General features: G+C 60.4%; 50 protein-coding genes (2 of these 50 cut by a window edge). 21 read left to right on the top strand and 29 right to left on the bottom strand.

All coding sequences use genetic code 11. The features are described 5' to 3' along the window. On the top strand, positions 1–347 hold the 3' portion of the coding sequence (gene trxA, locus ASG03_RS01540) for a thioredoxin (protein WP_274533631.1). It extends 19 nt beyond the left edge of the window; only the last 347 of its 366 coding nucleotides appear in the window; its start codon lies off the left edge, out of view; the stop codon is at positions 345–347. 80 nt (positions 348–427) lie between these two features. Here trxA and ASG03_RS01535 read toward each other — a convergent pair whose 3' ends face one another. From ASG03_RS01535 to ASG03_RS01495, 9 genes are all read right to left on the bottom strand, one after another. Next, the gene (locus ASG03_RS01535) at positions 428–1,768 is read right to left on the bottom strand and encodes a bifunctional folylpolyglutamate synthase/dihydrofolate synthase (protein ID WP_062691680.1); all 1,341 of its coding nucleotides are present in this window, start codon (positions 1,766–1,768) and stop codon (positions 428–430) included. A gap of 6 nt (positions 1,769–1,774) precedes the next feature. Then, positions 1,775–2,704: an acetyl-CoA carboxylase, carboxyltransferase subunit beta gene (accD, locus tag ASG03_RS01530; RefSeq protein WP_062691678.1), complete on the bottom strand. Its 930-nt coding sequence runs from the start codon at positions 2,702–2,704 to the stop codon at positions 1,775–1,777. A 49-nt stretch (positions 2,705–2,753) separates the two neighbouring features. Continuing rightward, a complete protein-coding gene (trpA, locus tag ASG03_RS01525; protein WP_062477295.1) occupies positions 2,754–3,593 on the bottom strand; it encodes a tryptophan synthase subunit alpha in 840 nt (279 codons plus the stop codon). A 4-nt stretch (positions 3,594–3,597) separates the two neighbouring features. Next, the gene (trpB, locus tag ASG03_RS01520; protein ID WP_062477299.1) at positions 3,598–4,818 is read right to left on the bottom strand and encodes a tryptophan synthase subunit beta; all 1,221 of its coding nucleotides are present in this window, start codon (positions 4,816–4,818) and stop codon (positions 3,598–3,600) included. After that, complete coding sequence (locus tag ASG03_RS01515) at positions 4,815–5,489, bottom strand: phosphoribosylanthranilate isomerase (RefSeq protein ID WP_062691675.1); 675 nt, start codon at positions 5,487–5,489, stop codon at positions 4,815–4,817. Before ASG03_RS01515 ends, trpB begins: the two co-directional genes overlap by 4 nt. A gap of 75 nt (positions 5,490–5,564) precedes the next feature. Next, positions 5,565–6,344 (bottom strand): M48 family metallopeptidase, encoded by a 780-nt coding sequence (locus tag ASG03_RS01510; protein WP_062691673.1) that lies wholly within the window; start codon positions 6,342–6,344, stop codon positions 5,565–5,567. Positions 6,345–6,472: 128 nt separating this feature from the next. Further along, on the bottom strand, positions 6,473–6,925 hold the full coding sequence (locus tag ASG03_RS01505; protein WP_062477307.1) for a DUF2852 domain-containing protein: 453 nt from the start codon (positions 6,923–6,925) through the stop codon (positions 6,473–6,475). A gap of 156 nt (positions 6,926–7,081) precedes the next feature. Next, on the bottom strand, positions 7,082–8,353 hold the full coding sequence (gene phaZ, locus ASG03_RS01500; protein ID WP_062691671.1) for a polyhydroxyalkanoate depolymerase: 1,272 nt from the start codon (positions 8,351–8,353) through the stop codon (positions 7,082–7,084). A gap of 234 nt (positions 8,354–8,587) precedes the next feature. After that, entirely contained in the window at positions 8,588–9,391 is an 804-nt protein-coding gene (locus ASG03_RS01495) for an aldolase/citrate lyase family protein (RefSeq protein ID WP_062691669.1), read from the bottom strand. A 200-nt stretch (positions 9,392–9,591) separates the two neighbouring features. Here ASG03_RS01495 and ASG03_RS01490 point away from each other — a divergent pair, with 200 nt between their 5' ends. After that, positions 9,592–10,194, top strand: coding sequence for a nitroreductase family protein (locus ASG03_RS01490; RefSeq protein ID WP_062691667.1), 603 nt, complete (start codon positions 9,592–9,594; stop codon positions 10,192–10,194). Positions 10,195–10,277: 83 nt separating this feature from the next. On the opposite strand, the gene gyrB is transcribed toward ASG03_RS01490, so the two are convergent. The 5 genes from gyrB to ASG03_RS01465 form a co-directional block, all read right to left on the bottom strand. Further along, the gene (gyrB, locus tag ASG03_RS01485; protein WP_062477319.1) at positions 10,278–12,713 is read right to left on the bottom strand and encodes a DNA topoisomerase (ATP-hydrolyzing) subunit B; all 2,436 of its coding nucleotides are present in this window, start codon (positions 12,711–12,713) and stop codon (positions 10,278–10,280) included. A gap of 270 nt (positions 12,714–12,983) precedes the next feature. Further along, positions 12,984–13,361 carry a helix-turn-helix domain-containing protein gene (locus ASG03_RS01480; protein ID WP_062691666.1) on the bottom strand — a complete coding sequence of 126 codons (378 nt, stop codon included), beginning with the start codon at positions 13,359–13,361 and terminating at the stop codon, positions 12,984–12,986. Between the two features lie 15 nt (positions 13,362–13,376). After that, positions 13,377–13,949, bottom strand: a complete 573-nt coding sequence (locus ASG03_RS01475) for a Smr/MutS family protein (RefSeq protein WP_062691664.1) — start codon at positions 13,947–13,949, stop codon at positions 13,377–13,379. Then, on the bottom strand, positions 13,946–15,052 hold the full coding sequence (gene mltA, locus ASG03_RS01470; RefSeq protein ID WP_062691662.1) for a murein transglycosylase A: 1,107 nt from the start codon (positions 15,050–15,052) through the stop codon (positions 13,946–13,948). The genes ASG03_RS01475 and mltA overlap by 4 nt, the downstream gene beginning before the upstream one ends. A 51-nt stretch (positions 15,053–15,103) precedes the next feature. Then, entirely contained in the window at positions 15,104–15,802 is a 699-nt protein-coding gene (locus ASG03_RS01465) for a Tim44/TimA family putative adaptor protein (RefSeq protein ID WP_062477331.1), read from the bottom strand. A 229-nt stretch (positions 15,803–16,031) separates the two neighbouring features. Here ASG03_RS01465 and ASG03_RS01460 point away from each other — a divergent pair, with 229 nt between their 5' ends. Then, on the top strand, positions 16,032–16,523 hold the full coding sequence (locus tag ASG03_RS01460) for an FxsA family protein (RefSeq protein ID WP_062691659.1): 492 nt from the start codon (positions 16,032–16,034) through the stop codon (positions 16,521–16,523). A 147-nt stretch (positions 16,524–16,670) separates the two neighbouring features. Beyond that, positions 16,671–17,162 carry a protein-export chaperone SecB gene (gene secB / locus ASG03_RS01455; protein ID WP_062477338.1) on the top strand — a complete coding sequence of 164 codons (492 nt, stop codon included), beginning with the start codon at positions 16,671–16,673 and terminating at the stop codon, positions 17,160–17,162. Between the two features lie 58 nt (positions 17,163–17,220). Here secB and dnaQ read toward each other — a convergent pair whose 3' ends face one another. From dnaQ to ASG03_RS01430, 5 genes are read right to left on the bottom strand one after another with little or no spacing between them, the layout of a single operon-like run. Beyond that, a complete protein-coding gene (dnaQ, locus tag ASG03_RS01450; RefSeq protein WP_062477341.1) occupies positions 17,221–17,919 on the bottom strand; it encodes a DNA polymerase III subunit epsilon in 699 nt (232 codons plus the stop codon). Between the two features lie 40 nt (positions 17,920–17,959). After that, positions 17,960–18,562, bottom strand: coding sequence for a dephospho-CoA kinase (coaE, locus tag ASG03_RS01445; protein ID WP_062691657.1), 603 nt, complete (start codon positions 18,560–18,562; stop codon positions 17,960–17,962). Beyond that, positions 18,559–19,422: a shikimate dehydrogenase gene (locus ASG03_RS01440; RefSeq protein ID WP_062691655.1), complete on the bottom strand. Its 864-nt coding sequence runs from the start codon at positions 19,420–19,422 to the stop codon at positions 18,559–18,561. Before ASG03_RS01440 ends, coaE begins: the two co-directional genes overlap by 4 nt. Further along, complete coding sequence (locus tag ASG03_RS01435) at positions 19,415–20,056, bottom strand: Maf-like protein (RefSeq protein WP_062691653.1); 642 nt, start codon at positions 20,054–20,056, stop codon at positions 19,415–19,417. Before ASG03_RS01435 ends, ASG03_RS01440 begins: the two co-directional genes overlap by 8 nt. A gap of 26 nt (positions 20,057–20,082) precedes the next feature. After that, the gene (locus ASG03_RS01430) at positions 20,083–20,904 is read right to left on the bottom strand and encodes a pyruvate, water dikinase regulatory protein (protein WP_062477353.1); all 822 of its coding nucleotides are present in this window, start codon (positions 20,902–20,904) and stop codon (positions 20,083–20,085) included. Positions 20,905–21,310: 406 nt separating this feature from the next. Here ASG03_RS01430 and hemE point away from each other — a divergent pair, with 406 nt between their 5' ends. The 8 genes from hemE (at position 21,311) to ASG03_RS01390 (ending at position 30,103) form a co-directional block, all read left to right on the top strand. Beyond that, on the top strand, positions 21,311–22,342 hold the full coding sequence (hemE, locus tag ASG03_RS01425) for a uroporphyrinogen decarboxylase (RefSeq protein WP_062691650.1): 1,032 nt from the start codon (positions 21,311–21,313) through the stop codon (positions 22,340–22,342). Further along, positions 22,339–22,902: a protoporphyrinogen oxidase HemJ gene (hemJ, locus tag ASG03_RS01420; protein WP_062691648.1), complete on the top strand. Its 564-nt coding sequence runs from the start codon at positions 22,339–22,341 to the stop codon at positions 22,900–22,902. The genes hemE and hemJ overlap by 4 nt, the downstream gene beginning before the upstream one ends. A gap of 182 nt (positions 22,903–23,084) precedes the next feature. Next, complete coding sequence (gene rho / locus ASG03_RS01415; RefSeq protein ID WP_092990171.1) at positions 23,085–24,350, top strand: transcription termination factor Rho; 1,266 nt, start codon at positions 23,085–23,087, stop codon at positions 24,348–24,350. Between the two features lie 135 nt (positions 24,351–24,485). After that, positions 24,486–25,802, top strand: coding sequence for a tRNA uridine-5-carboxymethylaminomethyl(34) synthesis GTPase MnmE (mnmE, locus tag ASG03_RS01410; protein WP_062691646.1), 1,317 nt, complete (start codon positions 24,486–24,488; stop codon positions 25,800–25,802). Between the two features lie 59 nt (positions 25,803–25,861). Further along, on the top strand, positions 25,862–27,739 hold the full coding sequence (mnmG, locus tag ASG03_RS01405) for a tRNA uridine-5-carboxymethylaminomethyl(34) synthesis enzyme MnmG (RefSeq protein ID WP_062691645.1): 1,878 nt from the start codon (positions 25,862–25,864) through the stop codon (positions 27,737–27,739). 14 nt (positions 27,740–27,753) lie between these two features. Beyond that, the gene (gene rsmG / locus ASG03_RS01400; protein ID WP_062691797.1) at positions 27,754–28,398 is read left to right on the top strand and encodes a 16S rRNA (guanine(527)-N(7))-methyltransferase RsmG; all 645 of its coding nucleotides are present in this window, start codon (positions 27,754–27,756) and stop codon (positions 28,396–28,398) included. Beyond that, the gene (locus ASG03_RS01395) at positions 28,385–29,182 is read left to right on the top strand and encodes a ParA family protein (RefSeq protein ID WP_062691644.1); all 798 of its coding nucleotides are present in this window, start codon (positions 28,385–28,387) and stop codon (positions 29,180–29,182) included. The genes rsmG and ASG03_RS01395 overlap by 14 nt, the downstream gene beginning before the upstream one ends. Positions 29,183–29,215: 33 nt before the next feature. Then, a complete protein-coding gene (locus ASG03_RS01390) occupies positions 29,216–30,103 on the top strand; it encodes a ParB/RepB/Spo0J family partition protein (RefSeq protein ID WP_062477374.1) in 888 nt (295 codons plus the stop codon). A gap of 19 nt (positions 30,104–30,122) precedes the next feature. On the opposite strand, the gene holA is transcribed toward ASG03_RS01390, so the two are convergent. The 3 genes from holA to leuS are packed head-to-tail and all read right to left on the bottom strand — an operon-like array spanning position 30,123 to position 34,320. Continuing rightward, on the bottom strand, positions 30,123–31,163 hold the full coding sequence (gene holA, locus ASG03_RS01385) for a DNA polymerase III subunit delta (RefSeq protein ID WP_062691643.1): 1,041 nt from the start codon (positions 31,161–31,163) through the stop codon (positions 30,123–30,125). Between the two features lie 12 nt (positions 31,164–31,175). Next, on the bottom strand, positions 31,176–31,706 hold the full coding sequence (gene lptE, locus ASG03_RS01380) for an LPS assembly lipoprotein LptE (RefSeq protein ID WP_062477379.1): 531 nt from the start codon (positions 31,704–31,706) through the stop codon (positions 31,176–31,178). After that, the gene (leuS, locus tag ASG03_RS01375) at positions 31,693–34,320 is read right to left on the bottom strand and encodes a leucine--tRNA ligase (protein WP_062691642.1); all 2,628 of its coding nucleotides are present in this window, start codon (positions 34,318–34,320) and stop codon (positions 31,693–31,695) included. Before leuS ends, lptE begins: the two co-directional genes overlap by 14 nt. 215 nt (positions 34,321–34,535) lie before the next feature. Between leuS and ASG03_RS01370 the strand changes: the two genes are divergently transcribed. Then, on the top strand, positions 34,536–35,225 hold the full coding sequence (locus ASG03_RS01370) for a YggS family pyridoxal phosphate-dependent enzyme (protein ID WP_062691641.1): 690 nt from the start codon (positions 34,536–34,538) through the stop codon (positions 35,223–35,225). Between the two features lie 78 nt (positions 35,226–35,303). Here the strand turns inward: ASG03_RS01370 and ASG03_RS01365 are convergent, their stop codons facing one another. Then, a complete protein-coding gene (locus ASG03_RS01365; protein WP_062477400.1) occupies positions 35,304–36,002 on the bottom strand; it encodes a DUF1013 domain-containing protein in 699 nt (232 codons plus the stop codon). Between the two features lie 216 nt (positions 36,003–36,218). On the opposite strand from ASG03_RS01365, the gene acs reads away from it, so the two are divergent. Further along, complete coding sequence (gene acs, locus ASG03_RS01360; protein WP_062691639.1) at positions 36,219–38,168, top strand: acetate--CoA ligase; 1,950 nt, start codon at positions 36,219–36,221, stop codon at positions 38,166–38,168. A 154-nt stretch (positions 38,169–38,322) separates the two neighbouring features. Here the strand turns inward: acs and ASG03_RS01355 are convergent, their stop codons facing one another. Then, the gene (locus tag ASG03_RS01355; RefSeq protein WP_062477405.1) at positions 38,323–38,523 is read right to left on the bottom strand and encodes a DUF1674 domain-containing protein; all 201 of its coding nucleotides are present in this window, start codon (positions 38,521–38,523) and stop codon (positions 38,323–38,325) included. A 123-nt stretch (positions 38,524–38,646) separates the two neighbouring features. On the opposite strand from ASG03_RS01355, the gene htpX reads away from it, so the two are divergent. From htpX to purH, 4 genes are all read left to right on the top strand, one after another. Next, positions 38,647–39,606 (top strand): zinc metalloprotease HtpX, encoded by a 960-nt coding sequence (gene htpX / locus ASG03_RS01350; RefSeq protein WP_062477408.1) that lies wholly within the window; start codon positions 38,647–38,649, stop codon positions 39,604–39,606. Continuing rightward, on the top strand, positions 39,606–40,982 hold the full coding sequence (locus ASG03_RS01345; protein WP_062477411.1) for an RsmB/NOP family class I SAM-dependent RNA methyltransferase: 1,377 nt from the start codon (positions 39,606–39,608) through the stop codon (positions 40,980–40,982). Before htpX ends, ASG03_RS01345 begins: the two co-directional genes overlap by 1 nt. A gap of 135 nt (positions 40,983–41,117) precedes the next feature. Then, positions 41,118–42,800: a heparinase II/III family protein gene (locus ASG03_RS01340; protein WP_062691637.1), complete on the top strand. Its 1,683-nt coding sequence runs from the start codon at positions 41,118–41,120 to the stop codon at positions 42,798–42,800. 168 nt (positions 42,801–42,968) lie between these two features. Next, positions 42,969–44,582, top strand: a complete 1,614-nt coding sequence (gene purH, locus ASG03_RS01335; RefSeq protein WP_062691635.1) for a bifunctional phosphoribosylaminoimidazolecarboxamide formyltransferase/IMP cyclohydrolase — start codon at positions 42,969–42,971, stop codon at positions 44,580–44,582. Positions 44,583–44,622: 40 nt separating this feature from the next. Here the strand turns inward: purH and ASG03_RS01330 are convergent, their stop codons facing one another. Both ASG03_RS01330 and ASG03_RS01325 read right to left on the bottom strand, forming a co-directional pair. Next, positions 44,623–46,032 carry an MFS transporter gene (locus tag ASG03_RS01330; protein WP_062691795.1) on the bottom strand — a complete coding sequence of 470 codons (1,410 nt, stop codon included), beginning with the start codon at positions 46,030–46,032 and terminating at the stop codon, positions 44,623–44,625. After that, positions 46,032–50,858, bottom strand: a complete 4,827-nt coding sequence (locus ASG03_RS01325) for an NAD-glutamate dehydrogenase (RefSeq protein ID WP_062691633.1) — start codon at positions 50,856–50,858, stop codon at positions 46,032–46,034. The genes ASG03_RS01330 and ASG03_RS01325 overlap by 1 nt, the downstream gene beginning before the upstream one ends. Before the next feature lie 196 nt (positions 50,859–51,054). Between ASG03_RS01325 and pdxY the strand changes: the two genes are divergently transcribed. After that, complete coding sequence (gene pdxY, locus ASG03_RS01320) at positions 51,055–51,930, top strand: pyridoxal kinase PdxY (protein ID WP_062691631.1); 876 nt, start codon at positions 51,055–51,057, stop codon at positions 51,928–51,930. A 113-nt stretch (positions 51,931–52,043) separates the two neighbouring features. Next, positions 52,044–52,685 (top strand): carbonic anhydrase, encoded by a 642-nt coding sequence (locus ASG03_RS01315; protein WP_062477428.1) that lies wholly within the window; start codon positions 52,044–52,046, stop codon positions 52,683–52,685. A 115-nt stretch (positions 52,686–52,800) separates the two neighbouring features. On the opposite strand, the gene ASG03_RS01310 is transcribed toward ASG03_RS01315, so the two are convergent. Further along, positions 52,801–53,616 carry a lytic murein transglycosylase gene (locus ASG03_RS01310; protein WP_062477431.1) on the bottom strand — a complete coding sequence of 272 codons (816 nt, stop codon included), beginning with the start codon at positions 53,614–53,616 and terminating at the stop codon, positions 52,801–52,803. Between the two features lie 165 nt (positions 53,617–53,781). Beyond that, positions 53,782–54,816: an aspartate-semialdehyde dehydrogenase gene (locus tag ASG03_RS01305; protein ID WP_062691629.1), complete on the bottom strand. Its 1,035-nt coding sequence runs from the start codon at positions 54,814–54,816 to the stop codon at positions 53,782–53,784. A 452-nt stretch (positions 54,817–55,268) separates the two neighbouring features. On the opposite strand from ASG03_RS01305, the gene ASG03_RS01300 reads away from it, so the two are divergent. After that, positions 55,269–57,155 (top strand): MFS transporter, encoded by a 1,887-nt coding sequence (locus ASG03_RS01300; RefSeq protein WP_062691627.1) that lies wholly within the window; start codon positions 55,269–55,271, stop codon positions 57,153–57,155. 48 nt (positions 57,156–57,203) lie between these two features. Here the strand turns inward: ASG03_RS01300 and ASG03_RS01295 are convergent, their stop codons facing one another. Continuing rightward, positions 57,204–57,671: the 3' portion of a phosphatase PAP2 family protein gene (locus tag ASG03_RS01295; RefSeq protein ID WP_062691624.1), read on the bottom strand. The gene runs 231 nt beyond the window's last position; the window shows 468 of its 699 coding nt (coding positions 232–699); its start codon lies off the right edge, out of view — the gene reads right to left on this strand; it ends in the stop codon at positions 57,204–57,206.

Genomic DNA, 57,671 nt, shown 5'->3' with positions numbered 1-57,671 from the left:
CACTTAGAAATCAGGAGCGCATCATGGCGACCGTGAAAGTCGATACATCCAACTTTCAGGATGAAGTTCTCAACGCACAGGAGCCGGTCATCGTCGACTTCTGGGCAGAGTGGTGCGGCCCTTGCAAGATGATCGCACCGAGCCTCGAAGAAATTTCGAACGAGATGGCCGGGAAGGTAAAGGTCGCCAAGATCAATATCGACGAGAACCCCGAGATCGCAGCGCAGTATGGCGTTCGCTCCATCCCGACACTGGCCCTGTTCAAGGCCGGTGAGGTTGCCGACATCAAGGTTGGCGCCGCGCCGAAGACAGCGCTGACATCCTGGATTTCCAACGCGGCCGCTTGAGCGATCGCGTTCCCAGACATCAGAAACCCGGCCTCGCAGCCGGGTTTTTTTATGCCGTCTTCATCCCGATGCCGACATGATCAACGAGGCGGCGTCCCATTGTCGGCGAGCACGTTGCCGACGAGATAGAGCGAGCCACCGATGAGGACGCGCGGGGCCACCGGCTGATGGGCAAACGCATCGGAGAGGATCGAGAGCGCCTCCGCCACCGAGGCGACAGGTTCAACGTCGAAACCCTGCGCCGCGGCATCTTCTGCCAGAGCCACCGGGTCGATGCCGACATCGGATCCGCGGATCGGAACCGTGAAAACCTGCTCGGCAAGGCCTGAAAAGGCTTGGAAATAGCCCGCGGGATCCTTTGTGTTGATCATGCCGATGATCAGAAAAAGCGGTTTTGGATCGCGTTCTTCAAGGTTCGCCATGGTTTCGGCGATCACCTTGCCGGCGCCGGGATTGTGCCCGCCGTCGACCCAGATTTCGGCGCGCTTCGGAGCATACTCTGCCAGTCGTCCGGTTGTCAGCCGCTGGAGTCGGCCGGGCCATTCGACTGTCGTCAACCCTGTCTCGATCGCCGCATCGGCCGGCTGGAAGCCGGCGGCACGCACCGTGCGGATCGCAGCAGCCGCATTGGCATATTGATGACGGCCGGGAAGGCGTGGAAGGGGCAAGTCGATCAATCCGTCATCGTCCTGATAGATCAGCCGACCGAATTCCTCATGTGCGTGGAAGTCCTGCCCGTAGACGGACACCGGGCATCGGAGGCGCTCCGCCGTGCTCACGAGCACGTCGCGTGCAGCCTCTTCCTCCTGCTGGCCAATGACGACGGGGCAGCCGCGCTTCATGATGCCGGCCTTTTCGGCCGCAATGAGCTCGACGCGATCGCCGAGATAGGCCTGATGGTCGAGCGAGATCGGCATGATCGTCGAAACGGCCGGCGCTTTGATGACGTTGGTTGCGTCGAAGCGCCCCCCGAGGCCCACCTCGATGATGGCAACGTCGGCCGGATGCTCGGAGAAAAGAAGGAACGTGACGGCGGTCAGGATCTCGAACACCGTGATCGTCTCGCCGCGATTGGCGGCGGCAACACGGCGTACGGCATCGGCAAGGACGGGATCCGACACGTACGCGCCGCGCCCACCCTTTACGCCGAGACGATAGCGTTCGTGCCACCTCACCAAATGCGGAGAGGTATGGACATGGACCGACAGACCCGCAGCCTCGAGAATTGCCCGCGAGAATGCCGTGACCGATCCTTTGCCGTTCGTGCCCGCCACATGAATGACCGGCGGCAACCTGTCTTGCGGATTGCCAAGCCGGTCGAGAAGACGCGTGACGCGCTCCAGCGACAGATCGAAGCCTTTGGGATGGAGCGCAAGGAGCTTGTCGATCTCCTGCGTGGCTTCGCGCGCCTCGGTGGTCATCGCGCGCTAGACGCTGGCCGCGACCGGCACGGCGGCAGCCGCAGGCGCCACGATCTCCGGCTGAACGGGCCGCTTCACGGCATCGACGGGCTTCTTGAGCATAATCTTCAGCACCCGTGCGAGCGTCTGGGGAATATCATGGCGCTTGATCACCATGTCGATCATGCCATGATCCATCAGATATTCCGACGTCTGAAAGCCCTCGGGCAGCTTTTCGCGGATTGTCTGTTCAATGACGCGCTTGCCGGCAAAGCAGATTTCGGCACCCGGCTCGGCCAGATGCAGATCGCCCAGCATGGCATAGGACGCCGTAACGCCGCCCGTCGTCGGGTTGGTCAGGACGACGATATAGGGAAGACCTGCTTCCTTCAGCATCTGCACGGCGACCGTGGTGCGCGGCAGCTGCATGAGAGAGAGAATGCCCTCCTGCATGCGCGCACCGCCGGAGGCTGGAAAGATGACCAGCGGGCACTTCTCGGCGATGGCACGCTCGAAGGCCTTGATGATCGCCTCGCCTGCGGCAATGCCGAGCGAACCGCCCATGAAGGCGAATTCGTGCACGACGGCCACCAGTTTCAGCCCTTCGACGGTACCGAGACCGGCAAGGATCGTGTCCTCCATCTCCGTCTTCGCACGACTGTCGCGCAGGCGGTCGGTGTACTTCTTGGAGTCGCGAAACTTCAGGGGATCCTGCGCCACCTTCGGCTGCGGCAGCGTCTCGTAGACGCCCGCATCGAAAAGATCCTTCAGACGGGCCTTGGCCGGCATCTTCATGTGAAAGCCGGATGCGGGGATGACCCACTTGTTATCTTCAAGATCGCGGTGGAATACCATCTCGCCCGTCTCCGGGCACTTGATCCAGAGGTTTTCCGGAACCTCGCGGCGGCCGAGCATCGAATTGATCTTCGGGCGGACGTAGTTGGTAATCCAGTTCACGTGAAACTCCTGAAATCGTTCAGCCAGTCATTACCCCGTATGTGGGCAATTATTCGGCCGCTGCAAGACGCGCAGCCCGGACGCCGGCCGAGAGACCGCGCACCAGGGCCTCGACGCCCGGGACAGTCGCGCCCGTCGCCTGACCGTCTTCGGTAAGGCTGGACGCGACCTGATTGATGATGACGGTGCCAACGACCACGCCGTCGGCCGACGCACCGATGGCGCGCGCATGCTCGGCGGTCTTGACGCCGAAGCCGACACAGACAGGCAGTCTGGTGTGCTCCTTGATGCGCGCCACCGCACCGCCGACCAGAGCCGGTTCGGGAAGAGCCGAACCTGTGATGCCATTCATGGAGACATAATAAACAAAGCCGGAGGTGTTCTCGAGGACCTTCGGCAGGCGGCGGCTGCCCGTGGTCGGTGTGGCCAACCGAATAAAGCTGATGCCCTTCTTGAGCGCGGGCAGGCAGAGCTCGTCGTCCATTTCAGGCGGCAGATCGACGACAATCAATCCGTCGATACCGGCGGCGAGGGCATTTTCGAGAAAGCGATCCACGCCGTAGATGTAGATCGGATTGTAGTAGCCCATCATAACGATCGGCGTGTCGGTATCCGTCTTGCGGAACTGGCGCGCGAGCTCCAGGGTCTTTTCCAGCGTCTGGCCACCGGCAAGAGCACGCTGGCCGGCGAGCTGGATCGCCGGGCCATCCGCCATCGGGTCGGAGAACGGCATGCCGAGTTCGATGATATCGGAGCCGGCGGACGGCAGCGCCTTCATGATCGCCAGAGACGTGTCGAAATCCGGATCGCCGCCCATGATGTAGGTGACGAGCACCGGGCGATGCTCGGCGGAAGCCTTGGCGAATGTCCTGTCGAAACGTGCGCTCATCTTGTTACAGCCCCATTCCAAGCAGCTTGCCGACGGTAAAGATATCCTTGTCGCCGCGTCCGCAGAGATTCATCACGATGATCTGATCCTTATCCATCGTCGGCGCCCGCTTGATGACCTCGGCGAGTGCATGGCTCGGCTCAAGTGCGGGGATAATGCCTTCGACGCGGGTCAGAAGCTGGAAGGCTTCGAGCGCCTCGTGGTCCATGATCGGCACATATTCGACCCGACCGGCATCTTTCAGCCAGGAGTGCTCGGGCCCGATGCCGGGATAATCGAGGCCAGCGGAAATGGAATGGCCTTCCTTGATCTGTCCGTCCCTATCCTGCAACAGGTAGGTGCGGTTGCCATGAAGGACGCCCGGGGTGCCCGCCGTAAGCGAGGCACAATGCTCCTCGCCGTCGAGACCCTTGCCGCCCGCCTCGACACCGACGATCTTGACGCTGGCGTCGTCGAGGAACGGATGAAAAAGGCCGATGGCATTGGAGCCGCCGCCGACTGCCGCGATGAGCATGTCTGGCAGGCGGCCCTCCATCGCCAGCATCTGTTCGCGCGTTTCCCGGCCGATGACAGCCTGGAAGTCACGCACCATTTCCGGATAGGGATGCGGGCCGGCAGCCGTGCCGATCAGATAGTAGGTATCGTCGACATTGGTGACCCAGTCGCGCAGGGCCTCGTTCATGGCGTCTTTCAACGTGCCGTGGCCCGCCGTGACCGGGCGGACTTCCGCACCGAGCAGCTTCATGCGGAAGACGTTGGGCGACTGGCGTTCGACATCGGTTGCGCCCATGTAGACGACGCAGGGCAGGCCGAAGCGGGCCGCGACGGTTGCCGTCGCCACGCCGTGCTGACCGGCACCGGTTTCCGCAATGATGCGGGTCTTACCCATGCGCTTGGCAAGCAGGATCTGGCCGAGACAGTTGTTGATCTTGTGAGAGCCGGTATGGTTCAGCTCGTCGCGCTTGAAGTAGACCTTGGCGCCGCCCAGCTCTTCCGTCAGGCGCTCGGCAAAATAAAGCGGGCTCGGACGGCCGGTATAATGCGTGTTGAGATGTTCGAGTTCAGCCTTGAAGGCGGGATCGGTTTTGGCCTTTTCCCACTCGGCTTCAAGATCAAGGATCAGCGGCATCAGCGTTTCCGCGACGAAACGACCGCCGAAAATGCCGAAGCGACCGTCCTCATCGGGACCGGAACGGAAGGAATTGGGTAGGGGGGTCTGATTCACGTCGTGCTCCTTGACCGGAAAGGCTCCGCGCGGGCCTCAGCAACGGCATCGAAAAACTCTTCCATCCGGCGTAGGTCCTTGACGCCGGGCGCGCGCTCAACTCCAGAGGAGATGTCGATCGCGCGCGTGCCTGTCATCTCCAGTGCCTCGCGGATATTTCCGGCGTTCAGACCGCCGGAAAGCATGTAATCCACCTCGGCGTCAAGCGCGTCAAGGAGCGTCCAATCAAACGAGATGCCGTTGCCGCCGGGAATTTCCGAGCCTTTGGGAGCCTTGGCATCGAACAGGAAGCGATCGGCAATGCCGATATAGGCGTCGACCGCCCGGAGATCCTCGGCCTCGCGCACCGAAAACGCCTTCATGATCGGGCGACCGTAGATCGCGCGGATGTCCAGTGCACGCGCGGCCGTCTCGTGGCCATGGAGCTGCAGAATGTCCGGATCGAGCGACGAGACGATCTCGTCCAGCGTATCGTTGTCCGCATCCACCGTGACAGCAACGATCTTCGCCCGCCCGCGTATGCGCTCCGCAAGCCGCGCGGCGTCGTCCGGCTCGATATGGCGCGGGCTCTTTTCGAAGAAGATAAAACCGACATGGTTCGCGCCCAAGGCAACGGCCTTGTCGACGGCTTCGGCGGTCTTCAATCCGCAGATCTTGACATCGATGGTCATACGGCACCGCATTTGCATGAATCGGCCCGCGAGTCGAGCCAAAACAGGGCCTCGCGCAGATCGCCGCAGCTGTGATCAGGTAAAGTCGATGGCATGGAGGAGCGTCCCATTGCGCTTCAGCCAATGGCGGGCCTCCGGCGTCCGGACGCAGAGCTGCTCACACAAGGCCCAGAAGTTCGGTCCGTGGTTCATCTCCTTGAGGTGCGCCACCTCGTGCGCTGCCAGGTAATCGATGACATAGGGTGGTGCCATGACGATGCGCCATGAGAAATTCAGCGCGCCGTCCACGGCGCAGGAGCCCCAGCGACTTCGCGTGTCGCGAAGCGTCAAGGACTTGATTGGTCGTCCGACCTGCAATGCATGGGATGGCGCGAGATGCTCCAGATCCTTTCGGGCCTCCTTCTTGAGAAAGTCGGCGATCCGACGACCGAGATGCTCGGGCGCGCCGCTGACCCTGAGCACCGGCTCATCATCGATCACGACGCTTTCCGTGACACCGCGTAGACGACCGGTTCGTTCGATCCGATGAGCGACGCCGCGCACGAAGATCATCCCGCCATCTTCGAGAACGCTCTCGCCGGAAAAACGTGCAAGCCGGCTTGAAAGCCAGGCTTGGTGTCGGTCGAGAAACTGCGTCACCTCGCGATCAGGCAACCCTGGAGGGATGGTCATCTTCAAGGCCCGTCCGCCCGGCTCGATGCGCAACGTCATGCGTGTCGCACGGGGATTTTGCCGGATCGTCAAGGGGACAGACCGTTCATCGATGACCAGCGTCTTCACGACAGTCTTCGTCACCGGCCGGACGGGTTGTACCGGCTTCTTACGGCGAACGGGCTTCAGCAGCAGAGGAAACATGATGTCCCTGATAGATGATTCGTAGGCCTAGCGCGCCCGGCACGACAAGGAAAAGCCGGCCTTCCTGCATGAGGAAGGCCGGCCTTGGGGAGGTCAGATCACCGTACGGTTAGCCGGCGCTCCGAAGCTCAGTTGCCGGTGTAACCTGTGACCGGGCCGTTCGACGGGGTCCTGCGCTCACGCATGAAGCGGTCGAAATCGTCCTGGTCCTTGGCGCGACGCAATTCGCGCACATAGGCGTCGAAATCTTCGCGCATGTCATCCAGACGGCGACGCTCTTCATCGAGACGTGTCAGTTCTGCTTCGCGCCAATCGTCGAAAGCGACGTTGCCTGTATCGCCTGCGCGGTACGTGCCGCGTGTGAAGCCCGTCCGGCGCAGTCCGCCAAAGCCGCCCCTGAACGTGGAAAACACGGTATCGACGGACGCATTTGCGTCACGCTTGAACGATTTCAGACGTTCCCCGAATAGAATGTAAGCAAGCATGGCAAGGCCAAGCGGCCAAAACACGACGAAGCCGAGAACCATCAACGCAATGGTCGCGGGCGTCCAGTCAGGACGGATCAAGGCATGCTGATTCATGGAGTTTGGTCCTCGTCAATGGAGGGTTCGGTCGTCGAACCCGCTGACGTCGATGTGGGAATAGCAGCATTCCTCCACAAGACGAGACAAACAAAAATCGGGCAAGGGCTTGCCCGATCTCATGATTTTTTGGGTGTTTGACCTGCTCTGGCGCGTCTAGCCGGTTTTGCCGCCCTTGATGACCTTGACGGACGCCGCCTTGTGGCCATGGGCGCGCTGGAAGGCAGCGATGCGCGGCGCAATCTCCCGGCGGAAGCGCGATCCGTTGAAGACGCCATAATGGCCGACATCCGGCTGCACGTAGTGCATGCGCATGTGTTCCGGAATGTTGGAACAGATCGTCTGGGCAGCTTCCGTCTGTCCCACGCCGGAGATGTCGTCGTTCTCCCCTTCGACCGTCAGCAAAGCCACCTTGCGGATCGCGTGGGTATCCACCCTCTCGCCGCGATGGACCATTTCGCCTTTCGGCAAGGCATGCTGCATGAACACGACATCGACGGTCTGCAGATAGAATTCAGCTGTGAGATCCATGACGGCAAGATATTCGTCGTAGAACTCCCGGTGCTTTTCCGCGGCATCGCCGTCATGCTGGACGAGGTGGTCGAAGAATTCCTTCTGAGCATTGATATGCCGATCGAGGTTCATCGACATGAAGCCGGAGAGCTGCAGGAAACCCGGATAGACCGGACGCATGAATCCCGGTTGCGGAAAAGGAACGGGCATCACGACATTGTCGCGAAACCATTCGATAGGCTTGTCCTTGGCAAGTTTGTTGACGGCGGTCGGATTGATACGGGTATCGATCGGTCCACCCATCAACGTCATAGAGGCGGGCGACAGGGCATCACCTCTGGCTTCCATGATCGCGGCAGCGGCCAGAACCGGAACGGCTGGCTGGCAGACAGCGATGACATGAGTATCGGGTCCCAGGAAGTGCAGAATTTCGATGATGTACTCGATATAGTCGTCGAGGTCGAACGTGCCTTCCGTCAGAGGCACCATGCGGGCATCGATCCAGTCCGTGATGTAGATGTCGGACGTCGGCAGGAGAGCTTCCACGGTGCCGCGCAGGAGGGTCGCATAGTGACCGGACATCGGCGCGACAATCAGGACGCGCGGATCAGACCGCGCCGGTTTCTCCAGGATGCGCTCGAAATGAATGAGGTTGCAGAAGGGTTGCCGCCACACGATCTTTTCGTCGATCGAAATCGGACGATCGTTGATGATCGTTTCGTCAAGCCCGAACTCCGGCTTGCCATATCGACGGGTCGAGCGCTCGAAGACCTCGAGACCGGCAGCGGCCGTGCGACCGAGATAGGTCTGCGACAGCGGATTAAGGGGATTGCTGTAGGCAAGACGCAAGGCATCGGCTGCGGCGCGCCAAGGCGCCATGATTGCGTGGTTCAATTCGTAGAACTGGTAAAACACTGGATGCAAACTCCTTTTACCACAAGAGGAGATGGGACGCAGCATAAAGCGTTTCTCAATCTCCATCCGAATATTTCAGGCTACGCTTTATTGTGCGTTGCAGCAAGTTGTTTAAAGTATCATGTCTGGCCAGTGCGAAACTGTTGTATGGCGCTCCTTTCATTCCTCCTGATGCGGCCGTTCGGAACGGACGGAAGTGTGCGCCCGCAAGCATTGAGAAGTCGATAATTCTTCTCAGTAGCCAGACGGCCCTGCCGGGATGGACGTTTCACTGTCTTGATAGTGGAGACGGAGGCGGTTCGTAGCTTCCACGAGCGTGGTGACATCCGTGCCGATAGCCATGAAGTCTGCTCCGAGATCGCGGTAGAGCCGCGCTTGATCGAGGCTCAGCGTCATGATGCCGGCCGCCTTGCCGGCGCGCGCAATGCGCTCGAAGGCATCGCGAATGGCATCCGTGACGTCGGCATGGCCAGGCTGCCCGAGACGTCCCATGTCGGCTGCCAGGTCGGAGGGGCCGATGAACAAACCATCGATCCCGTCGACGGTGGCGATCTGGTCGAGCATCTCCAGACCCGCCCTGCTCTCAATCTGGACGATCAGGCAGATTTCTTGTTCCGCAGTTTCGAGGTAATCGCTGACGCGATTGAAAGAGGATGCGCGACCGAGGGCCGCGCCGACGCCGCGAACGCCCTGGGGCGGATAGCGCACTGCACGCACGAGCCGTTTGGCTTCCTCCACCGTCTCCACCATGGGGATCATGATGGTTTGTGCGCCAGCGTCGAGGATCTGCTTGATCATCCAAGTCTCGCCTACCGGAAGGCGAACGATCGCGTGGCTCTGTGAACCCTTCAGCGCTTGGACCTGTGCTGCCAGAAGGGGAATGTCGTTCGGCGCATGTTCGCCGTCGATGAGAAGCCAGTCATAGCCGCAGCCGGACACGATCTCTGCCGCGTAAGGGTTGGCCATTGCCACCCAGAAACCGAGCTGGAATCGCCGCTCGCGCAGCGCAGCCTTAAAGAGGTTGACCGGTGCCGGCACGTGTCTCTCCTTCTTGTTCCTCAAGCGTTCAGATAGCGCATATCGCCAACGTCTCCATGCCGTAGACGCTCTATTCGCCAAAAGCATCTTGTCGGCAGCGACGTGGACTCACTAGATGGTCGCGTGCGCGCTCCCTCGCACCCAGCGCTTTTCCGTTGGCGACGCTCAGTCAGCGGCCAACACACTGAAGGACAAGAACCATGACAACGTCGAGCAATTTCCGACAGGCGGATTTTCCGATCGAGGCCAGCTTTCTCGATCGCTGGTCGCCCCGCGCTTTCAAGGACGAGACGATGGGAGAGTCTGAACTCCTGACGATTCTGGAGGCCGGGCGTTGGGCGCCCTCCGCCTTCAACTCGCAGCCCTGGCGTTTTTCCTATGCTTTGCGCGGCTCGCCGGAATGGGACACGCTTCTGCCGATCCTCAACGACTTCAACCAGAGCTGGGCGAAATCCGCATCCGCTTTGGTGATCATCATCTCGAAGACGCATTTCGCGGCACCAGGCGCGACCGAAGCCAAGCCGTCCTACAGTCATAGCTTCGATGCGGGTGCTGCATGGGGCGCCATTGCCCACCAGGCAACGCTGCTCGGCTACCAGGCACATGGCATGACCGGAATTCACTTCGACAAGGCCGAAAGTATCCTCGGCATCCCCGAGGGCTACCGTGTCGAAGCCGCCATTGCGATCGGCCGCGTCGGCGACAAGTCCGTTCTGCCGGAAGCGCTGCAGGCCCGGGAAACTCCGAGCCCCCGTCGACCCTTGTCTGAGCTCGCCTTCAATGGCAGCTTCAAAGCCGATTGATCGCAAAGCAACATCAGTCAAAAAGAAGGCCTCGCAACCGGATGGCTGCGAGGCCTTTCTTCGAAGCGGCAAGCGATAAACGCCTAGATGTCGAGGTTAGCGACGTTCAGGGCATTCTCCTGAATGAAATCGCGGCGAGGCTCGACCTCGTCACCCATAAGCCGCGAAAACAAGCTGTCGGCGTCCGTCGCATCGTTTACGCGAACCTGTAGCAGCGAGCGGACGTTCGGATCGAGCGTGGTTTCCCAGAGCTGTTCTGCATTCATCTCGCCGAGGCCCTTGTAGCGCTGCATGGAAAGGCCCTTGCGGCCGCTGGCAAAGATCGCGTCAAGGAGAGCGCGAGGACCGCTGATCTCCTGCGTGCCCTCCTTGCGCCGCAGGACAGGGGGCACGGCATAGATGTCGTGAAGCTTGGCGTTCAGCTGGTCGATCAGGCGGGCATCCTGCGACGCGATCAGCGCCATGTCGAGGAACGCCAGTTCCTTGACCCCGCGGACCATGCGCTCGAGCCGCAGGCCACCATCACCCGCGATCTCGGCCTTCCAGCCACGTTCGGTTTCCTCGGCGATCAGATCGAGCCGCTCCGCCAGCTCGCGCGCGATCACCGCAGATTTCTCGTCATCGCGCAGGCGTTCCGGATTGAGGGCGCCGGCGATCGCCGCCTGCTCGACGACAGAGCGGCTGTAGCGGGAATGCAGTCCTTCGACGAGTGCGCGCAGGCGCAGCGCATCCGTGATGACTTCGCGCAGGTCCTGCCCTGCCCGCACCTCGCCGGAACCGAGTTCCAGCCGCGCTTCTTCCAGCCCCATCGAAATCAGATATTCTTCGAAGGCCTTCTCGTCCTTCAGGTACTGGGCGGACTTGCCGCGCGTAACCTTGTAGAGCGGCGGCTGAGCGATGTAGAGGTGGCCGCGCTCGATCAGCTCCGGCATCTGCCGGAAGAAAAACGTCAACAGCAGCGTCCTGATGTGGGCGCCATCCACGTCGGCGTCCGTCATGATGATAATCTTGTGGTAGCGCAGCTTCTCGGGGTTGAACTCGTCCTTGCCGATGGAGGTACCGAGCGCGGTGATCAGCGTCCCGATTTCCTGGCTGGACAGCATCTTGTCGAACCGCGCACGCTCGACATTCAGGATCTTGCCGCGCAGCGGAAGGATCGCCTGATTTTCGCGCGACCGCCCCTGCTTTGCAGAGCCGCCGGCTGAGTCACCTTCGACGAGGAAAAGTTCGGACTTGGACGGGTCGCGCTCCGAGCAGTCGGCAAGTTTGCCCGGAAGCGAAGAGATATCGAGCGCACCCTTGCGACGCGTCAGTTCGCGCGCCTTGCGGGCAGCCTCACGCGCGGCGGCGGCTTCTACCACCTTGCCGACGAGGATCTTCGCATCGGCCGGATGTTCCTCGAACCAGGTGCTCAGCGCCTCGTTGACCAGGCTTTCGACAACCGGTCGTACCTCGGAGGAGACGAGCTTGTCCTTCGTCTGCGAGGAGAATTTCGGATCAGGCACCTTGACGGAAAGGACGGCCGTCAGCCCTTCGCGGCAGTCTTCGCCCTGCAGCGTCACCTTTTCCTTTTTGGTGATACCGGATTGATCCGCGTAGGAGGTCACCTGACGCGTCAGGGCCCCGCGGAAGCCGGCCATATGCGTGCCACCATCGCGCTGGGGAATGTTGTTGGTGAAGCAGAGCATGTTCTCGTGGTAGCTGTCGTTCCACCACATCGCGACCTCGACGGTAATGCCGTCCTTTTCGCCGCGAATGGAAACGGGCCGTGAGACCAGCGGCTTCTTGGCACGATCGAGATAAACGACGAAGGCCTCGAGGCCGCCATCATACATCATCTCTTCCTGCTTGATGTCGGAATGACGCTTGTCGGTGAGGATGATGCGGACGCCGGAATTGAGGAAGGCGAGCTCGCGGAGACGATGTTCCAACGTGCCGTAATCGAACTCCACCTTCGTGAAGGTTTCGGTGCTCGGCAGGAAAGTGACCTCGGTGCCCGTCAAGCCGCCGCTGTCACCGGTCACCTGCAGTGCACCGTCGGCGACACCGTGGGTAAAGCTCATCTCATGGATCTTGCCCGATCGACGGATCTTCAGCTTCAGCGAGACGGAGAGCGCATTGACGACGGACACGCCGACACCATGGAGACCACCGGATACCTTATAGGAATTCTGGTCGAACTTCCCGCCTGCATGCAGCTGCGTCATGATGACCTCGGCCGCCGACACCCCTTCTTCCTTGTGGATGTCGGTTGGAATGCCGCGGCCATTGTCGGTTACCGTTACCGAACCATCGGCGTTCAGCGTCACCGTCACGAGGTCGGCGTATCCGCCCAGCGCTTCGTCGATTGCGTTGTCGACGACTTCGTAGACCATATGGTGCAGGCCCGAGCCGTCGTCCGTGTCGCCGATATACATGCCCGGACGCTTGCGGACAGCGTCCAGACCCTTGAGAACCTTGATCGAATCGGCACCATATTCGGCATTTGCGCCGGTTGCAGCATCAGGCAGTTCGGTCATTGAGGTAGGGTCTTTCCATTGTTACGGCGTCGTTCCAGATGCTTAGCATGCGGGGAGCCAGGCCATGCAAGTATCCGAAGGGCGAATCAGCAGGACGGCAGTCGCTGAAATGTCGATATTCCCAGTTCTGATCCAAAGTCCGACCGCCGGTTGCGGGTCTGAAGTGGGACCGAAATCAAACCGGCAAGAGCGTGATTGGCGATGAGGTCTTTCCGTTTTCAGCAGGCTTCCACGGCGGCGTCACCTCTGTGTGCTTGCCGCCGAAAGGGTTCAGGATCCATCTTTAGCACCCTTCTGCGCATTGTCCAAAAGTTGCGTGATATCCACAATGGTCTGGTCCTGAAGATGGCGGATCTGTGCTGCCAGCCGGTTCGCGAGGATCGTATGGCCAGGAGCCAGACCTGCCGTATCCAGTGTCACGCGGGGGTTTGATTGGGCCGCGAGCGCAAAGAGAGCGTCGGCCTCGTCCCAGATGATGTGGAAATAGCCAGCCACACGCTGCAGGAAATCAAAGCTTGGCGTACCCCGACGGCCATGTTCCAGCGCCGAGAGATAGGCGGCCGACACATTGAGGGCCTGTGCCATCTGCTTCTGCGTTACGCCACGCTCCAAACGAAGGCGGACCATCTCCTCACCGAAGGGTGTCATGGCGCCGAGGACGTCTCATGCGAGAAAGCCAGAGTTCTGCCGGGAGACGTCGTGCCGCGACAGCCGGACGTAAAGCGCGCCCTCGCCTCCATGGTTGCGGGCTGCGGGCTCGTAGGAGGAAATCAGCGGACGAAAGTCCGGCAACGAAAACCACAGAGGCACTGCCCGCTTCAGGGCGCCTTCGCTGCCCATCGATGTTCCCTTGCCCGTAATGACAAGAACGTGCCGCAGACCACGGTCATGCGCTCGCGAGAGGAACTGCAGCAGGAGGCCATGCGCTTCGGATTGCACCATACCATGAAGGTCAATGCGGGCATCGATCGGAAGATGACCCTTGGCGAGTTTGCGTTTGACGGGCTTTTCCAGCGGCTGGTGACGTTTCGGCGCGTCGATCTTGGCCGCAGGCGCCATCGCGCGGGCTTGGACCACGGCCACCGAGACTGGCAGGGGCTCCGGAGGCTTCGGCGGTGGTTCCTCTCCCTCGAACAGCGCAAGCAATTCCATGCGTCCCGGAAGCGCGCGCGTCGATCGGGCGACCTTGCCCCAGAGAATGCGGTCTTCGCTGGAAAGCGTCTTCTTCCTCGTCATGCGCCGTATCTTGCCGCGGCGGCCTTCGGAATCAAGATGAAAAAGTCTGCGGCATTGCGCACCGCTCCCGCCTTCTCACCGGCTTCATCACCGGATCCGGTGAAGATGTCGCCCCGCGCCGGACCGACGATGGCCGTGCCGGTATCGAGCGCCAGCATCAGGCGGCGAAACGGTCGTCCGTCATCGATACGGGTCAGACTGTCACTCGCGATGAAAAAGGGTACGCCGAAGGTATGGATGAGGCGATCGACGGCCAGCGAGCGTCCCGGCTGCAACGGCACCTTTGCGGCGGCGACGGGTCCGAGGGCCGGATCCTCGACAGGTGCTTCTCGGAAAAAGATAAAGGACCGATTGTGCCACATGACTGCGTCGGCTTCCGCAGGATGCGCGTCGAGCCAGCCCTTGATCGACTGCATGGAAACGGTCGCAGCGTCGATCGCACCGTGATCGATCAACAGTTTCCCGATAGCCGAAAATGGCTGTCCGCTCTTTGCGGCATAGGTGATGCGCTCAGTGGAGCCGTCCGGAAAAAGAAGACGGGCTGCACCCTGGACATGCGCGAAGAAGACATCCGTCTTGGATCGGGCAAACGCAATCTCCAGCCCACGCCCATCGAGAAAGCCTGTTTCGATCGCCTGTCGATCGGGGTATTCCTCGATCCGGCCCTCTACATGGCGAGCAAAGGCGAAGCTCTCGTGCAGAAAGGACGGCCGGGTCTTTTCGTCGAGATCGACCAGATCGTCCGGCCGACGATAGAACGGATAGACATAGGCCCCGGTGCGCTGGCGGCTGACGGGAACGACGGGTTCGAAAAACGCGGTAACGAAGCCGGTCGCGCCATCCCGACGCTGGATGGCGAAGGGTTGAAAGTTCGCCTCGAAAAAGGCTCGGGCTGAACCCGCATCTGATACGTCGACGTCCTCGGCCGCTCGAAACGCCGGCAGGAGATCGTCGGAAGAAATGCCGAGCGATCCTGTTCGGTGCGGTTTGACGGTCTCGACCTGAACCCGGCACCGCCGCAGGGCTGGCAGAAGGTCCGACGGATCGTCATCCGCCCAGCCGGGCAGATCCTCGTAGCAAACCTTGCGGAGCGCAAAATCCATCGACGATCCCTATCTCTCTGACATGCGCCGCCGACAATCGAACAACGAAACTCAGTTTTCGGATTCGGTTGCGATCAGCTTCCAGTTCGGATCGCGAGAGCGGGTATCGCGCGCAAACGTCCAGAGGTCGTTGACCTCGGAGACGGCTTCGGCATCGCCATCCACCAGTTTGCCAGATGCGTCATAGGTCGCCGAGATCAACTGGCTGAAGATCCGCACGGTGACAATTGCCTCGCCGTCTTTCAGGTCGGCCGAGACAATATCGGACTTTTCGATGCCGACGAACGTAGACTTGACGGATTCACCCTTGGCCTCGCGATCGGCGATCGCCGCTTCAAAGCCGTCATACACTTCCTTGGAAAGAAGCGACTTTAACGTCTTCCGGTCCGCATCGGCAAACGCCATGACAATCATTTCGTACGCCATGCGCGCGCCGTTTACGAAGGTCTTCGGATCGAAGCTGTTGTCGGCATCGGCAATGCGGCGCAGCGACGCGTTCAACGGGGTCTCCGGCTTGGCGAAGGCATCAATGGCTGCATATCGAGCAGCCTCGTCGACAACGGTGTCGCGACGGGGCAGTTGGACAACCTTGCCGGTGGGGTCGGCGCTGTCCACAGGTTCGCGCGCGGAAAAGGGATCGGACGGCGGGCGTTCGTTGCCTGTCCGACGGCCCAGCACGCTGCGAAGCTGGATGAAAATGATCACCGCGGCGACAAGAAAGAACAATGTTACGAAGTCGAAAGATCCCATTTCCACCAATGCCGCTTTTATGATGTATCTTAGAGACCCATATAGACGCGATGATGCCATCATTCAAATGGCCTGAAGCAGATTGGGGCGGCATGAAGGCCGCTCGGCAAGGAGATCCGCCGATCTTCGCGTCGGCGTCGAGGTCGTTCGGCGACCCGGTGCAGCTTTCACATTTCCGTGCCTCACGGGATAAGTCAGACGACAACCTTTTAACGAACATGTGGACCAAATGCGCCTTTCCCTGATCCCGCTCTTCTTCCTGCTTCTGCCGATGGCCGAGATTGCCACCTTCATCGTTGTCGGACGCGAGATCGGTGTTGCGGCGACCCTCGGCCTCATTCTTCTGTCGGCTGTTGTCGGCGCTGTTCTCCTGCGCGCGCAAGGCCTTGGCGTCCTTCGAAAACTCCAGTCCCTCTCGCGCACCGGAGAAAATCCCGGGCGTCAGATCGTTCATGGTGCGATGATCGTCATCGCTGCCTTTCTCCTGATCCTGCCGGGGTTCCTCAGTGATCTGATTGGCATTCTTCTCTTCATTCCGGCAGTGCGCGAAGCGGCATGGCAGTTTCTCCGCAAGCGGGTCACTGTGGTGACGCGGACCAGCGGTACGCGGTCCGATCCGGCCGACGCTCGGCCACGTTCCATTCCCGGAGTCATCGATCTTGATGACGCAGAGTTTACCAGGGATCCGGATCACAACGGCCCGAGCGACCGGTTGCGCTGATCCGCGCTCGTTGAGCGTCATGGCAACGGCCATGATCGCGCGTCGTCGCTCGGGTTGTAAGGACATGCCCGAAATGATAGATGCGCTCGACTGAAGACCGCTCCCTCCAACGTCTTCCCGATCGACCGCCTCCAAGGAACGCGCCTCATGACCGATACAGCAGCCCCCACGAACGGTGGCACCGGCGAAAATCCCTCGCTGAACATTCTCGCCCAGTACATCAAGGATCTCTCGTTCGAAAACCCGGGTGCGCCGCGTTCGCTCCAGGCCCGTGACAAGGCGCCGGCAATCAATATCAACGTCAATGTGAATGCCAACCCGTTGTCGGATACGGAATTCGATGTCGTGCTGACGCTGAATGCCGAAGCCAAGGATGGCGACAAGGTTCTGTTTGCGATCGAGCTGACGTATGGCGGTGTCTTTCGTGTGACCGGCTTCCCTCAGGAGCACATGCTGCCGCTTTTGTTCATAGAATGCCCGCGCTTGCTGTTCCCCTTCGCACGCCAGATCGTGGCCGATGCGACGCGCAATGGCGGCTTCCCGCCGCTCATGATCGATCCGATCGATTTTGCGCAGATGTTCACGCAGCGCATGGCCGAAGATCGCGTCCGCGCCCAGGTTTCGTCGACGCCGAACTGATCTTACAATCTTTGATGGTTCGAAGCGCCCGGTCTGCCAGAGACCGGGCGTTTTTCGTTCAGACGTCGTAGCGCGACCAGATGGCCTTCGCGCCGATCTTCTCGATCAGCGCTGCATGCGCTGCGATGCCGTCTGCAGCAAGACGCTGACGTAGCGGGGCCGGACGCTCCCGCGGTACGAAGACCACATCGTCGGTGGCTTCGATCCGTGCCCGGCTTTCCTGCGTGGTCAGGCCGAGGGCCGCCTGCCGGCCGCCGATCATCTCGATATAGACCTCCGCCAGGAGTTCGGAGTCGAGCAACGCGCCGTGCTTTGTCCGATGGGTGTTGTCGATCCCATAGCGTCGGCAGAGAGCATCCAGAGAGTTCGGCCCCATCGGGTGCTTGCGTCGAGCCAGTGACAGGGTATCCGTGACAAGATCCTGCGAGACGGCCGGACGATCCAGACGCGCCAGTTCCGCGTTGATGAAGCCCATGTCGAACGTGGCATTGTGTGCGACCCAACGGGCACCGTCGAAGAATGCCATGAGATCTTCGACCACCTCGGCAAAAACCGGTTTGTCCTTCAAGAACTCGTCGGTGATGCCGTGCACTGCCAGCGCATCGGGATGTACCTTCCGGTCTCCGGGATTGATGTACCGATGAAACGTCTTGCCCGTTGGAAAATGGTCGTTGAGCTCGATGCCGCCGATCTCGATGACGCGATCCTGTCGATTGTCGAGGCCGGTCGTTTCCGTATCGAAGATGATTTCCCGCATGGCTCTTCCTTTTATCGCGTCGACCTCCCCGAGAGACGACTCAGGATGGAGTCTGGCCCGCTCTTGTTGTAAGATCGGTTACAATCTCTTCGACCCTTTGGCGCGCCACTTCAAGTCCTCGGCTCGTGTCGATAACATAGTTTGCCCGGGCACGCTTTTCGCTGTCCGGCATCTGGCGCGACAAGATCAGGGCGAACTTCTCCGGCGTCATCCCCGGACGGGCAAGGACGCGTTGCCGCTGGAGGTCTGCATCGCAGGTGACGACCGCGATCGCGTCCACCCTGGCTTCGCCGCCCGTTTCAAAGAGAAGCGGAATATCGAGAACGACGAGGGGGGCGCCTGCGCGCCTTTCGCGCTCCAAAAAGGCACGCTCCTCCGCGCGAACAAGAGGATGGACAATCGCTTCCAAGGTTTTGAACCCTTGGGGATGCCTGGCCAGTGCCGCACTCAGTTTTGTGCGATCCACCGCGCCGTTCACCGTGGAGCCGGGAAAAGCGGCCTCGATCAGCCCAACAGCCGACCCGTGATAGAGCGCGTGGACCACGGCATCCGCATCGTTGACAGGAATACCAAGCACCTTGAACATTTCAGCCGTGGTCGACTTGCCCATGCCGATCGATCCCGTAAGCCCGAGGACGATCATGCATGTGCCGCCATATCGCCGATGACGAGTTTGCGGAGTGTTTCGTCCACGATAGGCTTTTGCCCAAACCATTTCTGAAAGCCGGGTGCTGCCTGATGCAGCAACATGCCAAGGCCGTCCACAATGGTATATCCCTGCGCCTTCGCCTGCGCCAGAATGGGTGTCACCAACGGGACGTAAACGATGTCGGTCACGATGGCACCGGACGGCATGTTCGTGAAATCGAAATCGGGAACCGCGGCGCCGTCCATGCCGAGCGACGTAGTGTTGATGAACAGGCTCGCATCCGGCAGGAGCTCCGGGAGGGCTTCCATCCCGTGGGGAATGACCCTTGCCCGCCCGAAACGATGGGAAAGTTCCTGAGCGCGCGGCAACGTCCGATTGACGACATGAATGGTCCTGACGCCGCGGTCCCGCACGGCCTGAATGACAGCTCGGCTTGCACCGCCTGCACCCAGCACGATCGCTGTTTCTGCCTTTTCCCACCCGGGGGCCCGCTCATCCAGATTGGCGGCGAAACCGAGGCCATCCGTATTGGTCGCCTTCAGCCTGCCCTCTTCCAGCCAGACGGTATTGGCCGCGCCGATCTCCCGGCTAAGAGCATCGGCGTCATCGACACAGGCGATAACCGCTTCCTTGTGCGGAATGGTGACATTGCCGCCGATAAACCCCGACTGGCCCAATCGGAGGAGGGTCATGAAGTCTGAGAAGAGCGCCGGCGGAACTTCGCGTGTGCTGTAGCTCCCCTGCAGGCCCAGCGTTTTCAGCCAGTGCGTATGGATCAATGGCGAGCGCGAATGCCGAACGGGATAACCGGCAACGAAAGCATGGTTAACAAATGTTTCACGTGAATCATGCATCGATCGCCTGCAACTTTCTGAGTTCGCCGAGCAGCGGCAGGAGAGGGAGTCCGAGGATCGTGAAATAGTCACCCTCGATCGCGTCGAACAGCTGCACGCCCTCGCCTTCCAGCTGGTAAGCTCCCACGCTGGTCAACGCTTTTTCGCCCACCCGTTCCAGATGCCGTGCGATAAAATCCTCGTCAAGCGTTCGCATCGTCAGGCGTGCCGTCGAGACATGAGACCACAAGGTCCGACCCTCCCGATGAAGAACAACCGCGCTGTTTAACTGATGCGTCTTTCCCGACAAGGATTGCAGGTGATCTCTCGCCTCGGCGATCGATCTCGGCTTGTGAAAGACACGGGATCCCAGGGACATCGTCTGATCCGAACCGATGACCAAGGGACCGATCCCAGTCGTTGATTTTTCGGCGTGGTCCGGCAGTGCCTTCTCAAGTGCCATGGCCACGGACTGAGCCTTGGCTTCGGCCAGGATAGCAGCGACCTCCTGAGGTGATGCCCCGCCTGCTTCAAGTGGCGCTTCCAGCGCCCGTTCGTCTACCGCGGCCGCTTGCCAGGTGAAGGATATCCCCGCATTGGCCAGCAGCATGCGCCGGAAGGGGCTCGCGGAGGCGAGGACAATCTGGTGCGTCATCAATGATCTCCCTATCGGCCTGCGCACTAGCGCAGGCGCGGCCTGAGGGCAACAATGGCGGCTGCCGTTTCCTCGATCGAGCGCCGGGTGACATCGATGATCGGCCAGTTGTTGCGCGCGCAGAGGGCCCGGGCATATTTCAGTTCTTCGGCAATGGCAGCACGATCCGTGTATTCCTGTCCATGAAAACCATGCGTGGTTCCAAGCACACGGTGTTCGCGCACCTGTGACACGCGATCCGCCGTAGCGATGAGGCAGACAACCAAGGGCTTGGTCGCTTCGATCAGCCGGTCCGGCAGGGGAACTCCCGGAACAATCGGAATATTGGCCGTGCGGATCCCGCGATTGGCCAGATAGATGCTGGTCGGCGTTTTCGATGTCCGGCTGATCCCGATCAGGACAACATCAGCATCGTTGAAATCGGCCGGAAGCTGTCCGTCATCGTGGTCCATCGTGAAATTCAGCGCGTCGATCCGCGCGAAATAGTCGGCATCCATCACATGCTGTGCGCCGGAGCGCCGGCGAGACGACGTGCCAAGATAGGCTTGGAAAAGATCGATGATCGGTTCAAGGACCGAGACACAGGGAACACCGATCTGCTGGCACTGAGCGTTGATGATATCGGAGAGTTCGCGATCCACGATCGTGTAAAGGACGATGCCCGGTGCCTTGTCGATCGACTCCAGCACCTGCATCAGCTGCTTGCGATTTCGGATCAGCGGATAGACATGCTCCAGTGCGTGATAGGTCTGAAACTGGGCCGCAGCCGCCCTACCCGCTGCGATCAGCGTTTCCCCTGTCGAGTCGGAGATCAGGTGCAGGTGGAAATAGTTTTTCTGATTGTCCACGCTATTCTCGGCCGCCTGTTGATGATGGTGGATGACCAGAGCCTAGGAGCGAGCTGGCCTGGCAGGCAAGGGGAAAACCGCCGACTTATTCACAAAGAGGCCCGCGGCGGTGTCCTTACCGGGGCGCTTGTGAAAAAGACTCGCGATGCGACCGATCGCCGCCGACCATCAACAGGTCGTCCACAGGCCGGTCCAGGAAAGATGTATTTCCAAACCCTTCAAAAAACAGGAAAATCCCGCGCTGTACCCTATGTTCCCCAAGAACCGTCATTCTGGCATGACGCACACCGCGGCGACAGGGCCAGGTGGGGACAAAAGGCTGACAACCTTTAATCCTTGATAGTCACCGACTCTAAGAAATAGAAACTCTTAGATTCAAGATTCTATTTTAAGAGGGAAGCTGTGTGTGACGCCTGAAAACCGCAAACTCGTTCGCGTTCTGAACGGCGAGACGCTGACCCCTCCTCCTATCTGGCTTATGCGGCAGGCCGGCAGATATCTGCCGGAATATCGTGAGGTTCGTGCCCGAGCCGGCAGTTTCCTCGACCTCTGTTACTCCCCCGACTTTGCGACGGAAGTCACGCTGCAGCCGATCCGGCGCTATGCGTTCGACGCTGCCATTCTCTTTTCCGATATCCTTGTCATTCCCGATGCCCTGAAGCGGAATGTCCGGTTCGAGGAGGGAAGCGGACCGAAGCTCGACCCGATCGACGTGGACGGGATCCGGGCACTCGATGGCCGCCCTGTGGCTGATCACCTGCGGCCTGTGATCGAGACTGTTGCCCGGCTGCGTCGGGAGCTCCCGAACGAAACCACATTGCTCGGCTTCTGCGGCGCGCCTTGGACAGTTGCGACCTATATGATTGCCGGGCATGGAACCCCCGACCAGGCGCCGGCGAGACTTTTTGCCTATCGCCATCCGGATGCCTTCGACGCACTCCTTGCCACGCTTGCCGAGCTGTCCGCCGATTATCTGGTTGCACAGCTCGATGCTGGCGCAGACGCGGTGCAGATCTTCGATTCTTGGGCAGGCGTGCTCGGTGAAGACACGTTCGAGCGGTTTGCAGTCGGTCCGGTCCGCCGCATCATCGACAGCGTCCGGGCCCGGCGGCCGGATGCAAAGATCATTGCGTTCGCAAAGGGCGCGGGTCTTCTGCTGAAAGATTATCGACAGAAGACAACGGCCGATGCAATCGGTCTCGACTGGTCGGTTCCCCTCTCGTTTGCGGCTGACCTGCAGAAGGAAGGCCCCGTGCAGGGCAATCTCGATCCGATGCGGGTCGTCGCCGGGGGAAAAGCGCTCGAAGAGGGCATAGATCAGATCCTCGATCGTCTCGGCATGGGACCGCTGATCTTCAATCTCGGCCACGGGATCACGCCGCAGGCTGATCCTGCCCATGTCTCCGATCTCGTGAGACGTGTCAGGAGCCGCATATGAGGATCTCACAGAGCGATGAAGGTGGATCCCGCCAGACGGATGCCCCGGCAGGGCGGAAATCGCGTGTACGAGCCTTTATGGCGCTTTGCGTCCTGATCGCGATCGTCGGCGGGTTGATCGTCTGGCAGCCGGAGGACCTCGCTCTTTGGATCAAGGCCCTGCATATCGTGGCCGTCATCTCGTGGATGGCAGGACTTCTCTACATGCCACGGCTCTTCATCTATCATACGGATGCAGAGCCGGGATCTCCGACATCCGAAACGTTCAAGGTGATGGAACAGCGGCTTCTCACCGTGATCATGCGCCCGGCGATGATGATCACCTGGGCTCTCGGCCTCTATCTCGCCTGGAGCGTCTATGGTTTCCAGGGCGGCTGGCTCCACACGAAGATTCTTGCGGTTATCCTTTTGACCGGCGTGCACCTGCACTATGCCGATGCCGTCCGGCGGTTTTCGCAGGACGGTACACGAAGGACAGCGCGCTATTGGCGGCTGATGAACGAGGTGCCGACCGTCCTCATGATCGTTATCGTCATCCTGGTCGTCGTGAAGCCATTTTAATCCATCACGGACATTTTAGCCTCCGATATCCTACGCCCCCTTGCGGGACGGGCCGGAAGTCGCTAGCGTGCGTTATCCCATCTTTCTGGCGCGCGTTCGAGTTCGAGTGGCTACCCCCTGCCGCTCCCTTGGCCCACATAGCGCCAGCCCTTCCATTCTCTCTGCAAGTGTGATTTTCCTTCATGGCTGAAATGAAGCTCCAAGACCTCAAGAACAAATCTGCAACCGACCTTCTGGCATTTGCAGAGTCCGTGGAGGTCGAAAACGCCAGCGTCATGCGCAAGCAGGAGCTGATGTTCGCCATCCTGAAGATGCTTGCTGCCCAAGATGTCGAGATCATCGGCGAAGGCGTCGTCGAGCTTCTCCAGGACGGCTTCGGCTTCCTGCGCTCGGCGAATGCCAACTATCTGCCCGGCCCCGACGACATCTACATTTCGCCCTCCCAGATCCGGCGGTTCTCGCTGAAGACAGGTGACACGGTCGAGGGCCCCATCCGGGGACCCAAAGAAGGCGAGCGCTATTTCGCCCTTCTCAAGGTCAACACGATCAATTTCGAGGATCCTGAGAAAATCCGGCACAAGGTCCATTTCGACAACCTGACGCCGCTTTATCCGAACGAGCGCTTCAAGATGGAGCTCGAGGTTCCGACCTCCAAGGACCTGTCGCCGCGTGTCATGGATCTCGTAGCGCCGCTCGGCAAGGGACAGCGCGGTCTGATCGTTGCCCCTCCGCGGACAGGCAAAACGGTGCTGCTGCAGAACATCGCGCACTCCATCACGGCCAACCATCCGGAATGCTATCTGATTGTTCTTCTGATCGACGAACGGCCGGAAGAGGTGACGGACATGCAGCGCTCGGTCAAGGGTGAGGTCGTGTCCTCGACGTTCGACGAGCCGGCAACCCGGCATGTCCAGGTGGCCGAGATGGTCATCGAGAAAGCAAAGCGCCTTGTCGAACATGGTCGCGACGTGGTGATCCTCCTCGATTCGATTACGCGCCTCGGCCGCGCCTACAACACTGTCGTGCCGTCTTCCGGCAAGGTTCTGACCGGTGGTGTTGACGCGAACGCGTTGCAACGCCCGAAGCGCTTCTTCGGTGCTGCCCGTAACATCGAAGAAGGTGGATCGCTGACGATCGTTGCTACGGCGCTGATCGACACGGGCAGCCGCATGGACGAAGTGATCTTCGAAGAGTTCAAGGGCACCGGCAACTCCGAAATCGTGCTCGACCGGAAGGTCGCCGACAAGCGTATCTTCCCGGCGATGGACATTCTCAAATCCGGCACCCGCAAGGAAGACCTTCTCGTTCCGCGTCAGGATCTGCAGAAGATCTTCGTACTGCGCCGCATCCTTGCACCCATGGGAACAACGGATGCGATCGAGTTCCTGATCGATAAGCTGAAGCAGACGAAGACCAACGGCGATTTCTTCGATTCCATGAACACCTGATGCGCATGCTCAGTAAGCATCCATAACGGGTGACCATCGGATATTGACGTCTCCGATATCCTGACGATCTGAAAGTCCCTGGCATCGTCCGGGGACTTTTTTGTTGATCGGAACACAGGTCTCAAAGGCAATGCAATGGTAGCTGTAAGCGACACGATCTATTCCCTCTCGTCAGGCGGGGTGCCATCCGGGGTCGCCGTCATTCGGATCAGTGGACCCCAGGCCTTCGGTGTCTGTGAAACGCTCTGTGGTCCCATCCGGGCGCACAGGCGCGCGCATCTCAAGATGATTCGGTCCCGTAACGGAGAAGTGCTCGACCAAGGCTTGGTCCTGACGTTTCCCGGCCCCGGTTCTTTCACCGGTGAAGACTGTGTAGAACTGCAAATTCACGGCGGAAAAGCCGTCGTTAGCCGAGTGCTGGACGAACTCGGCGCAATGCCGCTCTTCCGTCACGCGGAGGCCGGCGAGTTTTCCCGACGCGCCTTTCTGAACGGCAAGCTCGACCTTGTCGAAGTCGAAGGTCTTGCGGACCTCCTCTCCGCCGAGACGGAGATGCAGCGCCGCCTCGCCAGCGAGCATGCCCGCGGCGGTGTCTCGCAGCTGTATCAAGGATGGGCAAAGCGCCTGACGCATGCCCGAGCGATGATTGAGGCGGAGCTGGACTTCGCCGATGAGGACGACGTTCCCGGATCTGTAAGCGCGTCTATCTGGGAAGACATGACCCTGTTGCGGACACAGATTGCGGACCATCTTGCCAGTGCAAAGACGGGAGCCATCATTCGTGACGGTTATCGGGTGGTCATTTCCGGGTCGCCGAATACCGGAAAGTCGAGCCTGCTGAATGCGCTAGCGAACCAGGACGTCGCAATTGTCACCGACATTGCGGGGACAACGCGCGATATCCTTAGCGTCGATATTTTATTAGCCGGATTCGTCGTCAAACTCTACGATACGGCGGGACTTCGGGAAACGCAGGATGCTGTTGAGCGAGAAGGAATTCGACGCGCCCTGAACATCCAAGCCGAGGCGGACCTCATTCTCTGCCTCTCAGATAGGCCTGATGGATTCCGTCTTCCGGATGATACGGAGAAGGACTACCTCAAGGTCGCGACCAAGATTGATGTTTCCGCTGGTTTATGGGATAGAGCCGACGCAGATGTCTTTATATCCATGAAGGATGAAAAGGGGCTAGCCCCTCTTTTAGATCTGATCGTCCAGCGTCTTCCGGTAAACACGTCTGCTCATATGCTATCGTTGCCGTCTCGGAAACGACACGCTGACCAACTCAAGCAATGCCTGGTCGCACTGGACGAAGCGATTGCCTGTACCGAGCTGGATCTGCAGTCTGAATGGCTTCGGACGGCGGGAGACGCATTGGGACGCATTACGGGCCGCGTGGATGTCGAGAACCTGTTGGATGTGATCTTCTCAGAATTCTGTATCGGGAAGTAACTTACACGATATACGAGTCATCCCGCACGTTTCACGTGAAACAATGAATCGGATTCGAAATGACCGGAAACTTTGATCTCATTGTCGTCGGTGGCGGACATGCTGGTTGTGAAGCCGCTGCTGTCGCTGCCCGTCTCGGAGCCAATGTTGCACTCGTCACGCATAAGCGCGACACGATCGGCGTGATGTCCTGCAACCCCGCTATTGGCGGTCTGGGGAAAGGACACCTTGTACGCGAGATCGACGCTTTTGATGGGTTGATGGGTCGTGTTGCAGACCGAGCCGGTATCCAGTTTCGGCTTTTGAATCGTAAGAAAGGACCCGCAGTTCGTGGTCCGCGCACTCAAGCAGATCGCCGCTTGTACAAGGAGGCCATGCAGGCCGAACTGGAAGGGTTGGAGGGATTGACGATCGTGGAGGGCGATGTCGTCGACCTCATCATGGCTAACGGCTGTGTTGCCGGGGTTGTTCTCGGTAATGGCGAGACACTGTCCTGCGGCGCCGTCGTCTTGACCACCGGGACCTTTCTCCGAGGCTTGATCCACATTGGTGACAGGAAAATTCCGGCCGGCCGTGTCGGCGAGGCGCCATCGGTGGGATTGTCAAAGGTGCTGGAGAATCACGGGATTGCGCTAGGGCGCTTGAAAACGGGAACACCAGCGCGGCTCGATGGGCGGACAATTGGCTGGAACAGGATCGGAAGCCAGGCAGCGGACGAGGTCCCGGTTCCCTTCTCTTTCATGACCGATCAGATCACCACCCGACAGATTGCGTGTGGCGTGACTCGAACGACAGATGCAACGCATCGGATCATCGAGGAAAATTTGCAGCGGTCAGCGATGTATTCTGGCCAGATCGCCGGCATTGGTCCCCGGTACTGTCCGTCGATCGAGGACAAAATCGTCAAGTTTGGGGAACGAGACGGGCATCAGATCTTCCTGGAGCCTGAAGGGCTGGATGATCACACCGTGTACCCCAACGGGATCTCGACGTCCCTTCCCGAGGATGTCCAAGCGGCGTTTATTCGCACCATTCCCGGTCTTGAAGACGTCCAAATTCTTCAAGCAGGCTATGCCATTGAATATGACCATGTCGATCCCCGCGAACTTTCGGACGCCTTGGAGGTCAAAAAGATACCAGGACTGTTCCTCGCGGGACAAATCAATGGAACCACTGGCTATGAGGAAGCCGGTGCGCAAGGGCTGGTGGCCGGACTCAACGCGGCACGAAAAGTGGCCGGACAGAGCGAGCACATCTTTTCACGAACCGACTCCTATATTGGCGTTATGATCGATGACTTGATTACACGCGGCGTTGCCGAGCCCTATCGCATGTTCACCTCCCGTGCTGAGTATCGGCTGTCGCTTCGAGCGGACAATGCTGACTTGCGTTTAACGCCTGCGGCCATTGCGTTGGGATGTGTGGGCCGGGAACGGAAAGAGCGCTTCCAGCGCTGGCAGTCCGATTTCGCGAACGTTAAGACATCGCTCGGGGGCATGTCCCTCACCCCAACGGAAGCTGCTGCGCATGGACTGGCTCTCAACAAGGACGGGAAGCGGCGCTCGGCCTTCGATCTTCTATCCCATGCCGGGATCACCTTCGCCTCTCTGTCAAAGATCTGGCCGGATCTTAGTGGTGTGCCAGATCGCTTAGCGGAGGCCATCGAAATCGATGCGCACTATGCTGTCTATATGGATCGCCAGACCGCGGACATCGTGCGAACCCGCAAGGAAGAGGAACGCAGCATACCGTCTGATTTCTCGTATCATGACCTGACCGGTCTCTCTAACGAGCTCAAGCAGAAACTCACACGTCTGCGTCCGAGAAATTATGCGCAGCTCCAGGTCATTGATGGAATGACACCGTCGGCGGCAACATTGATACTCACGCATTTGCAGCGACACGCGAGTGTAAGCGCAGCGCGAGGTGTACACTGATGACGAGTCAGCCCATCGAAATAAACGGTCTGCGTGTTTCACGTGAAACTGAAGACCGCCTCGACCACTTCACCCAGTTGTTCCTGAGATGGGCGCGCACGATCAACCTCGTTGCACCATCCACGATCGGGGATATCCAACGCCGCCATATCCAGGACAGCGCTCAGATCTATCAGCTTGCCCCCGGCGCGAAGACATGGATCGATCTGGGGAGTGGTGGTGGCTTCCCGGGCATCATCACCGCTATCCTTATGGCGGAACTGGGCGATGGATGGGTGCATCTCGTCGAAAGCAATCAAAAAAAGGTGGCGTTTCTGCGCGTCGCCTTGCAGGAAACAGGCGCACGGGGCTCGGTTCATGTTCTCAGGATCGAAGATGCGCCCAGGCAAATTCCATCGTGCGACGCGATCTCAGCACGTGCGGTTGCTGATCTCACTTTGCTGCTTCAATTTGCTGCCCCTTGGATGGAAGCAGGAGCAACCCGTGCTTTCTTTCACAAAGGGCGGGATTATCAGACCGAGATCACAAAAGCGCGTGGCCGGTATGATTTCGATCTGGTAAAACACCAAAGCATTGTCGAGGCTGACTCCGTCATCCTTGAGATCACGCGGATGCAGCAGCTTAGCCAAGGTGCGGGAGCGATCAATGTCGCGCGATAAAAATCGGATTATCACGATTGCCAACCAAAAAGGTGGCGTCGGGAAGACGACGACAGCGATCAATCTTGCGACGGCCTTGGCCGCGATCGGTGAGGCCGTCCTGATCATCGATCTTGATCCGCAAGGGAACGCCAGTACGGGCTTGGGCATCCAACGACGCGACAGACGTTTCTCGTCCTACGACCTGATGATGGGCACGCATTCGATCGACACCATCGTTCACCAGACGGTCGTTCCCAATCTCTCCATCATTCCCTCGACCATGGATCTCCTGGGACTGGAGATGGAAATTTCAGGCCAGAGCGATCGCGTCTTTCGTCTCCGGAAGGCGCTTTCCGCGCCGGAAGCACTCGCCTATTCCTATATTCTGGTCGACTGCCCGCCGTCGTTCAATCTCCTGACGATGAACGCCATGGCGGCAGCGCATTCGGTTCTTGTTCCTCTTCAGTGCGAATTCTTTGCGCTGGAGGGCCTCAGTCAATTGCTTGAGACAGTTGATCAAATCCGAAGGAGCGTCAATCCTCTGCTGGATATCCAGGGTATCGTTTTGACGATGTTCGACTCGCGCAACAATCTTGCACAGCAGGTCGTGTCCGATGTGCGGACCCATCTCGGGGAGAAGGTCTACCATACACTTATTCCCCGGAACGTCCGGGTTTCGGAGGCTCCATCCTATGGCAAGCCTGCAATCCTTTACGATTTGAAATGCGCAGGCAGTCAGGCGTATCTGCAGCTTGCATCCGAGGTCATCCAGCGCGAGCGGCAACGCAAAGCGGCAGCCTGATCGATTCGGATCCAGAATGGTGAGGAGAACGGCATGAATGAAGATCCTGCACGGCGCCGTCTCGGACGTGGACTGGCAGCCTTGATCGGCGAGATGGATCAGCCCGTCGCCGCCGAGGCGGCGCCGGTTGCAACGGTTGCGGCTGATCGGCGTGTCCCGATCGAGCACGTCACACGCAACCCACGCAACCCTCGCCGAACGTTTAACGAAGCGGAGTTGCAGGATCTGGCGAACTCTGTTCGACAGCACGGGATTGTTCAGCCTGTGGTTGTCCGAACTATGGATGGCGATCGTTTCGAGATTATTGCCGGCGAGCGCCGTTGGCGCGCGGCACAGCTTGCGGGTTTTTCGGATATCCCCGTGATTGTCCGAGACGTGGATGACCGCACCGCTCTCGAAATCGCGATCGTCGAAAACGTCCAGCGCTCGGATCTCAATCCGCTGGAAGAGGCGATGGGCTACGAGCTGCTGATTGCCGATCATGGCTACACCCAGAACGATCTTGGCGAAATCATCGGCAAAAGTCGCAGTCACGTTGCCAACAGTCTGCGGCTGCTTAAGCTTCCAGAGCCAGTCCGGGATATGTTGTCATCGGGAACACTGTCGGCGGGCCATGCGCGTGCCCTTATTCCAACGTCTGACCCGACCACGCTCGCTCGCGCGATCATCGCCAAGGGCCTGTCGGTTCGCGATACGGAAAAGTTGGCGCAGAACGATATTCGTGCACAGAATGACCCGAGTTTCGGTGCCAAACCACGGCCGGAGAAGGATGCCGATACGGTCGCGCTCGAGAGATCTTTGACCGACAGGCTTGGTCTCGACGTTTCGGTGAATCACCGCGCGACCGGCGGCCATCTGAAGATCAGCTACAAGACCCTAGAGCAGCTTGAGGATATCTGCCGGTTGCTGGAACGCCGATAGGGCTCAACGTCCCCCTGCACTAGCCCGATGCGCGCTGTCGTGCCGCCTGTAAAGCAATCGCGATCAGTGCCTGGCTGGCAATATCCGCTTCCAGTGCCTGGCGCACGCGGCTCTGGAATATGGCGTTCTGAAGCCTTTGGAGGTCACGTCGGATGACCGGGAGGGCCCAGTGTTTCAGGGCAGCTTCAATCAGGGGCTTGCGGCGAAAGTGAATGCCGCGACCCAGAGACACTGTGACCTGTGACGGCCCAAGCCGCTTTGCATCCATCTCCGCGCGAAGAACATCGAGCTGCTGAAACTGGCGAAGGCAGCTTTGCAACACGAGAAACATCGAGGTCTTTGACGCCTCGACCTTGCGGAGAGACTGCATAAGGCGATCCATATCGCCGAGAAGAACTGCATCCACAGCGTCATCGACGGACGTGGAGCTCGCGTCGCCAATGATATCGAGCACGTGGTGCTCCTCGATCACCGGCTCGTCACGACAGTAGAGCGCAAGCTTCAAGATCTCGTTGCGCGATGCCAAGCGGTCGGCCCCCAGAAGATCGCGGAGAGCTTCACGCGCGGCAGGCGTGATCCGGAGGCCTGCAGCGCCGAGTTCCTTGTCAATGAGGCCGTTGATCGCCTTGACGTCATCTGCGTAGCAGGCAACGGCAATGACGCTCCGCGCTGTTTCCCCGATCTTGCGTAGGGCCGACCCCTTTTTGAGATCGCCTGCTTCCACGATCACGAAGGCATCGCGTGGAGGCTCTTCCGCGAGGTAGCCAAGACCTTCACTCAGCGACTTCTCCGTCCCGGACGCCCTCACCCAGACAAGCTTGCTTCCGCCAAACAAGCCGATGGCGTTCGCTTCGTCGGCCAATCTCCCCGGAGAAAGGTCGCTGCCATCGAGCCTGATGAGGGAAAAAGGATCGTCCAGCGCGACGCCGGTTTTGCCGGCGACGGCTGCGGCGCGTTCGGCAACGAGGCCGCGATCGGGCCCGTAGAAAAGGTAAAGCCGCTGGCTGGGCAGCGGCCTTTCCACGAAGTTATCGAACTCGTGGGACTTGATTTCGCTCATGCCAAGGCCGGATCAGTTGGCAAGTGCTGCAGCAAGATCTGCCCGGATGATCTCGGCGAGTTCTTTAGCTGCCCGGTTCTCCGCATCGCGGATCGCGCGAAGCTTGGCGAACTCCTGGACCGGGAAATCGACAAGGGATACGGCTTTACGATGGCCGGATTTTACGGTTTTGCCTGTGTCGACGCGCGTCAGGTTATAATCGGCTTCGACCGTAAGCCGTCCGGCCGAGGCCGTGTCGTTGTCGTTCCGCTCGTTGTAGAGAACGCCGGTCGCATTGTGGCTGACGCTGAGCGCCAGCTGGTATTGCGGTGCGACCGGTTCTCCCTTGCCGCCAGAGGTCAGAAAGATCAGCGCATTGCGGACGCGTTGCTCGACGCGATCCCGCGCCTCGGAGATCCCGATCGATGCCAGCGCTGTCGCAGGCGCGCCCTGTGGTCCGTCGGAATAGAGCGGACGGACCTGACAGCCAGCCGCAAGCAACAGGGAAACGCCAACCAGCCCGAGAGCAAGACGACGGCGAGGATCGAACTTAGACGACGACATTGACGATCCTCTGCGGCACGACGATGATTTTCTTCGGAGTACGGCCCTCGAGGGCGGTCTGGACGGCCTCCAGACCGAGGACAGCGGTCTCAACGGCAGTCTGATCCGCATCCCGTGCGATTGTCAAATCCGCCCGCTTCTTGCCATTGATTTGAACGGGAAGAACGATTTCGGACACGGTAACCAGGCTCTCGTCGAACCGCGGCCAGTCAGCCTGCGCCACGAGGCCCTTTCCACCGATCGCATCCCAGCACTGCTCCGCCAGATGCGGCGTGATCGGTGCCATCAGGTGGATCAGGATCTCGACGGCGTCGCGCATCGCATTCGTCATCGCTGCATCCGCACCGGTGGCGACGTCCGACAGCGGAGCCGCCAAGGCATTGACCATCTCGTAGAGGCGCGCCACGGCTTTGTTGAAGGCGAGCTTCTCGTAGTCGGCCTCGACGGCTTTCAGGGTTCTGTGCGCGGTCTGGGAGACGATCAGAGCCGCCCCCTGGCTTGCCGGGACCGCTTGCGCGCTGGACAGAGCCGGTGCGGCTTCCGAGATCAGGCGCCAGACGCGCTGAACGAAACGGTGCGCGCCCTCGACGCCAGCCTCCGACCAGATCACGTCGCGGTCCGGTGGTGAATCCGACAGCACGAAGAAACGCGCCGTATCCGCACCATAGGATGCGATGATGTCGTCGGGATCGACCACATTCTTTTTGGACTTCGACATTTTCTCGATGGAGCCGATAGCCACCTCTTCTCCGGTGGCTGTCAACGTCGCTTTGCGGCCGTTGCCGAGATCCTCGATCGTGACGGCAGACGGGTTGATCCATTCCCGCTGCGCGCCGTCGCCACGGCTGTAGGTTTCATGCACCACCATGCCTTGGGTAAAGAGGCCCTTGAACGGTTCCGACAGACCTGCATGACCGGCCGCCTTCATGGCCCGCGTGAAGAAGCGCGAATACAGAAGATGCAGGATCGCGTGTTCGATGCCTCCGATATATTGATCGACCGGCAACCAGCGATCGACAACGCCACGGTTTGTCGGCTGCTCCGCCCACGGAGCGGTAAAGCGCATGAAGTACCACGAGGAGTCGACGAACGTGTCCATCGTGTCGGTTTCGCGCCGCGCCGCAGCGCCGCACTGCGGGCAGCCGACATGGCGCCACGTCGGATGCCGGTCGAGGGGGTTGCCCGGTTTATCGAAGGTCACGTCATCCGGAAGACGCACCGGCAGGTCTTTTTTCGGGACAGGGACAATGCCACAGACTTCGCAGTGAATGACCGGGATCGGGCACCCCCAATAACGTTGACGAGAGATCCCCCAGTCACGCAATCTGAAGTTGACTTTGCGTTCCGCCTGCGGGCGACCGTTGAGAGTCTGCTCTTCCAACAGAGCCGCCACACGCGCGAAGGCCGCCTGGGGCGTCATCCCGTCAAGAAAACGGGAATGGATCATGACGCCATCGCCCGTATAGGCTTCCGACCCGATGCAGAACGTTGCTGCATCGCCATCGGCCGGCATGACGACCGGCGTCACGGGCAGACCGTACCGCCGCGCGAAATCAAGGTCACGCTGGTCTCCCGACGGGCAGCCGAAAATGGCACCTGTGCCGTAATCCATCAGAACGAAGTTGGCGACATAGACCGGCAACTCCCACGAGGGGTCGAGCGGATGCCGCACCCGCAGACCCGTGTCGACGCCGCGTTTCTCGGCGGTTTCCAACGCCGCAAGCGACGTGCCGGCGCGGCGGCATTCCTCGCAGAATGCTTCAAGCTCGGCGTTCCCCGCCGCCATCTTTCGGGCGAGCGGATGATCGGCGGCAATGGCGAGGAAGGACGCGCCAAACAGGGTGTCTGCACGTGTTGTGTAGACGTCGATTTCGGTCTCTCCCGGCACGTGCTCGTTGGGGACCAGCTCCCAGCGAATGGAAAGGCCTTCAGAGCGGCCGATCCAGTTCTTCTGCATGAGCCGTACCTTCTCCGGCCAATGCTCCAGCGTGTCGAGCGAGTCCAGCAGGTCCTGACTGAAGTCCGTTATGCGGAAGAACCACTGTGTCAGTTCTCGCTGTTCCACGAGCGCGTTTGACCGCCAGCCACGTCCGTCTATCACCTGCTCGTTGGCGAGCACCGTGTGATCGACCGGATCCCAGTTGACCTTCGATTGCTTGCGGTAGACAAGGCCCTTTTCCATGAAATCCAGGAAAAGGTGCTGCTGCTGCTGGTAGTAGGCGACGTCGCAGGTTGCGAACTCGCGGCTCCAGTCGAGCGAAAGGCCCATGACCTTGAGCTGCGCCCGCATGGAAGCGATATTCTGGTACGTCCACGCGGCAGGATGAACGCCGCGCTCCATAGCGGCATTCTCAGCCGGCATGCCGAAGGCGTCCCAACCCATGGGATGAAGCACATTGTAGCCGCGGGCGCGCTTGAAGCGGGCAACAACGTCACCCATCGCGTAATTGCGGACATGACCCATATGGATTCGCCCGGAGGGATACGGAAACATCTCGAGAACGTAGTATTTTTCCCGGGCGTCGGCATTGTCCGTCTGGTAGACGGACTTCTCCTCCCATTCGCGCTGCCAGCGAGGTTCCGCATCGCGTGGATTATAGCGTTCTGTGGCCATGTCTTCAGTCATTCCGGAAATTGTAGCGGGGCGCTGCCGCTTGGTCTTGCGTGGCGTGACCTTCATCATGAAACAAAGGTAGCGTCAAGTTTTGCAGGCCTTTGTCGCGGTCGGCGACCCACTCTGAACTCTGCTTGGCGGGCTGCAGCAGATTGTCTATATCCCGAGCAGCCCCGTGGCGTTTTCCAAGCCACACATTTGCCAGGAGATATCCGATGAGCCGTGTGGACCAGTGGAACGACGTGATGTCGCGTATCCATGCAGCGGAGGATGGAGCACGGCGCTCTCGTGGATCCGTTTCGCTGGTGGCCGTGTCGAAAACGTTCGATGCCGAGGCAATTCGCCCCGTCATCGCCGCAGGACAACGCGTCTTCGGAGAAAACCGGGTGCAGGAATCCCAACAGAAGTGGCCGGGTCTGAAGGAAGAGACGCCAGGCATCGAGCTGCATCTGATCGGTCCGCTGCAGTCCAACAAGGCAGCCGATGCCGTTGCACTGTTCGATGTCATCGAAACGATTGATCGCGAGAAGATTGCGCGCGCCGTCGCTGCGGAAATCGCGCGCCAGGGAAAACCCGTACGCGTCTATGTCCAGGTCAACACCGGTCTTGAACCGCAAAAGGCAGGTATCTCTCCCGACGAGACGACCGCCTTCGTGGCGATGTGCCGTGATGTGCTCAGCTTGCCCGTTGAAGGGCTGATGTGCATTCCGCCTGCAGATGAAAACCCGGGGCCGCATTTCGCTCTGCTGGCAAAGCTTGCAGCGGAAAACAACGTCGGGAAGCTGTCCATGGGCATGTCGGGAGATTTCGATGTCGCCATCGCCTTCGGCGCGACCAGCGTTCGCGTCGGCTCGGCGATCTTCGGCTTGCGCGACCGTCCGGAAACGACCGTCTCCGCGGCGTAGGCTGCCGGCGCCCAGATGACGCCAATAAAAAACCCGGCACACGGCCGGGTTCTTGTATGGCATCGATCCGAAGGTCGATCAGAAGTTTTCTTCTTCCTCGTTCGGCGTCGACGACTTCAGCGACTTCAGCTTTGCGAAGACAGCGTCCGCATCCATTTCCTTTTCTTCCTCACGCTCGTAGCCATAGCTGTAGCGCTCGGTTTCCTGCGCCGGCTCCAGCGTTGCGCCGAGATCGGCCGCTGTCGGAAGCGGACGGCCCTTGGAGGCGCGTTCGACCTCTAGGTCGAGATCGATCTGGCTGCAGAGACCCAACGTGACCGGATCGCTCGCCGTCAGGTTGGCCGAATTCCAGTGCGTCCGCTCACGGATTTGCTCGATCGTCGACTTGGTGGTGCCGACGAGACGCGAAATCTGGGCATCCTTGAGTTCGGGATGATTGCGAACAAGCCAGAGGATCGCATTGGGCCGATCCTGGCGCTTGGACACCGGCGTGTAGCGCGGGCCCTTGCGTTTGGACTCGGGAACGCGAACCTTCGGGTCGGAAATCTTCAGCTTATGGTTCGGATTGCCCTCGGCGCGGACGATCTCATCGCGCGACAGCTGTCCGGTCGCAATCGGATCGAGGCCCTTGATGCCTTGGGCCGATTCGCCGTCGGCGATAGCCTTCACTTCCAGCGGATGCAGTTTGCAGAAGGTTGCGATCTGCTCGAACGACAAGGCGGTATTATCGACAAGCCAGACCGCCGTGGCCTTCGGCATCAGCAATTGTTGCGCCATGGATATAGTCCTTCTGTCCGCCGCGCCGGTGTCGCGGGCCGTGGAATACCACTGATTTCCGGGAATAGGGCGCTTCTATACCCGTCTTGTCGCAGAATTGCAATTCTTCTCGACGTCCTGACTTTCGTCTCATTGCCGCCTGCAGCGCACCTGATATGTATCGCCTGAAAAGCGCTATGAGGATGCGCGAGCACGACATCAGGGAGAGAGAACATCATGTCTGACAGGACCTACCCCGTCTCGAAGGAAACCCAAGCCCACGCCCTTGTCAACGAGGCGACCTACGATGCGTGGTATCGGGAAAGCGTCGAAGACCCCGATGCTTTCTGGGGCAGGCATGGCAAGCGGATCGACTGGTCGAAGCCCTATACGAAGGTTAAAAACACCTCTTTTACAGGTGACGTCTCGATCAAGTGGTTCGAGGACGGGCAGACCAACGCGTCCTACAATTGTATCGATCGGCACCTTGAGGCCCGTGGCGATCAGGTCGCCATCATCTTCGAAGGAGATAACCCCTACATCGACAAGAAGATCACCTATCGCGAACTGCACCAGCATGTCTGTCGGCTGGCGAACGTGATGAAGGCCCAGGGCGTTACCAAGGGAGATCGCGTAACGATCTACATGCCGATGATCCCCGAGGCCGCCTATGCGATGCTGGCTTGCGCACGCATCGGCGCGGTTCACTCCGTGGTGTTTGGCGGCTTTTCACCGGATGCTCTTGCCGGGCGATTGGTCGACTGTGCATCCACGTTCATCGTGACCTGCGACGAGGGCATGCGGGGCGGAAAGCCGATCCCCCTGAAGGACAACACGGACAAGGCGGTCGAAATCGCGGCAAAGAATGGCGTCGATGTGAAAACGGTGCTCGTCGTGCGCCGCACGGGGGGAAAGATCACTTGGGCCGACGGCCGCGATCTTTGGTACCATACGGCCACACAGGCTGCCGACACGGCCTGCGAGCCTGCGCCGATGCAGGCAGAAGACCCCCTGTTCATTCTCTATACCTCGGGTTCCACCGGCAAGCCGAAGGGCGTGCTTCACACGACGGGCGGCTATCTGGTCTATGTCGCCATGAGCCACGAATATGTATTCGACTATCATCCAGGCGATATCTACTGGTGCACAGCGGATGTCGGCTGGGTCACGGGCCATTCCTATATCGTCTACGGACCGCTCGCGAACGGCGCGACGACCCTGATGTTCGAGGGGGTGCCGAACCACCCCGACCAAGGCCGCTTCTGGGAGGTCATCGACAAGCATCAGGTCAACATTTTCTACACGGCCCCAACCGCGATCCGATCGCTGATGGGTGCCGGTGATGCCTTCGTAAAGCGGTCTTCGCGCGCAAGTCTGCGTATTCTTGGCACGGTAGGGGAGCCTATCAATCCGGAAGCCTGGCAGTGGTATCACGATGTCGTCGGCGATGGTCGCTGCCCCGTGGTCGACACCTGGTGGCAGACGGAAACCGGCGGTCACATGATTACACCGCTACCCGGCGCGACCCCGCTGAAGCCGGGTTCGGCCACGCTGCCGTTCTTCGGCATAAGACCGGAACTCGTGGACAACGACGGCAACGTCCTGGAAGGCGCGGCGGACGGCAATCTCTGCATCGCGGATAGCTGGCCGGGCCAGATGCGCACTGTATATGGTGATCACGAGCGCTTCATCCAGACGTATTTCTCAACCTACAAGGGAAAATATTTTACGGGTGACGGATGCAAGCGCGATGCCGACGGCTACTACTGGATCACAGGCCGTGTCGATGATGTGCTCAACGTTTCCGGGCATCGGATGGGCACGGCGGAGGTGGAGTCCGCACTCGTCAGTCATGATGCCGTGTCCGAGGCTGCAGTCGTTGGTTATCCGCACGATATCAAGGGACAGGGCATCTATTGCTATGTCACGTTGATGGCAGGACGCGACGGTTCGGATGATCTGCGCAAGGCGTTGGTCGCGCATGTCCGTCAGGAAATCGGGCCCATTGCCTCACCGGATAAGATCCAGTTTGCCCCTGGCCTTCCGAAAACCCGTTCTGGAAAGATCATGCGCCGCATTCTTCGCAAGATCGCCGAAGACGATTTCGGAGCGCTCGGAGACATCTCGACGCTGGCCGATCCGGGCGTGGTGGAGGATCTCATTCAAAATCGCCAGAACAAGAAATAATGGCAGGGCCGGCGGGCATGACTGTCCGTCGGTTCCGTTCTGGCTTCTCGACCTAAAGCGAATTGCATGAAAAAGGATTCACGCAACGGCTTTGAGGTCTTGTCTTGATGCATGTTGTTTCCCGAAACCGCTGCACTCTTTTGGGCGACATGCATTAGAAGTCGATGGCACGCCCGTTGATTTCCCAATCTCCGAAACGCACCGGCTCGGCACCGCCGCGCCCGCCAATCTCGGTGGGCAATGTCAAGGCTTCCTCCGTCGCACGCCGGGCAGCTGCTTCCTCGAGGGCGCGACGCGCTGCAGGTGACAAAACCTTGCCCGGCATATCCTGCTTGTTATCATTGTCGTTCAGCATTGTGTGACCTCACTACGCCGTTGAATGTGTAACCTCTGCGCCCCATCATATAGGGCAATCGGTGCCAAACTGCGACGATTCACGTGAAACGCCGCCAATAGGACCTTGTCTTGGGAGATATGCATGAACCTCATTCGTACGGCCATGCTTTTGGCATTCATGACCGCACTGTTCATGGGGATCGGTCTCTTGATCGGTGGTCGTGGCGGCATGATGATCGCGTTGCTGATCGCGATTGGCATGAATGTCTTTTCCTACTGGAATTCGGATCGACTGGTCTTGCGGATGTACGACGCCCAGGAGGTCGACGAACAAAGTGCTCCAGAATATTATGATATCGTGCGCGACCTTGCCGGCAGGGCGGGGCTGCCCATGCCGCGTGTCTATGTGATCAACAATCCTCAGCCGAATGCTTTTGCAACGGGACGAAACCCTCAGAATGCGGCGGTGGCCGCATCGACGGGACTTCTGCAGGCACTGACCTATGACGAGGTCGCGGGGGTCATGGCGCACGAGCTTGCACATGTGCAGAACCGTGACACCTTGACCATGACACTGACCGCCACCTTGGCAGGTGCAATCTCCATGCTGGGCAACTTTGCCTTTTTCTTTGGTGGCAACCGCGACAACAACAATCCGCTCGGTTTCATCGGTACGCTTGCGGCGATGATCATCGCGCCCTTCGCCGCCATGATGGTGCAAATGGCGATCAGCCGGACACGTGAATATGCCGCGGACCGGCGCGGGGCCGAAATCTGCGGACAACCCCTAGCGCTTGCCTCGGCCCTCCGAAAGATCGCAGGTGCGGCGTCCCATGTTCCGAATGCTGCCGCCGAGCGAAATCCGGCAACGGCACACATGTTCATCATCAATCCTCTATCGGGCGAGCGGATGGACAATCTGTTCTCGACGCATCCGGCAACAGAAAACCGGATTGCCGCGCTTGAAGATATGGCGTCGCATGTTCCTGATCTCTCGACGCGCAGCGCGATGCCTGCTACGGCGACGCGAAAAGCGCGGTCGGTTCCCAGCACAGGATGGGGACGAGGCCGCTCCGATCCTTCAAAGGGCCCGTGGTCTTGATGACAAAGAAGAACACCGATTCGGCAACGCAACGATCAGTTAGATCCGCGCCGGGCCCGCAGAAACCAGGCCTTTTGGCCCGACAGGCAGCCGCCAAGTTGCTTGGCGCCGTTATCGAGAAAAAGATCTCGCTCGATGGAATGTTGGATCCTGTCGGAGGCAATCCTGCTTATCGACAGCTTTCCGATATTGACCGCACGCTCGTCAAAGCCATTCTTCACACGGCTCTACGACACCTGCCGCGGATCGAGTTTATGCTTGACCAGCTCCTGAAGACCCCTCTGCCCGAGGGGGCACGGGCTTTGCATCATCAGCTTGTCGTTGCTGCGACCCAAATTGCTTATCTCGACATTCCCGATCATTCAGCCGTCGACCTTGCGGTGGAACAGGCCAATGCCGATCCCAGAAATCGCCGGTTTGCCAGTCTCACAAACGCGGTTCTCAGACGTCTTTCGCGTGAAAAGGCTGAGCTTCTTCGAATCGCAGCCGAAACGACACCGTCTCTTCCTGACTGGTACATGAAGCGACTTACGGCAGCCTACGGCGAGCACCAGGCTCAGCACATTGCTGACGCCCTTCTGGAACCAGCAGCGATCGACATCACAGTCAAATCCGACGCGGAAGGATGGGCGAAGCGTCTCGGTGGAATCGTCCTGCCCACCGGCAGTGTGCGTCTCGCAGCGTTTCAGGGGACCGTCTCTGACCTTGACGGATTTGAAGATGGCGAATGGTGGGTTCAGGACGCGGCCGCGTCTCTGCCGGCGAAACTCTTCGGCGACATCTCTGGCCAGCGTGTCGTTGACCTCTGTGCTGCCCCTGGCGGCAAGACGGCGCAGCTGATCGGTGCGGGAGCAAAGGTAACAGCGCTCGATCAATCCGCGACACGGCTGAAAAGGTTGAACGGGAATCTTGAAAGGCTGGGTCTCTCAGCCGAGACGCTCGAATGCAACATGGCGGATTTTCGTCCGGAAACATTGTTCGACGCAGCCCTGCTCGATGCGCCCTGTTCCTCCACCGGCACCATCCGTCGTCATCCAGACGTGCCTTATACCAAGAGTCCTGAAGATATCACCAAGCTTGCAGGCCTGCAGGAGCGGTTGCTGCGGCATGCGCTGACCGTGGTAAAACAGGGTGGGATCGTGGTCTTTTCAAACTGCTCGCTCGACCCTGCCGAGGGCGAAGCTATGGTTGCCCGTGTTGTTGAAAACGGCGGCTGCGAGCGTGTGCCGATCAAGCCTGGAGCATTCCCGGGTCTCGAAGATGCCGTGACGGCTCTTGGGGAGCTGCGCACCACACCGGCGATGCTTCCTGCTCGCGATGGCGTTGCCGGGGGGCTGGACGGCTTTTATGCCACAGTCCTGCGTAGATCGTTGTAAGGACACGCTTTCTGCGTCTTCAATGTAAGCGTTGGCTACGTCATCCACTGGCGCAGTCCGCGGAAACACGGCACTGTGTCCCAATCGTGAACGGCCCTCAGGGTCGTCGCAACGGGGCAGGGCTGCAATTCATTCATGCGAATGTCGGACAATCGATGGCTGATCTATCTCTACGCCAGGGAAGCTTGGTGGCGCGTGTCGCGCCGCCTTGTTCTTGGGCGGGTGTCGTTCCTGCGCTTCTCCGGTAAAACCCCGGATCGATTGATCGTTGCCCCCACGGATCTGAGGGTGATCGATCCTCATGTTGCCAGTGAAATCGTTGCCGGGCGTTTCCCGCTTGCCGGGCGTATTCTGGAAACGGATGGCGAGTCGCCGTTTGAAGTGGACCTCCCCTCCCGGGAGTTTGCTGTCCGCCTGCATACGTTCAGCTGGGCCCGGCATATCAGGGCCCTGTCAGCGGAAGACGATCTTGCCCGGTCCCGCCAGCTTGTCAGCCGTTGGATGGCCACGCACGGGCGCCTCATGAAAGGCATCGCCTGGGAGCCAGACGTCGCGGCTCAGCGGCTGATCGCATGGCTTTCGCATTCACCTGTCATCCTGAAGCAGGCTGATCATGTCTTTTATCGGCGTTTCCTCAAAAGCCTGGCCGTCCATGTACGTTATCTTCGGCACGTGGCCGATGCGGTGCCGGACGGCGAGGGGCGGCTGCGCGTGCGGGTGGCCATTGCCTTTGCGAGTGTTGCCATGCCGGCTTCCGGGTCAGCGATCCGGCGGGCTGCGCGTCACCTCGACCTAGAGCTGGATCGTCAGATCCTGCCCGACGGCGGGCACGTCTCGCGCAACCCGCGGATTGCTCTCGATCTTCTTCTGGACTTGCTGCCGCTCCGCCAGACCTATGTCAATCTCGGCCACGACGTGCCTGTTCGGCTGATCCCTTCCATCGACCGGATGTTCCCCGCTCTGCGCTTCTTCCGTCATCAAGGCGGCGAACTCGCGCTGTTCAACGGTGCAACGTCTGCGCAGGCGAACGAGCTCATGTCGGTCTTGCGCTATGACGAGACGGCCGGCCAGCCGTTCAAGGGCCTGCCGGACAGCCAGTACGAGCGGCTCGCGGCAAAGGATGTCGTCGTGGTGATGGATACGGGCCGTCCGATCTCGGCGGCCCTTTCGCGCAACGCACATGCCGGCTGCCTCTCGTTCGAGCTGTCTTCCGGGCGTCATCGCTTCATCATCAATTCCGGCGCGCCGCGCTTTGCGGGCGAGCGCTATCGGCAGATGGCGCGTTTGACAGCGGCGCATTCCACCGTGACCGTCGAGGATCGATCGTCGGCCCGGCTCTCGACATCCGGTTTTCTGGGGCCCATCGTCACCGGCGGGGTGAGCGAAGTCGTGGTAAACCGGTCGGCCGGCGACGGCGGCGACACCGTCGTTGCCCGCCATAACGGCTATGTTGGCCCCTTCGGATTGATCCACGAGCGGGATCTGAGCCTCAACGCCACGGGTACGACCTTGCGCGGGCGGGATCGGATGATAACCCCAGAGGGCGCGGATCCCGATCCTCAGCACACGGCAACCGCGGTTGCACGGTTCCATATTCATCCTTCGATCACCATCCGCCGTGTCGATGCAAACGAGATCAGGCTGGTTGCACCGGACAATGACAGCTGGGTGCTCACATGCCGCGACGGCGACATTGCCCTGGAGGAAGACATCTTCTTTGCCGACCCTTCGGGTTTGCGAAAGACGCAGATGCTGACGATTGGCTTTTCCGCCGGACATCAGCCGGAAATTCAGTGGATCCTCTCCCGACGGACCTGAGGCGCTTTCTCGCGGCAAGGACGCACTAGGATTCCGATGAAATGGCGGCTGGCTTTGATCAGCTGCGGTTTCTTCGCGGCTCCAGCTGTGCTAACGCCAGCGGCATCCGGCCGGCCGGGCTTTCGCGTGCCCTCCGGCTTCCCTGCCCCTCGCCGCCAGGAGCCTGCCATGGCCGTTGCCTCCAAGAACATCCCAGCCTCCGACCGCGTTGCCCTGCGTACCGCGCTCCTCTCTGTGTCCGACAAGAGCGGTATCGTCGAGCTTGCCCGCGCACTGCATGAAAAGGGCGTGGCGCTTGTCTCGACAGGCGGTACGCACAAGACGCTGTCGGACGCCGGCCTGCCGGTCCGTGATGTGTCGGAACTCACGGGCTTTCCCGAAGTGATGGATGGCCGTGTCAAGACGCTGCATCCCGGTGTGCATGGCGGTCTGCTCGCGATCCGTGACGATGCCGAGCACGTCGATGCCATGAACCTTCACGGGATCGCCGCGATTGATCTGGCCGTCATCAACCTTTATCCGTTCGAGGATGTGCGAGCCAAAGGCGGCGACTATCCGACGACCGTCGAGAATATCGATATCGGCGGGCCTGCCATGATCCGCGCGGCGGCGAAGAATCATGCCTACGTCACCGTCATCACTGATCCTTCGGACTATGAAACGTTGGTCGCGCAGCTCGATGGTGAGGCTACCACGACCTTTGCCTTCCGGCGCGAGATGGCGGCCAAGGCCTATGCGCGGACGGCCGCCTACGATACGGCGATTTCCAGCTGGTTTGCCGAAGTGCTGGAAACCCCCATGCCGCGGCATCGCGTGATCGGCGGCGTGCTCAAGGAGGAGATGCGCTACGGCGAAAATCCGCACCAGAAGGCGGCCTTCTACGTGACCGGAGAAAACCGTCCGGGCGTCGCCACCGCAACGCTCCTTCAGGGCAAACAGCTTTCCTACAACAATATCAACGACACGGATGCCGCCTTTGAACTCGTGGCCGAATTCCCGCCTGAGGCAGCGCCAGCCTGCGCAATCATCAAGCATGCCAATCCCTGCGGCGTGGCGACGGCAACAACGCTGGTGGATGCCTACCGCCGCGCCCTTGCATGCGACAGCACATCCGCCTTCGGCGGCATTATCGCGCTGAACCAGGAACTGGATGGCGCGACCGCGGAGGAGATCGTCAAGCTCTTCACCGAGGTCATCATTGCGCCTGCGGTGAGTGATGAGGCGAAGGCGATCATTGCCCGTAAGGCCAATCTGCGGCTTCTGGTCACCGGCACCCTGCCCGATCCGCGCCTGCCCGGCCTGTCTGCCAAGACGGTGGCCGGCGGTCTTCTCGTCCAGACGCGCGACAACGGCATGGTCGAGGATCTCGAGCTCAAGGTCGTCACCCGTCGCGCACCGACCGCGCAGGAACTGATCGACATGAAGTTTGCGTTCAAGGTCGCGAAACACGTCAAGTCGAACGCGGTGGTCTATGCGAAAGACGGCCAGACGGTCGGTATCGGTGCCGGTCAGATGAGCCGCGTCGACTCGGTGCGGATCGCCGCGATCAAGGCCGAGGAGGCCGCACGGGCGCTGGGCTTGGAAAAGCCCTTGACGATCGGATCGGCCGTTGCGTCCGAAGCCTTCCTGCCGTTTGCAGACGGGCTTCTCTCTGCCGTCGCCGCAGGGGCCACGGCGGTTATCCAGCCGGGTGGCTCGATGCGCGACGACGAAGTGATCGCCGCTGCCGATGAAGCCGGTGTCGCCATGGTCTTCACCGGGATGCGTCATTTCCGTCACTGAGCGGATCGGGCGGTAAGATCCGCCCGTCAGACGCCGATGCCTAGCCTATCCGGTCGCCTTTGTCGGCCGGATAGGGCGTCATCAGGAGCACGAGCAGGCCGATCACGAGGAACGCGATCAGCGCCATCATCCCGACGCGCGCGGAACTCGTCACCAGCGTCAGCGTCGCAACACTGGCCGGCGCCAGGAACGAGGTTGCGCGTCCCGAAAGGGCATAGAGGCCAAAGTAGCGGCCGGCTTCCTCGGGTGCGACACTGCGAGCCAAGTAGGAACGGGCCGAAGCCTGCACCGGTCCGAAGGCGATGCCGACCAGCAGGCCGAAAACGATATAGGCTTTCTCCGCAGCCGTTCCGAACAGGCCACCGCTGTCCGCCGTCGAGAACGTCAGCAAGCCGAACAGCGTAAAGCCCGGGCCTGTCGAGACAATACCGATCGTGGCGACGATCAGGCTCAGCAGGCTGAGGACGACGATGGCCTTCGAGCCGAGCGCTGTGTCGAGGCGGCTCGCGACGAGGCAGCCGGCAATTGCCACTACGTTAAGGAGGATGCCGTAGAGGCCGAGCTCCAGTGTCCGCCAGGCGAACATGCCGGCCGCAAAGGTGCCTCCCAAAGCCACGAGCCCGTTGACGCCGTCCTGGAAGATCATCCGGGCGATCAGGAATTTCAAAATGCCCCGTCGCTCGCGGAGGCCGAGAACCGCGCTTTTCAGGTCCGCGAGACCGTCTCGGATCGCCCTGCCCGGTGACGTCGTCATTTTCGGCGCGTCCGGCGTGAACAGGAACATCGGCAGGATGAAGAGCGCATACCACGCAGCGGAAAGCGGCCCCGTGATGCGAGCGTCTGCGCCGGTGGCGGGGTCGAGACCAAAGAGTGGTGCGATACCGAGAACCGTCTGTCCCGTTTCCGGGCTTGCGGCGAGAAGAGCCACGACCGCGATCAGGACGACCATCCCGCCGAGATAGCCGATCCCCCAGGCGATGTTCGAGATCCGGCCGGTCTCCTCCGGCGGGACCAGGCGCGGCATCATGCTGTCGTTGAACACAATCGAGAACTCCGCCGCGAGCGACGCCAGGACGATGCAGGTAAAGGGCAGGATCAGAGAGGATCCCGGAACTGCAAACCAGAGCATCGAGAGGGCGGAGATCTTGACGATTGCAAAGCCGGCGATCCAGGGTTTTCTGGCGCCCGTCGCGTCTGCAAGGGATCCGAGAACCGGCGACATCACCGCGATGATGATGCCGGAAACGGTCAGCGTGTATCCCCACATGGCCTGTCCCGCCGCTGGATCCTCTGTCAGGCGTGAGACGAAATAGGGGCCGAAGATGAAGGTGATGACGACGGTGAAAAAGGGCTGGGCTGCAAGGTCGAACAGCATCCAGCCCCAGAGGCCCGCGCGGCCGGCTCTGGTTCGGCGTTCGGGCGCGGGCGCTTTCGCCACCGTTTTGACCATCATCTGGCCCGGTCTTCGGCAAGGTCGCTCAAGAGGCCTGCGGCAACGGTGATCTTCGCAAGCGTCGTCTCCCCCTTCTCCGTCATCTGCGTCAGTTGCGACACGACACGATTGAAGCGGTCCGCATCTCCTTCCTGCCAGGCCAGCACCGGCTGCTCCTCGTCCTTGCGCTGCGTCAGGGCGGCAATGGTGATGGCGCGACGGGCATCGGCGATATCGCTGGTGCTGCGGGCGAGCGCCATGGCCTCGAAGGGATCGGTGGTAATGATGCGCTCGGCGGCCGCGAGCAGCCGGCCGACCTTCAGACTCTGCGTCACCGCGAAATAGCTCTGCGCGGTTCGGCCGAGCGACGTTCCGGCTACCGATGAAATCTGCATGATTTCCGGTACGAGCGTGATGAGGACGAGCCGTGAGATATCCTGTGCCAGTTCTTGGGGAACACCCTTGTCGATCAACGCCGCCGTCCGCGCCTCGATTTCCGCCACAGCCTCGTCCGGCACGGCGCCATGTGCGGCCGTCGTGAGATTTTCCAAGGCTTTGCGCAGCGTATCGATCGCCTGGGCCAGAGGCCCGGCACTGGCCCGGGTTCTCAAGGTTCGCTCGGTGACGATGGCGAAGATGCGGCTGACATCCTGATAGAGTTCGTTCTGCACCGCGCCCGGCACCTTGTTGTCGAGCGCGTCAATCGCCTTGTACAGGCGCGGCAGGTCGTATCCGTCGCGCGTCAAAACGGCTGCCTTGACGACATCGGCCGGAAGGAAGCCTGTCTGATCGATCAACGTGGAGACGAAGGCCGGTCCGCCCCGGTTGATGACGTCATTGCAGAGAAGCGTGGCAATGATTTCGCGTCGCAGACGGTGGGTCTCGATATCGCCCTGGTGTGGCGTCCGCATCTTTCCTGGGAAGTAGCCGATCAGCGTCTCGTGAAAGTAGGGATCGTCCGGCAGGTCGCTCTCGACGATCTCGTCGAACAGAACGATCTTGGCATAAGAGAGAAGCACACCGATCTCTGCCCGGGTCAGTGCCTTGCCCGATTGATAACGCTCGCTGAGCGCGCTGTCGCTTGGCAGAACCTCGACCTTGCGATTGAGCAGTCCTTCCGCTTCCAGCCGTGTCATCAGGCGGGAAAGAGAGGTGCGATTGGCGGCGCCTTGCATCTCGGTCAGCGAGATGGCGAGTGATTGCTGATAATTGTTGTTGAGGACAAGGGCGGCGACCTCGTCGGTCATCGAGGCAAGCAACGTGTTGCGCTTGTCGCGCGTCAAACGGCCGTCGCGCATGGCAGAGGCCAGCGCAATCTTGATATTGACCTCGACGTCGGATGAGTTCACGCCGGCCGAGTTGTCGATGGCATCGGAGTTGCATCGGCCGCCGGCAAGGCCAAAGGCGATGCGGCCGCGTTGCGTAACACCGAGATTGGCGCCCTCACCGATCACGCGGGCGCCGACCTCGTCCGCAGAGATCCGGATCGGATCGTTCGCCCGATCGCCGACATCGGCATCGCTCTCTGTCGGGCCGCGCACATAGGTTCCGATGCCGCCAAACCAGAGCAGATCAACACGCGCCTTCAGGATGGCGGTCATGATCTCGAAGGGCGTTGCCTGGGTTTTCTCTAGCCCGATCGCCGCTGCCGCCTCCGGCGTGAGCCTCACGGACTTCTCCGTTCGCGGAATGATCATCCCCCCCGCCGAGAGTGCAGAGCGGTCGTAATCCTGCCAGCTGGAACGGGGCAAAGCAAACAAGCGCTCGCGCTCGGCGAAGGATGCGGCGATATCCGGATCGGGATCGATGATGATGTCGCGATGGTCGAATGCGCCGATGAGACGGATCTGGCGCGACAGCAGCATGCCATTTCCGAAAACGTCACCCGACATGTCACCGACCCCGACGACGCTGAAGGGCGTTGTCTGGATGTCGATGTTCATTTCACGGAAATGGCGTTTGACGGTCTCCCAGGCGCCACGTGCCGTGATCCCCATCTTCTTGTGGTCGTATCCGGCGGAGCCGCCGGACGCGAACGCATCGTCCAGCCAGAATCCGGCGTCCTGCGCCAGTCCGTTGGCCGTATCGGAGAAGGTGGCGGTTCCCTTGTCGGCGGCCACCACGAAGTAGGGATCGTCGCCATCCAGCCGCAGCGTCGCCTCGGGAGGCACAATCTGCTGATCGACGATATTGTCAGTGATCGACAGCATGGTGCGGATGTAGGTCTTGTAGGCCTCGGTGCCGACCCGGAAGATCTCGTCGCGCGCACCGCCGGCGGGCAGCAGCTTGGGGAAGAAGCCACCCTTGGCGCCGACAGGAACGATCACAGCGTTCTTGACCTGCTGCGCCTTGACGAGCCCCAACACCTCGGTGCGATAATCCTGGGCTCTGTCCGACCAGCGCAGGCCGCCGCGCGCAACCTTGCCGAACCGCAGATGCACACCTTCCACCTCTACGCCGTAGACAAAGATCTCGCGGAAAGGCCGTGGCTCCGGCAGGCCGTCGAGGAGCTTCGGATCAAATTTGAAGGCGAGCATGACACGAGGCTCGCCGGCCTCGTCGCGTTGGAAGTAGTTGGTGCGGAGCGTGGCCAGCACGGCGTTCATCATCCGTCGGAGGATGCGGTCCTCATCGAGGCTCGGTACGGCGTTCAGCGCCTCCTCGAGGCTTGCCTGCAGCTCGGTGACCGCGGTCGATCGCGCCGGCTCCTGCGTCTGTGGGTCCATCCGCGTCAGGAAGAGGCGGAAGATGGCGGCGGAAATCTCGGCATATTTGTTGAGTGTCTCGGCGATCAGGCCCTGAGAGTAGGGAATGCCGACCTGACGAAGATAACGGGCATAAGCGCGCAGCACCGTCACGTCGCGCGCATTGAGGCCTGCCAGCAAGATGAGCCGATTGAACGCGTCATCCTCGATCCTCCCTGTCCAGGCGGATAGAAAAGCTTCCTCCAGAAGCGGCCCCATGGACGAGACGTCGAGCGTCTTCCCGTCGCGGTGGATCAGCTCCATGTCGTGGAGAACCACAAGCCGCTCGCCGTTTTGGTCGGTAATGGACAGGTCGTGCGTCTGCTCGCTGATGACACGAAAGCCAAGGTTTTCGAGCAAGGGCACGCGTTGGGAAAGAGAGACGGCGCGGTCGGCGTGAAAGATCTTCAGTTCTAGGCGATCCGCGTCCGCATCCTCTGCGGTCTCCGATCCGCTGGCCTGCGCGATGTCTGCCTTGCGACGCTCGTAGAAAGCAATACGGATCGGGTCGTCTGTTCGTACGGCAGCAATATCCGGCAGGTCGGCATAGGCTTCGCCGGGCGTGAAAGCTGCCTGGTACCCCTCGGTCACGTTCAGCGCGATCCCGTCGCGGCGGGCAAGCAGATGGAAGCGATCGGACCACCGCGTCACGATATCGCGCACGGCATCCTCAAGCACGTTCTGGGCAATGCGTGGGGTTGCCCCACCGGAACGGCCGATGATGAAGTGGACGCGTGCTAGACCGCCGGCCGGAAAGGCCGGATAGTATGCGGACACACGTCCTTCGTAGAGGTCCTTGAAGAGGTCGCCGATGCGTTCCCGCACGCGGGAATCATACTGTTCACGTGGGACGTAGACAATAATGGAGACGAAGCGGTCGAAGCGATCGATGCGCGGCAGGACGCGAACACGGGGGCGATCGGCCAGTTCATTGATCTGTTCGCAGAATGCCTGCAACTCCTCGACGTCGATCTGGAAAAGATCATCGCGCGGATAGGACTCCAGAGTGTTGATGAGCATCTTGCCGGAGTGGCCATGGGGGTCAAAGCCGAAATGCTCGATCACCCGTCGGACCTTCAGCCGCAGCATCGGGATATCGGAGGCTGAACGCGTATAGGCCGTGGAGGTGAAGAGCCCGACGACGCGCAGCTCGCCGATGACGTTGCCCTTAGAGTCGAAACGCTTGATGCCGATATAATCCATATAGGCGCGGCGATGAACGACCGCCTTGATGTTTGCCTTGGTGACGATGAGGAAATCCGGCCCCTGCAGGAAAGCAAGGATTTCCGGCGTGGTAACCACGGCATCGTGTCCCTGGCGAAGGACGCGGACATTGGGATCGGAAAGGATGCCGAGGCCGTGCCCCGTGCCCCGATCGAGCGTGGCATCCTCTCCATCGCCGGAATAGCTGTATTCGCGCATCCCGAGAAAGGTGAAGTTGTCGTCGCGCAGCCATTTGAGGAAGGCAAGGGCTTCATCGCGGTCGGCCTCGCGCTTGTTTGCGGCATGCCTTTCCAACTCGCCCATGGCTTCGCCCAAAAGCGTTTTCATCGGCTCCCAGTCTCCGACAGCCTGATGGACCTGGGTCAGGACGGTCTCAACCGCACCGATCAGCGCCTTGGCCTCTTCGGGAGACAGATGCCGCAGATGAATCTGGATGTGGCTGACCCGGTCGGCCGGATCGCTCGCTTCCTCGGGATCGAACAGGATGGGTTCGGAACCCTCGGATACGACGAGGATCGGATGAACGGCCAGCAACAGATCGCGGTGCCGGCTGGTGACTTCTCCCATGACCGAATCGTACAGGAAGGGCATGTTGCGATCGGTGACGCAGAGAACCGACACCGCTGTTCCGCCGGATGTGTCGCCTTGGAGATCGGTTACGGTCACGCGCGACGTGTCTCTTCGACGTGCCTTGATCTCCGAGTAGGCGTGAACGGCGGCGGCGGCCAGCATGCCGGCCTGGGAGGCCGCCATGTCATCAGGGCTTGCGCGTCCAAAGAGAACCGCCGGCGACAGGAAAGACTCGCCGAGGCGTTCGGCCATCTGTTCGATGTCGCTGATCAACCGGGTTTTCTTCGGATGATGTCGTGTGCCCATGGTTTTGCGTCCTCCGACCGTTGTTTTTCCCTGAACCTAGCAGAAGAATTCGCTTTTGCGACCGGAAAGCCCGCCGGTTTCTTCCAAACCGTCGACGGGGCCGGCGCATGGTCCCGATCTCCCTCCCCTTCCCAGTTGACAGCGGCACGACCGTCAGGCGATCTGTCGGGGCGCGCCCGAACGAAAGGCCAGCTGCATGTCCGAGACCGCCGCCGGTACCGTCATCGTCATCTCCAGCCATGTTATGCGCGGTTCGGTCGGCAATCGTGCGGCTGTGTTCTCGTTGGAGATGCTGGGCTTTACGGTCTGGGCCGTGCCGACGGTCGTCATGCCCTGGCATCCCGGCCATGGCCGCTCGACGCGGATGGCGATCGATCCCGACACGTTCGATGCCATGCTCGGCGAACTGGCGGCGTCGCCCTGGATCGGAGAGGTCCGCGCTGTGCTGTCCGGATATCTTGGGAATGCACGGCAGATCGAAGCGGTCGCCCGGTTGGTGGAGACCCTCAAGGCCCGCAATCCGGACCTTCTCTATGCCTGCGATCCCGTAATCGGCGACCGGGGCGACCTCTATGTCCCGGAGGCCGTGGCCGTTGGGATCCGGGACAGGCTGATCCCCTTGGCAGGACTGGCGACGCCGAACCGGTTCGAACTCTCCTGGCTCTCAAGCGCCGCGCTCGACAGCAATGCGGCTATCCTCGACGCGGCTCTCTCGCTCGGACCGTCGCGGATGCTGGTCACATCGGCCGTCGCGATGATGAGTGGAAGCACGGGCAACCTCTATCTTTCCGGACATGACGCCCTGCTCGCGGAGCACCGTCTGGTTGACAATCCCCCCAACGGAACAGGCGACCTGATGGCGGCGCTGTTTCTCGGCAGACTTCTGGACGGCCAGAACGAGGAGAAGGCGTTGCAACTTGCGACCGCGAGCGTGTTCGAGATGGTCGCGCGCTCGGCACGCCGGGGGGCGGACGAACTGACATTGCAGCAGGATGCGCATTGCCTGACCGGCCCAATGTCACTTGTCCAGATGCGGCGACTGATGCATCCGGCCCAGACCCGCAAACGCTAACGGTCCCCGAGGATTCCGCTTTCCATGTCGCACGTTAACCGACCTGCCGCGATGCTCTTGCCTCTTCGCACCATCGCCGTTTAAACACGGGACAGCAAAAAGGGCACAGGCATATGTACAGTTTTCCAGAGCACCTGCTCGGCGGCTATCAGAAGTTCATGAACGGCCGTTTTACCGAGCAGCAGGCCCGCTACAAGTCACTGGCTGAAACCGGACAGCAGCCGAAAACACTCATCGTCGCGTGCTGCGATTCGCGCGCGGCGCCGGAGACGATCTTCGACAGTGGTCCCGGTGAACTTTTCGTGGTGCGCAATGTCGCCAACATGGTTCCGCCCTATGAGCCGGATGGCCAGTACCATTCGACATCAGCAGCGCTCGAATTCGCCGTCCAGTCGCTGCGCGTCAAGGACATCGTCGTCATGGGCCACGGCCGCTGCGGCGGTATCAAGGCCGTGCTGGATGCGGATGCCGAGCCGTTGTCCCCCGGTGACTTCATCGGCAAGTGGATGAATATGCTGAAGCCGGCGGCAGAGCAGATTGCCGGGAATGCCATCATGACGGCAGCTGAGCGCCAGCGTGCGATGGAGCATGTGTCGATCCGCAATTCGATCGTCAACCTACGAACGTTTCCCTGCGTGCAAATCTTAGAGCAGCGGGGCAAGTTGCAGATTCACGGCGCGTGGTTTGACATCTCGACGGGAGAACTCTGGGTCATGGATCCAAAGTCGGGCGATTTTTCACGCCCTGGGACATGATGCCAGGCACCGGATCTAGGACATGAAAAAGGCTGCGCGGGTCTGACCTTCGCAGCCTTTTTCATGTCGGTATAGACAAGCCCGGACTGTTTGCCGGGCCTGTCGCGCCTTGTGATCAGCCGTCGATATCTGCAGCGATCTGGGCGATGGCCTGCTGATAGACACTCGCCGCGTTCCAGCCCTGAATCGCGCCGAAATTGGCTTGGCCCGGCTGGTAGCCGCCCCCTGCCCGCCATCCGTGGCCGCGCAGGAAGTTTGCGGTCGATGCCAGCGCGTCTGCCTTGGACCGGACCATATCGACATGGCCATTGCCGTCGCCATCGACGCCGTACTTCACCACGTTTGCCGGGAGGAATTGCGTCTGGCCGATTTCACCATGTGCCGCACCGCGGGCGTCCGTCGAGAGGTCGCCGCGCTGGACCAGCGTCAAGGCTGCATAAAGCTGGTCCGTGAAATAGTCGGACCGGCGGCAGTCGTAGGCAAGCGTCGACACGGCAGAAAGCGTATGTTCCTTGCCCATGAAGCTGCCAAAACCGGTTTCCATGCCCCAGATCGCAATCAGCGGTCCGGCCGGCACGCCATAGCGCTGCTCGATCGAGGCGAAGAGCGCCGCATTCTGCGCCTTCATCTTCTTTCCGCGCGAAACGATGGCAGCACCGCCGCGCTTCTTCATGAATTCGTTGAGCGAGAGCTTGAAGCTCTTCTGGCCGCGGTCGGCACGGATGGTGGCCGTGTTGTAATTCACATTGGCAAAGGCGCGGTCAAGAACGGCGGGGCTGATGCGACCGGACGCCTGTTGCTTGAAATCCTGCACCCAGGCGTCAAAGCCGGCAGATGTATTGCCGCAACTGGCGGCGAAGGCAGCCTGCGGAACGAGGGCGGTGGCTGCAGCCAGTGCAAGCCCTGCCAGTGCGAACGTCTTCTTCAGCATAAAATACCCCGTAGCCCTACTTCTGATGGCCGACAGCCTCGCTTTTGGGCAGAGGTAGCGCCTTGATGTTTCACGTGAATCCGTCCGCAAGCGTTCGTCTTCATATCTTCCCGAGGCCCGCCGTCCGTTTACGGTCGGCGGGTTCTTTTCCTAGCTGCAATGCTGTCAGGCAGCCTGCTTCTTGGCCGTGATCAAACCGCGCGCCACCAAGAGCTCTGCGATCTGGATGGCGTTCAGCGCTGCACCTTTTCGCAGGTTATCGGAGACGACCCAGATGTTGAGACCGTTTTCGACGGTCGCATCTTCACGAATGCGTGAAATATAGGTCGCGTCTTCGCCAGCGCTTTCGTAAGGCGTGATGTATCCACCGTTTTCATGCTTGTCGATGACAAGGCAACCCGGGGCTTCGCGCAAGATGTCGCGGGCCTGATCGGCCGTGATTTCGCTCTCGAACTCGATATTGACCGATTCCGAATGACCGATGAAGACAGGCACGCGAACAGCCGTGCAGGTGACCTTGATCTTCGGATCAAGCATCTTCTTGGTTTCGGCCAGCACCTTCCATTCTTCCTTGGTATAGCCGTCTTCCATGAAGCTATCGATGTGCGGAATGACGTTGAAGGCAATGCGCTTGGTAAACTTCTTGCTTTCCACCGGATCCGCGACGAACACGGCGCGGGTCTGGTTGAAGAGCTCGTCCATGCCATCCTTCCCGGCGCCGGAAACCGACTGGTAGGTGGAGACGACGACGCGCTTGATCTTTGCGAAATCGTGGAGCGGCTTCAGGGCAACCACGAGCTGCGCCGTGGAGCAATTCGGATTGGCGATGATGTTGCGCTTGGTAAACTGGGTAATCGCGTCGGGGTTCACCTCTGGCACGATCAACGGCACGTCGGCGTCGTAGCGCCACGCTGAAGAGTTGTCGATGACGACACAGCCCTGCGCGCCGATCTTCGGGGAATACTTCAGCGAAACCGCGCCGCCCGCCGACATCAGGCAGATATCGGTGTCGGAGAAATCGTAATTCTCGAGATTCTTGACCTTCAGCGTCTTGTCACCAAAAGACACTTCCGTACCGTGCGATCGGGCAGACGCCAGCGCAACGACTTCATCTGCGGGGAAACCGCGTTCGGAAAGGATGTTGAGCATTTCGCGCCCGACATTGCCGGTGGCGCCTGCTACGGCGATCTTAAAACCCATTGTCTTGCTCTCTTTCTCTTCTCTCCGCGGAAGCTGGGGGAGAAACCCGGATCGCCTGGGGCGCGGGCTTCGCGTCCCCGGCCGTGCCGGGGAGAGAGCGGTGGGCCAGAGACGTCAGACGGTTTTCGTCGTCGTTTTGGCCGTGTTTGCGAAAAGTGCGGACAGGGACTCACGCGCTCTTGCCGGAGCAAGACCGTCGGCGCGACTGATGATGGACATCCGAAGAAGCATGAATCCTTCCCTTTCCGCTGCTGCTCATATTCATTCGGTCGATAAAGTCAAGGTTTTTCATGGACAGAGCCGTGCTGGTCGTCCGTGTTCTTAGACGAAAGTCATAAGCCGAAAGCATCGCTGCCCGATGGGCATACGATCTGCCATTCTTGTCCATCGGTGCACCGGTAAGCGATCGAGGAGGATCGGCGGCATGCACGTGTTCTGGGAGGACGACAGCAATGGCAAATGTGACATCCGTGGGCCGGACGAAGGCCGCACCGATGACCGGGGAAGAGCGAAAGGTCATTTTCGCCTCGTCGCTCGGCACGGTGTTCGAGTGGTATGACTTCTATCTCTACGGTTCGCTTGCCGTCTATATCGGGGCGACCTTCTTCAGTCAGTATCCGGAAACAACGCGCAACATCTTTGCATTGCTTGCCTTCGCCGCCGGCTTTCTCGTCCGCCCGTTCGGGGCTCTCGTCTTTGGGCGGCTGGGCGATCTTGTCGGGCGCAAGTATACCTTCCTCATCACGATCCTCATCATGGGTCTCTCGACCTTTCTCGTCGGCATCCTGCCGGGTGCCGCCTCGATCGGCATCGCAGCGCCGATCATCCTGATTATGTTGCGCATGCTGCAGGGGCTTGCGCTGGGCGGTGAGTATGGGGGGGCCGCGACCTACGTCGCCGAGCATGCGCCGCATGGCCGGCGCGGTTATTTCACCTCATGGATCCAGACCACGGCCACGCTTGGCCTGTTCCTGTCGCTTCTCGTCATTCTCGGCGTCCAGTTCGCCGTCGGCAAGGAAGCCTTTGCGGCCTGGGGCTGGCGCATTCCCTTTCTGGTCTCCGTCGTGCTTCTCGGCGTGTCCGTCTGGATCCGCGTAAAGATGAACGAGTCCCCGGCCTTCAAGAAGATGAAGGCGGAAGGCAAGACATCGAAAGCGCCTCTCAAGGAGGCCTTCGGGACGTGGAAGAACGCCAAGATCGGCATTCTCGCGCTGTTCGGTGCCACCATGGGTCAGGCCGTGGTCTGGTATTGCGGCCAGTTCTATGCGTTGTTCTTCCTGCAGAACATCCTGAAGGTCGATGGCCAGTCCGCCAACATCATGGTCGCCATCTCGCTCCTCATCGGTACGAGCTTCTTTGTGATCTTCGGCCTGCTTTCCGACAAGATCGGCCGTAAGCCGATCATCATGGCCGGGCTCCTGCTCGCCATGCTGACCTATTTCCCGTTGTTCAAGGCGATGACCTGGACCGCCAACCCAGCGCTTGCCGAGGCGCAGGCAACCGTCCGTGCAACGGTAACGGCCGATCCGGCAGATTGCACCTTCCAGTTCAATCCAACGGGTACGGCGAAGTTCACGACGTCCTGCGACGTCGCGACCGCCTTCCTGACGCGGAATTCCGTGCCTTACGACATCGTGCCTGGACCGGCGGGACAGGCTGCGAGCGTGAAGATCGGCGATGCCACTGTTCCGAGCTACGACACCGTGGCCGCCGGCGCGGATGCAAAGGCAAAGGCTTCGGCCTTCGAAAAGGGTATCAACATGGCCCTCCACGACGCGGGCTACCCGTTGCAGCGTGGTGCAGCGAAGGTGCCAGAAAGCAAGCTCGACGGTTTCGTGGCCGCCAATCCGGAACTCGCGCTCGACTCTGCAACGGTCCGCGCATCCGCTCCAGCAACGATGACGGCGGACGAACTAGTGTCTGCCAAGCTGCTGACGGCTGAAGAGGCCAACGGCGTCACCGCGATGCCGGTCTATACCATCGCCAACGGCGGCACGTATTCGATGGTCGCCGACCCGCAGCGGGTCAACTGGATCGGGACGATCGCCATCCTGACAGTGCTGGTCATCTATGTGACGATGGTCTACGGGCCGATCGCTGCGCTTCTGGTCGAACTCTTCCCAACCCGCATCCGGTATTCGGGCATGTCCCTGCCCTACCATATCGGCAACGGCTGGTTCGGAGGCCTGCTGCCGGCCATGGCCTTTGCGATGAGCGCTGCCAAGGGCGATATCTATTACGGTCTCTGGTATCCGATCATCTTTGCAGGCATCACGCTGGTCATCGGTCTGCTCTTCCTGCCGGAAACCAAGGATCGAGACATTCACGCGATGGATTGAGTCTCCTCGATCTCCGAACCCGGCGGGCTTTCCCCGCCGGGTTTTTCGTCAGACGTCCCCGTGATCCGGGAATTGCGTTTTCGGGCGCGGCCAGCCTTTTTCGTCGAGGCGGAACACCCGGTTCTTCCGGGCGAAAAGGAAGGCGATCATCAACGCGCTCCACAGGCCGACCAGCAGGCCGGCGGCCACATCGCTCGGATAGTGCGCTCCAACGACAACACGCGTGACACCGATGGTGAGCGCCCCCAGCGCAAACAGAAGCCGCAGCCGCGGCACCAGCATCGCAAAAGCGCCGAAGAAGGACCCGACGGCGGCAGAGTGTCCGGACGGGAAGCTCTGAAACAGCCAATCCGAGGAAAAGGGGGTCAGGCTGTAGGCACCGAGATCCACAAAGCTTTCGGGGCGAGCGCGGCCGATGAAGAACTTGAGGATATGCACCACGGCGCTGGCCGTGCCGATCGTCACAAGGAAATAGAGCGACAGGCGCCGTGCCGCCCTCGCCTTCTCGGCAAAGCC

It is taken from the genome of Rhizobium sp. Leaf341 (assembly GCF_001424325.1).
Classification (GTDB): Bacteria; Pseudomonadota; Alphaproteobacteria; order Rhizobiales; family Rhizobiaceae; genus Ferranicluibacter.
The sequence above is the reverse complement of the archived record's forward strand: the minus strand, read 5'-3'. Positions and strand labels throughout refer to the sequence as shown.

Bases quoted from the DNA above. Each gene is read 5' to 3' on its own strand.
- ASG03_RS01390 (WP_062477374.1), top strand. From the start codon at position 29,216: ATGAATGAAGATCCTGCACGGCGCCGTCTCGGACGTGGACTGGCAGCC.
- gyrB (WP_062477319.1), bottom strand. From the start codon at position 12,713: ATGACCGAACTGCCTGATGCTGCAACCGGCGCAAATGCCGAATATGGT.
- ASG03_RS01355 (WP_062477405.1), bottom strand. From the start codon at position 38,523: ATGCTGAACGACAATGATAACAAGCAGGATATGCCGGGCAAGGTTTTG.
- pdxY (WP_062691631.1), top strand. From the start codon at position 51,055: ATGTCCGAGACCGCCGCCGGTACCGTCATCGTCATCTCCAGCCATGTT.
- ASG03_RS01310 (WP_062477431.1), bottom strand. From the start codon at position 53,616: ATGCTGAAGAAGACGTTCGCACTGGCAGGGCTTGCACTGGCTGCAGCC.
- ASG03_RS01370 (WP_062691641.1), top strand. From the start codon at position 34,536: ATGAGCCGTGTGGACCAGTGGAACGACGTGATGTCGCGTATCCATGCA.
- ASG03_RS01465 (WP_062477331.1), bottom strand. From the start codon at position 15,802: ATGGGATCTTTCGACTTCGTAACATTGTTCTTTCTTGTCGCCGCGGTG.
- acs (WP_062691639.1), top strand. From the start codon at position 36,219: ATGTCTGACAGGACCTACCCCGTCTCGAAGGAAACCCAAGCCCACGCC.
- mnmE (WP_062691646.1), top strand. From the start codon at position 24,486: ATGGTAGCTGTAAGCGACACGATCTATTCCCTCTCGTCAGGCGGGGTG.
- ASG03_RS01515 (WP_062691675.1), bottom strand. From the start codon at position 5,489: ATGACCATCGATGTCAAGATCTGCGGATTGAAGACCGCCGAAGCCGTC.
- holA (WP_062691643.1), bottom strand. From the start codon at position 31,163: ATGAGCGAAATCAAGTCCCACGAGTTCGATAACTTCGTGGAAAGGCCG.
- ASG03_RS01325 (WP_062691633.1), bottom strand. From the start codon at position 50,858: ATGGGCACACGACATCATCCGAAGAAAACCCGGTTGATCAGCGACATC.
- secB (WP_062477338.1), top strand. From the start codon at position 16,671: ATGACCGATACAGCAGCCCCCACGAACGGTGGCACCGGCGAAAATCCC.
- ASG03_RS01490 (WP_062691667.1), top strand. From the start codon at position 9,592: ATGACAACGTCGAGCAATTTCCGACAGGCGGATTTTCCGATCGAGGCC.
- purH (WP_062691635.1), top strand. From the start codon at position 42,969: ATGGCCGTTGCCTCCAAGAACATCCCAGCCTCCGACCGCGTTGCCCTG.
- rho (WP_092990171.1), top strand. From the start codon at position 23,085: ATGGCTGAAATGAAGCTCCAAGACCTCAAGAACAAATCTGCAACCGAC.
- mnmG (WP_062691645.1), top strand. From the start codon at position 25,862: ATGACCGGAAACTTTGATCTCATTGTCGTCGGTGGCGGACATGCTGGT.
- ASG03_RS01440 (WP_062691655.1), bottom strand. From the start codon at position 19,422: ATGCATGATTCACGTGAAACATTTGTTAACCATGCTTTCGTTGCCGGT.
- ASG03_RS01305 (WP_062691629.1), bottom strand. From the start codon at position 54,816: ATGGGTTTTAAGATCGCCGTAGCAGGCGCCACCGGCAATGTCGGGCGC.
- ASG03_RS01340 (WP_062691637.1), top strand. From the start codon at position 41,118: ATGCGAATGTCGGACAATCGATGGCTGATCTATCTCTACGCCAGGGAA.
- ASG03_RS01505 (WP_062477307.1), bottom strand. From the start codon at position 6,925: ATGAATCAGCATGCCTTGATCCGTCCTGACTGGACGCCCGCGACCATT.
- dnaQ (WP_062477341.1), bottom strand. From the start codon at position 17,919: ATGCGGGAAATCATCTTCGATACGGAAACGACCGGCCTCGACAATCGA.
- htpX (WP_062477408.1), top strand. From the start codon at position 38,647: ATGAACCTCATTCGTACGGCCATGCTTTTGGCATTCATGACCGCACTG.
- leuS (WP_062691642.1), bottom strand. From the start codon at position 34,320: ATGGCCACAGAACGCTATAATCCACGCGATGCGGAACCTCGCTGGCAG.
- ASG03_RS01300 (WP_062691627.1), top strand. From the start codon at position 55,269: ATGGCAAATGTGACATCCGTGGGCCGGACGAAGGCCGCACCGATGACC.
- ASG03_RS01330 (WP_062691795.1), bottom strand. From the start codon at position 46,032: ATGGTCAAAACGGTGGCGAAAGCGCCCGCGCCCGAACGCCGAACCAGA.
- ASG03_RS01475 (WP_062691664.1), bottom strand. From the start codon at position 13,949: ATGACGAGGAAGAAGACGCTTTCCAGCGAAGACCGCATTCTCTGGGGC.
- ASG03_RS01345 (WP_062477411.1), top strand. From the start codon at position 39,606: ATGACAAAGAAGAACACCGATTCGGCAACGCAACGATCAGTTAGATCC.
- ASG03_RS01535 (WP_062691680.1), bottom strand. From the start codon at position 1,768: ATGACCACCGAGGCGCGCGAAGCCACGCAGGAGATCGACAAGCTCCTT.
- hemJ (WP_062691648.1), top strand. From the start codon at position 22,339: ATGAGGATCTCACAGAGCGATGAAGGTGGATCCCGCCAGACGGATGCC.
- ASG03_RS01480 (WP_062691666.1), bottom strand. From the start codon at position 13,361: ATGACACCCTTCGGTGAGGAGATGGTCCGCCTTCGTTTGGAGCGTGGC.
- coaE (WP_062691657.1), bottom strand. From the start codon at position 18,562: ATGATCGTCCTCGGGCTTACGGGATCGATCGGCATGGGCAAGTCGACC.
- trpA (WP_062477295.1), bottom strand. From the start codon at position 3,593: ATGAGCGCACGTTTCGACAGGACATTCGCCAAGGCTTCCGCCGAGCAT.
- ASG03_RS01510 (WP_062691673.1), bottom strand. From the start codon at position 6,344: ATGTTTCCTCTGCTGCTGAAGCCCGTTCGCCGTAAGAAGCCGGTACAA.
- lptE (WP_062477379.1), bottom strand. From the start codon at position 31,706: ATGTCGTCGTCTAAGTTCGATCCTCGCCGTCGTCTTGCTCTCGGGCTG.
- ASG03_RS01365 (WP_062477400.1), bottom strand. From the start codon at position 36,002: ATGGCGCAACAATTGCTGATGCCGAAGGCCACGGCGGTCTGGCTTGTC.
- mltA (WP_062691662.1), bottom strand. From the start codon at position 15,052: ATGGATTTTGCGCTCCGCAAGGTTTGCTACGAGGATCTGCCCGGCTGG.
- ASG03_RS01435 (WP_062691653.1), bottom strand. From the start codon at position 20,056: ATGACGCACCAGATTGTCCTCGCCTCCGCGAGCCCCTTCCGGCGCATG.
- ASG03_RS01395 (WP_062691644.1), top strand. From the start codon at position 28,385: ATGTCGCGCGATAAAAATCGGATTATCACGATTGCCAACCAAAAAGGT.
- ASG03_RS01315 (WP_062477428.1), top strand. From the start codon at position 52,044: ATGTACAGTTTTCCAGAGCACCTGCTCGGCGGCTATCAGAAGTTCATG.
- ASG03_RS01460 (WP_062691659.1), top strand. From the start codon at position 16,032: ATGCGCCTTTCCCTGATCCCGCTCTTCTTCCTGCTTCTGCCGATGGCC.